Origin of the sequence: Paraglaciecola sp., assembly GCF_039942875.1 — a bacterium.
In the GTDB taxonomy this organism is placed as follows: Bacteria; Pseudomonadota; Gammaproteobacteria; order Enterobacterales; family Alteromonadaceae; genus Paraglaciecola.
The window spans coordinates 1-57,671 of sequence record NZ_JBDVBQ010000043.1 but is presented as its reverse complement, the minus strand read 5'-3'; the positions used below and the strand labels follow the sequence as shown (position 1 = coordinate 57,671).

At 40.4% G+C, this 57,671-nt stretch carries 45 protein-coding genes and 1 pseudogene; 24 read left to right on the top strand and 22 right to left on the bottom strand.

The features are described from left to right. Positions 1-35: 35 nt before the first annotated feature. Positions 36-1,157 carry a HupE/UreJ family protein gene (locus tag ABJE44_RS14365; protein ID WP_348110176.1) on the bottom strand — a complete coding sequence of 374 codons (1,122 nt, stop codon included), beginning with the start codon at positions 1,155-1,157 and terminating at the stop codon, positions 36-38. Between the two features lie 47 nt (positions 1,158-1,204). Beyond that, a complete protein-coding gene (locus ABJE44_RS14360) occupies positions 1,205-3,139 on the bottom strand; it encodes an adenine deaminase C-terminal domain-containing protein (RefSeq protein WP_348110177.1) in 1,935 nt (644 codons plus the stop codon). 376 nt (positions 3,140-3,515) lie between these two features. On the opposite strand from ABJE44_RS14360, the gene ABJE44_RS14355 reads away from it, so the two are divergent. Both ABJE44_RS14355 and ggt read left to right on the top strand, forming a co-directional pair. Further along, positions 3,516-5,933 carry a TonB-dependent receptor gene (locus tag ABJE44_RS14355; protein ID WP_348110178.1) on the top strand — a complete coding sequence of 806 codons (2,418 nt, stop codon included), beginning with the start codon at positions 3,516-3,518 and terminating at the stop codon, positions 5,931-5,933. 372 nt (positions 5,934-6,305) lie between these two features. Next, the gene (gene ggt, locus ABJE44_RS14350) at positions 6,306-8,066 is read left to right on the top strand and encodes a gamma-glutamyltransferase (protein ID WP_348110179.1); all 1,761 of its coding nucleotides are present in this window, start codon (positions 6,306-6,308) and stop codon (positions 8,064-8,066) included. A 110-nt stretch (positions 8,067-8,176) separates the two neighbouring features. Here ggt and ABJE44_RS14345 read toward each other — a convergent pair whose 3' ends face one another. Further along, positions 8,177-8,737, bottom strand: a complete 561-nt coding sequence (locus ABJE44_RS14345; protein ID WP_348110180.1) for a hypothetical protein — start codon at positions 8,735-8,737, stop codon at positions 8,177-8,179. Between the two features lie 133 nt (positions 8,738-8,870). Then, positions 8,871-9,542 carry a CatA-like O-acetyltransferase gene (locus ABJE44_RS14340; RefSeq protein ID WP_348110181.1) on the bottom strand — a complete coding sequence of 224 codons (672 nt, stop codon included), beginning with the start codon at positions 9,540-9,542 and terminating at the stop codon, positions 8,871-8,873. 178 nt (positions 9,543-9,720) lie between these two features. Between ABJE44_RS14340 and ABJE44_RS14335 the strand changes: the two genes are divergently transcribed. Further along, complete coding sequence (locus ABJE44_RS14335) at positions 9,721-11,358, top strand: amidase (protein WP_348110182.1); 1,638 nt, start codon at positions 9,721-9,723, stop codon at positions 11,356-11,358. A 30-nt stretch (positions 11,359-11,388) separates the two neighbouring features. Here the strand turns inward: ABJE44_RS14335 and ABJE44_RS14330 are convergent, their stop codons facing one another. The 4 genes from ABJE44_RS14330 to ABJE44_RS14315 all read right to left on the bottom strand — a co-directional run bounded on the left by ABJE44_RS14330 (position 11,389) and on the right by ABJE44_RS14315 (position 13,536). Further along, positions 11,389-11,688 carry a hypothetical protein gene (locus ABJE44_RS14330; RefSeq protein WP_348110183.1) on the bottom strand — a complete coding sequence of 100 codons (300 nt, stop codon included), beginning with the start codon at positions 11,686-11,688 and terminating at the stop codon, positions 11,389-11,391. Between the two features lie 124 nt (positions 11,689-11,812). After that, a complete protein-coding gene (locus tag ABJE44_RS14325) occupies positions 11,813-12,454 on the bottom strand; it encodes a hypothetical protein (RefSeq protein ID WP_348110184.1) in 642 nt (213 codons plus the stop codon). Next, on the bottom strand, positions 12,454-12,915 hold the full coding sequence (locus ABJE44_RS14320) for a hypothetical protein (RefSeq protein ID WP_348110185.1): 462 nt from the start codon (positions 12,913-12,915) through the stop codon (positions 12,454-12,456). Before ABJE44_RS14320 ends, ABJE44_RS14325 begins: the two co-directional genes overlap by 1 nt. A 114-nt stretch (positions 12,916-13,029) precedes the next feature. Continuing rightward, positions 13,030-13,536: a nuclear transport factor 2 family protein gene (locus ABJE44_RS14315; RefSeq protein WP_348110186.1), complete on the bottom strand. Its 507-nt coding sequence runs from the start codon at positions 13,534-13,536 to the stop codon at positions 13,030-13,032. A gap of 251 nt (positions 13,537-13,787) precedes the next feature. Here ABJE44_RS14315 and ABJE44_RS14310 point away from each other — a divergent pair, with 251 nt between their 5' ends. Genes ABJE44_RS14310 through ABJE44_RS14295 form a run of 4 tightly spaced genes read left to right on the top strand, consistent with a single transcriptional unit; the run spans position 13,788 to position 16,117 of the window. Next, positions 13,788-14,048: a DnaJ domain-containing protein gene (locus ABJE44_RS14310; protein ID WP_133471248.1), complete on the top strand. Its 261-nt coding sequence runs from the start codon at positions 13,788-13,790 to the stop codon at positions 14,046-14,048. Positions 14,049-14,059: 11 nt separating this feature from the next. Continuing rightward, positions 14,060-14,521, top strand: a complete 462-nt coding sequence (locus tag ABJE44_RS14305; RefSeq protein ID WP_348110187.1) for a hypothetical protein — start codon at positions 14,060-14,062, stop codon at positions 14,519-14,521. 27 nt (positions 14,522-14,548) lie between these two features. Continuing rightward, positions 14,549-15,196 carry a hypothetical protein gene (locus ABJE44_RS14300; protein WP_133471246.1) on the top strand — a complete coding sequence of 216 codons (648 nt, stop codon included), beginning with the start codon at positions 14,549-14,551 and terminating at the stop codon, positions 15,194-15,196. A 9-nt stretch (positions 15,197-15,205) separates the two neighbouring features. After that, on the top strand, positions 15,206-16,117 hold the full coding sequence (locus ABJE44_RS14295; RefSeq protein WP_348110188.1) for a hypothetical protein: 912 nt from the start codon (positions 15,206-15,208) through the stop codon (positions 16,115-16,117). A 129-nt stretch (positions 16,118-16,246) separates the two neighbouring features. Here ABJE44_RS14295 and ABJE44_RS14290 read toward each other — a convergent pair whose 3' ends face one another. Continuing rightward, positions 16,247-17,266 carry a fatty acid desaturase gene (locus ABJE44_RS14290; protein ID WP_348110189.1) on the bottom strand — a complete coding sequence of 340 codons (1,020 nt, stop codon included), beginning with the start codon at positions 17,264-17,266 and terminating at the stop codon, positions 16,247-16,249. A 710-nt stretch (positions 17,267-17,976) separates the two neighbouring features. On the opposite strand from ABJE44_RS14290, the gene ABJE44_RS14285 reads away from it, so the two are divergent. Beyond that, on the top strand, positions 17,977-18,483 hold the full coding sequence (locus ABJE44_RS14285; protein WP_348110190.1) for a porin family protein: 507 nt from the start codon (positions 17,977-17,979) through the stop codon (positions 18,481-18,483). A gap of 118 nt (positions 18,484-18,601) precedes the next feature. Here ABJE44_RS14285 and ABJE44_RS14280 read toward each other — a convergent pair whose 3' ends face one another. Further along, complete coding sequence (locus ABJE44_RS14280) at positions 18,602-19,198, bottom strand: hypothetical protein (protein ID WP_348110191.1); 597 nt, start codon at positions 19,196-19,198, stop codon at positions 18,602-18,604. 341 nt (positions 19,199-19,539) lie between these two features. Here ABJE44_RS14280 and ABJE44_RS14275 point away from each other — a divergent pair, with 341 nt between their 5' ends. From ABJE44_RS14275 to ABJE44_RS14255, 5 genes are all read left to right on the top strand, one after another. After that, positions 19,540-20,145: an outer membrane beta-barrel protein gene (locus ABJE44_RS14275; protein ID WP_348110192.1), complete on the top strand. Its 606-nt coding sequence runs from the start codon at positions 19,540-19,542 to the stop codon at positions 20,143-20,145. 544 nt (positions 20,146-20,689) lie between these two features. Next, entirely contained in the window at positions 20,690-21,865 is a 1,176-nt protein-coding gene (locus ABJE44_RS14270; RefSeq protein WP_348110193.1) for an aminotransferase class I/II-fold pyridoxal phosphate-dependent enzyme, read from the top strand. Positions 21,866-21,999: 134 nt separating this feature from the next. Then, complete coding sequence (locus ABJE44_RS14265; protein ID WP_348110194.1) at positions 22,000-24,291, top strand: chondroitinase-B domain-containing protein; 2,292 nt, start codon at positions 22,000-22,002, stop codon at positions 24,289-24,291. 684 nt (positions 24,292-24,975) lie between these two features. After that, positions 24,976-29,391, top strand: coding sequence for a family 16 glycosylhydrolase (locus tag ABJE44_RS14260; RefSeq protein WP_348110195.1), 4,416 nt, complete (start codon positions 24,976-24,978; stop codon positions 29,389-29,391). A 200-nt stretch (positions 29,392-29,591) separates the two neighbouring features. Continuing rightward, on the top strand, positions 29,592-30,686 hold the full coding sequence (locus tag ABJE44_RS14255) for a hypothetical protein (RefSeq protein WP_348110196.1): 1,095 nt from the start codon (positions 29,592-29,594) through the stop codon (positions 30,684-30,686). 147 nt (positions 30,687-30,833) lie between these two features. Here ABJE44_RS14255 and ABJE44_RS14250 read toward each other — a convergent pair whose 3' ends face one another. From ABJE44_RS14250 to ABJE44_RS14220, 7 genes are all read right to left on the bottom strand, one after another. Beyond that, positions 30,834-31,163 (bottom strand): DUF3718 domain-containing protein, encoded by a 330-nt coding sequence (locus ABJE44_RS14250; protein ID WP_348110197.1) that lies wholly within the window; start codon positions 31,161-31,163, stop codon positions 30,834-30,836. A 305-nt stretch (positions 31,164-31,468) separates the two neighbouring features. Next, positions 31,469-32,227: an ATP-binding cassette domain-containing protein gene (locus tag ABJE44_RS14245; protein WP_348110198.1), complete on the bottom strand. Its 759-nt coding sequence runs from the start codon at positions 32,225-32,227 to the stop codon at positions 31,469-31,471. After that, positions 32,224-33,201 (bottom strand): iron chelate uptake ABC transporter family permease subunit, encoded by a 978-nt coding sequence (locus tag ABJE44_RS14240; protein WP_348110199.1) that lies wholly within the window; start codon positions 33,199-33,201, stop codon positions 32,224-32,226. The genes ABJE44_RS14245 and ABJE44_RS14240 overlap by 4 nt, the downstream gene beginning before the upstream one ends. Beyond that, complete coding sequence (locus ABJE44_RS14235) at positions 33,194-34,132, bottom strand: iron chelate uptake ABC transporter family permease subunit (protein ID WP_348110200.1); 939 nt, start codon at positions 34,130-34,132, stop codon at positions 33,194-33,196. Before ABJE44_RS14235 ends, ABJE44_RS14240 begins: the two co-directional genes overlap by 8 nt. A gap of 26 nt (positions 34,133-34,158) precedes the next feature. Then, a complete protein-coding gene (locus tag ABJE44_RS14230) occupies positions 34,159-35,037 on the bottom strand; it encodes a siderophore ABC transporter substrate-binding protein (RefSeq protein ID WP_348110201.1) in 879 nt (292 codons plus the stop codon). A gap of 1 nt (position 35,038) precedes the next feature. Continuing rightward, a complete protein-coding gene (locus ABJE44_RS14225; protein ID WP_348110202.1) occupies positions 35,039-35,848 on the bottom strand; it encodes a siderophore-interacting protein in 810 nt (269 codons plus the stop codon). A 3-nt stretch (positions 35,849-35,851) separates the two neighbouring features. Further along, a complete protein-coding gene (locus ABJE44_RS14220; protein ID WP_348110203.1) occupies positions 35,852-37,975 on the bottom strand; it encodes a TonB-dependent receptor in 2,124 nt (707 codons plus the stop codon). Positions 37,976-38,114: 139 nt separating this feature from the next. On the opposite strand from ABJE44_RS14220, the gene ABJE44_RS14215 reads away from it, so the two are divergent. Further along, positions 38,115-39,101: a helix-turn-helix transcriptional regulator gene (locus ABJE44_RS14215; RefSeq protein WP_348110204.1), complete on the top strand. Its 987-nt coding sequence runs from the start codon at positions 38,115-38,117 to the stop codon at positions 39,099-39,101. Here the strand turns inward: ABJE44_RS14215 and ABJE44_RS14210 are convergent. Further along, positions 39,098-40,027 carry a LysR substrate-binding domain-containing protein gene (locus ABJE44_RS14210; protein ID WP_348110205.1) on the bottom strand — a complete coding sequence of 310 codons (930 nt, stop codon included), beginning with the start codon at positions 40,025-40,027 and terminating at the stop codon, positions 39,098-39,100. The two genes, ABJE44_RS14215 and ABJE44_RS14210, sit on opposite strands and share 4 nt — an antisense overlap. Positions 40,028-40,161: 134 nt before the next feature. On the opposite strand from ABJE44_RS14210, the gene ABJE44_RS14205 reads away from it, so the two are divergent. From ABJE44_RS14205 to ABJE44_RS14160, 10 genes are all read left to right on the top strand, one after another. After that, on the top strand, positions 40,162-41,070 hold the full coding sequence (locus tag ABJE44_RS14205) for an arginine deiminase family protein (protein ID WP_348110206.1): 909 nt from the start codon (positions 40,162-40,164) through the stop codon (positions 41,068-41,070). 10 nt (positions 41,071-41,080) lie between these two features. Beyond that, on the top strand, positions 41,081-42,310 hold the full coding sequence (locus tag ABJE44_RS14200; RefSeq protein ID WP_348110207.1) for a Zn-dependent hydrolase: 1,230 nt from the start codon (positions 41,081-41,083) through the stop codon (positions 42,308-42,310). Between the two features lie 34 nt (positions 42,311-42,344). Beyond that, the gene (locus ABJE44_RS14195) at positions 42,345-43,778 is read left to right on the top strand and encodes an aldehyde dehydrogenase family protein (protein WP_348110208.1); all 1,434 of its coding nucleotides are present in this window, start codon (positions 42,345-42,347) and stop codon (positions 43,776-43,778) included. A gap of 69 nt (positions 43,779-43,847) precedes the next feature. Further along, positions 43,848-45,041 (top strand): aminotransferase class I/II-fold pyridoxal phosphate-dependent enzyme, encoded by a 1,194-nt coding sequence (locus tag ABJE44_RS14190; RefSeq protein ID WP_348110209.1) that lies wholly within the window; start codon positions 43,848-43,850, stop codon positions 45,039-45,041. A gap of 428 nt (positions 45,042-45,469) precedes the next feature. Then, entirely contained in the window at positions 45,470-48,022 is a 2,553-nt protein-coding gene (locus ABJE44_RS14185) for an exo 1,3/1,4-beta-D-glucan glucohydrolase (RefSeq protein ID WP_348110210.1), read from the top strand. 362 nt (positions 48,023-48,384) lie between these two features. Then, positions 48,385-49,548: a helix-turn-helix domain-containing protein gene (locus tag ABJE44_RS14180; protein ID WP_348110211.1), complete on the top strand. Its 1,164-nt coding sequence runs from the start codon at positions 48,385-48,387 to the stop codon at positions 49,546-49,548. Between the two features lie 552 nt (positions 49,549-50,100). Then, on the top strand, positions 50,101-50,391 hold the full coding sequence (locus tag ABJE44_RS14175; RefSeq protein ID WP_348110212.1) for a hypothetical protein: 291 nt from the start codon (positions 50,101-50,103) through the stop codon (positions 50,389-50,391). A 118-nt stretch (positions 50,392-50,509) separates the two neighbouring features. Beyond that, complete coding sequence (gene add / locus ABJE44_RS14170) at positions 50,510-51,604, top strand: adenosine deaminase (RefSeq protein ID WP_348110213.1); 1,095 nt, start codon at positions 50,510-50,512, stop codon at positions 51,602-51,604. Further along, positions 51,594-53,264, top strand: coding sequence for a hypothetical protein (locus ABJE44_RS14165; RefSeq protein ID WP_348110214.1), 1,671 nt, complete (start codon positions 51,594-51,596; stop codon positions 53,262-53,264). The genes add and ABJE44_RS14165 overlap by 11 nt, the downstream gene beginning before the upstream one ends. A gap of 83 nt (positions 53,265-53,347) precedes the next feature. Then, positions 53,348-53,776 carry a hypothetical protein gene (locus ABJE44_RS14160; RefSeq protein WP_348110215.1) on the top strand — a complete coding sequence of 143 codons (429 nt, stop codon included), beginning with the start codon at positions 53,348-53,350 and terminating at the stop codon, positions 53,774-53,776. Between the two features lie 217 nt (positions 53,777-53,993). Here the strand turns inward: ABJE44_RS14160 and ABJE44_RS14155 are convergent, their stop codons facing one another. The 4 genes and pseudogenes from ABJE44_RS14155 to ABJE44_RS14140 form a co-directional block, all read right to left on the bottom strand. Next, complete coding sequence (locus ABJE44_RS14155) at positions 53,994-54,317, bottom strand: (2Fe-2S)-binding protein (RefSeq protein ID WP_348110216.1); 324 nt, start codon at positions 54,315-54,317, stop codon at positions 53,994-53,996. A 13-nt stretch (positions 54,318-54,330) separates the two neighbouring features. Beyond that, entirely contained in the window at positions 54,331-55,545 is a 1,215-nt protein-coding gene (locus ABJE44_RS14150; RefSeq protein WP_348110217.1) for an FAD/NAD(P)-binding oxidoreductase, read from the bottom strand. 50 nt (positions 55,546-55,595) lie between these two features. Further along, positions 55,596-56,735: an aromatic ring-hydroxylating dioxygenase subunit alpha gene (locus ABJE44_RS14145; RefSeq protein ID WP_348110218.1), complete on the bottom strand. Its 1,140-nt coding sequence runs from the start codon at positions 56,733-56,735 to the stop codon at positions 55,596-55,598. A gap of 91 nt (positions 56,736-56,826) precedes the next feature. Then, positions 56,827-57,671: pseudogene (locus ABJE44_RS14140) on the bottom strand (YjiH family protein); the annotation flags it as partial.

The following is a 57,671-nucleotide window of genomic DNA, read 5'->3' as shown; positions in this document are numbered from 1 at the left end:
CTCAAATTTTTTAATCGTGATTATTACAATCGATTTTAATATATATGTAACACCATGAGTGAAATTGCGATACATGCAATGATTGCTGAACCGGGAACTACTACGCGCGCGCGCCAGTGTTTATTTTGATACCAACGCCTTAAAATCATAAATGCCAAGGCAATAATGGTTAATTGTGCCAATTCTACCCCAATATTGAAGCTGATTAATGCACTCATAAACCCTTGAGCTGGAAAACCTAACTCTTTGAGCGCAAGGGCAAACCCTAAACCGTGCATTAAACCAAAAATCACCACCACGCCTAACCGCCACCAGGTGGATGTTTGCATATTACTTGTTGCTGGTTGCGAAATGTTTTCGATAGCAATCCATGCGATCGATAGGGCTATAATGGGCTCAATAATTACGGGTGAAACCTCTATGGCACCATAAGCAGCTAACCCAAGAGTAACCGTATGTCCTACCGTGAATCCGGTTATCCATAAAAGTAAGTCTCGCATTCTACGGGCGCCTAAAAATAAGCCTAATACAAATAGGGCATGGTCCCAACCTTTGGGTAAAATATGGATAATGCCTTGCCATAGGTATTCGGCCCAAACATTCGGAGTACTTTTTTCAAGAGATGTTGTTGGGGCATAAAGATCAAAAGAGGGGCTTTGCTGATTTCTTACCAGCCAGCGATTTAAACCACGCTTTTGAGCGGCTTGTTGAATACTCAAGGCTATGGGCTCTTCAAATTCAAACTTTGAGGTAAAAGTAGCTTTCACTATGGCTGTTTCTATTGGATTTGCGTCAGACGGAATGACAGCATCAAATACGAAAGTTGACATAGGCCACGCCAAACTAGAGGTGAAATCTTCTTTCAGCATATTTTGAGGTAAATTAACTGAAACTAAATTTAATTGCAGTACTTGCTCATTGATAGCTATGAGACTTGCAGTTTGAATTCGCTGCGCAATATCTAATATGGGTTGTTGCAGGATAGGGCTAGCACTTTGGACCAACTGAAAGTAGTTTTCACCACCACCCGTTGCACGGGTGAGGTCTATCACCACTGTCATGGTGATATTTTGATTTGGGCCTTGCTGTAAGGTTATACGGGTCATATTTAATAAATGTGCTTGAGTAGGTATGGATACAAACCAAATCAAACTCAATAGTCCCCATAATATTAAGTAACCCTTAGTTTTAATTCTTTTCGCCACTACCAAATGACCGGGTGAGTTTCGCCTGTGGTTACATTGACTAACCCGCCTAAATTACCTTCGTAAGGCGCAACTAACTGCCATTTCCATGGAGCAGCCGTTAAAAAGGCAAACCGCATTCTTTCTGGTAATCCTGGCATACCTATCCATTCCATAGAGTCGGCCTGTTGTAGCAAGTGCTCCATTTCGTCTGCTACTTCTTGTACGGGTCTCGAGGTCATCAAGCCTGCAATATCAAGCTTCACTTTTGCTACCACTTTCCCTTCTTTGACAAGTGCCCAGCCACCGCCCATCTGGGCTACGGTATTGGCAGCTAGTGCCATTGCGGCATCGTTATTTCCCATACTCCAAATATTGTGTAGGTCGTGTGACTGTGAGCTAGCAAGGGCTGACTTAGTAGTTTTTGGGCCGACATTCTTCCATATCATTTTAGATACGGCTGCAGTGCCATGATAACGGTCAACCATGGCAACTTTAATTAAGTTTTCCTCAGGATTAGCATCTACTGTGCCATTTGAAGATACCGGTAACGTTTGAGTTATAAACTCTGGTTTAAACCAAAAAGGTTGTAAAATGGCGGCGCTAACGGAGGTTTTTCCCTCTGGTGCAACAATACTAAAATCTTCTGCTGTTAAAGCTCGCCCGACATTCATGGTATCTGTAGCCCAACTAGCATAGTCAATCTCAACAATAGGTAACTGATATTCTTTTTTAATAGCAGCCAACAGACCACTGGCATATACTCGCTCTATGGCTACGGTGTCGGGGTCACTTAATAATACTATGTCAGCGTAACGACCTGGAGCTAATGAACCTACTAGGTGGTCGATACGAAAATGCCTAGCGGTATTGTAGCTACCAAGTTGATAGGCTATTGGAGTGGGCACGCCCTGTTCAATGGCACTGCGAATGTTGTAATCCATTGAGCCTAGCTGCAAGGTTGCAAATACATCTCTATCGTCTGTGGTGACCGATATATTGCTCCAATCTTGTAAATTCATCTCTATTAACTTGGGTAATAAGGTATCAAAAGCTGCATGTTTAACCTCTAAAAAAATCCCTCGTCTTAGTTTTTCAATACCCTCTTGAGCTAAACGAACTTCGTGGTCAGAGGCTAACCCTGCAGCTGCAAATGCACTTATATCAGTTTGTGAGTGCAGGTTCATACCGTGACCTTCAACCACACCTCTATTTTCGTATGTTGCTTGTATCATTTCCCATAATCTTTGATGGCCACCGTTATCGACATTAATAACTGCAGACCAATCCATAACTTCACCTAAAGCCACCACTCGTAAGTCATGTTGCATAAAATCATGCATTTCCTTATAGCCATAATATCCCCCTCCTGACTCATAAACCGTTGGTGGTGTGGCTGAGCCTATCGCAGGAAATATTTTTAATGGGCTGCCTGCCTGCTCAGCGGCTAACCAAAACTCTGCGTTTCGGGTACCTACTACATTTGATACTTCATGGGAGCCCTCCACTGTCCAAGTATTGCCATGGGGGATCACTAATGCGGCTTCATATTCTGGGGTTAGGTATGAACTTTCAATATGTTTATGGGATTCTCCAAAACCGGGTACCGCCCACATTTCGTTGGCATCAAATATTTCAGTTGCACTGCCTTGCCATTGTCCAGTGTCGCCTGTCCATGCAATTCTTCCTGCTGCCACGACAATATCTTGGTTGGGTTGCCATTCTTGAGTGAAAACATTTAACAGGGTGACATTCTGTACAATTAAATCCGCTTTTTGTCGTCCAAGTGCCACTTGAGTAATAAGTTGTCGCGTTTTTATTTCGTCACTAAATTCCATTTTTGCTGAAGGCTCAACAACCTCTTTTTTAGGTTCTGATGGTGAACATGCGCTTAGGCTAATTATGGTCAACGCTAAAAGAGTTGTGGGGAGTTGAAAACGTGTAGAAAAGTACATTAAACCTCCAATGTATTGGCTGTAGGATTGTAAATCATCCTTTTTTGTTAGTTGCTATGCAGTAATAATGCCTTAAATAGAGATATGAATGCCATTTGAAAAGTTATTATAAAACATGTGCTTAGTGGGTTTTTATATGGGCTGTGTGGCAACTTTCTAGACGTTTATTTGGGGCGAAGGATAGATTTGCACTTACTTGGCGCGCAGTTACCTTTAGGTTTTGAATTTAGAAAATAACTAGATATTTAGTGGCTGTGATTTTTAATCTATCAATTTCCCCACCTAGATTAAAATCTAAGTATAATTCCGCCGTTAAAGCCATAACCACAAAAGACGGGATAATATCGTCTGCTAGTTAGTATTTTTAAGGAAGTACATGATTGCTGTAAGTCAACCGAAAAATTGGGCTAAATCTCGCTATACAAATAAAAAGTCATTCTCTTTATGGAGTTGTTGCTTATTACTTGTTTTTAATTATAGCTATGTGAGTGCACAAGCTACAGCCAATACCAATACTTCACAAGATTCAACAAATCAAAGTTCACGTGAACGAGACCGCGTTCTTTTGAAACGAAGCCCAATTGCTTCTGAGTATCAAAATTTGAGTACTCCGGGGGATGTTTTAGGCGCATCCTTTGATGCTGAAGGAGTGGATTTTAGGTCGCAGTTTAAGTTAAGCAAAGGCAAACCTAATGGGTCAATGGTTAGAACAGAAGCTAACCTAAATTACCAATCAATCGCCAAAGAGCTGGTGGCTGGTGGCAGTATCAAGCTGGCTAAGTCTTTTGGAAAATTAAGTTTGCAGATGCAAGCTCAAAAAAGTAACTCTGAACGATTGGTAGATTTATATGCATCTCGTTGGTTGTTGGATACCAATTCTGATTTATCAACGGGTGATGTTTTAACTCTAGGTTACCCTAGATATACCCAAGACGGCATTCAAACCCAAAGTATTAATACTCGTTGGCGCGCTGATTACCAAGTTAACGAGGCATTGATAGTGTCTTATGAAGGTTTGAATACTAACTATGATGATATTGCTACGCGTAATCGATTTGAAGTACAGTTTGGGGCGGCTGACCTTAGTGAAACTGTGCTTAGTCATGATGGTAATACTATAAGTGAAGCTGCGGTCTCAGATGCTAAAATTCGTCGTTATTTTCATCGTTTAGATACAGCCAGAGATGTAAATAGACACAAGCTTGGTTTTACTCTAGACAGAGAAAGGGGCTCTTTGGAGGTGAATACCTATTACAGCCGTTGGGTAAATGACAAGCTTTGGTTGCCGTGGAATTTTATTGATAGTGACGTTTCTGCAACCTACGCTCTTAATGATAAATATTTACCCTCTGTAAATGTCACTAATAGCGATATTTATGACACAAGCAATGCAGTGTATTCAAATTATCGAGTAGCACAGAGTGTCACCACAGATACAGACTATGCATTTTTGGTCAATTGGGATAGACAGTTCACTTTTGCTGAACATGATTTTTGGTTAGAAGCGGGTGCTTCGTGGCGAAACAAAGAGAGAGCTGTAGATAACGATCGCGCTGTATATGGTTCCACATCTAATTCATTTTATTTAGATGAGTTAGTGGCGAATAACACAAGCACACGTATTATCGATAATGGTTTTTCATTGCCTGCTGGGCTGGGGGTTTCTAACGGTGCGGCTTACTTTGAAAATAACCTAAATGAACAGTTTGAGCTTAATCTTAGTCAGTCTTTTTTGGAAACGATTCAAGACATTTACACCAGTGAAGAAACAGTGAGTTCGGTATACGTGAATGCCTATCAACAGCGGCAAGATTGGTTTTGGCGGGCCGGTTTACGGTTTGAAAAAACCGAAACCGCTACTCGAGGTGCAGTGTATGCCTCGCCTGATACTGATATCGCGTCTCAAGGTGATGCTATCACCAGTGTAATGATAAATGGCGAACTAGTTGAAGAAACATTTGATAGTTTTGATGCAGCATTTGTAGAGGGAGGGAATGACTACCAGCATTGGCTGCCTTCATTAGAATTACGATATGCCGTAAACCAACAACTATCTTTGAAAACAGCGTATTTTCAGCAATTAATGCGTCCGCAATACTTTGATACAGTAAGTTATAGACGGGCAAATGTGGCTACCCTATCAATAACCGAGGGGAATCCTGAGCTTGAAGCAACTACCATAGAAAACCTTTATGCTGGACTTGAGTATCAATATTCGGATTCTGGCAAGCTGGTGGCCGGTGTTTATTACAATAGAGTGTCTGATTTCTTTTATGATTCGAATACCACTGAATTGATTGGCGAAGACTTATATGAAGTGGCCCGTGTTGAAAATGGTAAAGATGGCTTTATCAAAGGGATTCAAACGTTTTGGTTACAGCAATTTAGCCTTCCAATGATTAGCAAAGCTGAAGTAAAACTTGGTTATACCTATTCTGACAGTGAAGCTGAGCTGAGCGACCGCACAATTGCTATGCCAGAGCGGGCAGAACATAGGGTTGCGTTTAACCTATTATTAGCACAAGACGATTGGCAATACCGTTCGCAATTTTCTTGGCAAAGTGAAGCCGTAGACGATGTAGGTGCAAGTGCCATGCAAGATACTATTCGAGAGAAAGTCTTGATATGGAACCAAGCGGTTACTTGGCATTATAGCGAGCAAGTGGCTGCGCGCTTTTCATTGAATAATATTCTAGATTACCCTGAAAGATCCTATCAAGGTCAGCCTAACCGTGTCATCAATAATCTATATAGCGGTTCTACTGCTCGTTTTAGTGTGGTAGTTACCTTTTAATAACTGACCAGCATAACTAATAGAAGTGACAAGCATAGTATTGTCACTTCTAAGCTTTAATGATCTTTAACTAATTGTGTCGGTTTTTGGCATTTATTAAATTTACCCTTTGTAATTAAGGTGTTAATTTTTCAGAAGAGTTGTTGAACCTTTGGTTTTTTTACCTTAAATAACTGCTCATTAACTTAAGTTCGTTGTCAGTAGGTACTGATATATGTTAAAAATTTAATCACTGACCCCCTCAGGCGTCAAAATGATGATGTATTGCACGTTTACCTTTTTAACGTGAGCCCATCTATTCACTCAACACTTTACTATCTGACCGCAAATACCAGATTTTAATGATTAAGTTTCAACTATAAGGAACAAGCTATGAAGTTTCACTTACTCGCATTAGGAGTATTGTCGGCCACACTTTTTGGGTGCGACTCAGTAGAAAAACCTACAGAACTAAAAATCGAACAGAAAATTGAAGCCCCTAAAAAACAGGCTATGGTAGTAACCGCTAACCCACATGCGACAGCTGCTGGTTTAGAAGTGTTAAAGGCTGGTGGCTCCGCGGTGGATGCAGCTATAGCTATTGAATCAGTATTGAGTTTGGTTGAGCCTCAAAGTTCGGGGTTAGCGGGCGGTGCTTTTATGGTGCATTATGATAGTGAAACCAAGTCTTTAGCTGTCTATGACGGCCGTGAATCAGCGCCAAGTGGTGCAACGCCAGATATGTTTATGCTAGAAAACGGCGACTCTATGCCCTTTATTCAAGCTAAAACCAGTGGTTTATCTACCGGCGTGCCGGGTGTGTTAGCTATGTTATCTATGGCTCATAAAGAACAAGGTACCTTAGAGTGGAGTAGCTTATTTAGTTATGCTAGTAAGCTAGCAAATGAAGGGTTTGAAATCTCTCCTCGTTTACACGGCATGTTAGAACGGTTCGGGAAATATATCCCAAGCAAGCCAGAAGATGGTCCAACTGATGCCTTTGAATACTTTTATGACGAAGCGGGCGTTGCTCATCCAGAAGGCTACCTGTTAAAAAATCCTGAATACGCGAAAACATTAGAAATCATTGCGAAAGACCCAACTGAATTTTACCAAGGCGAAATTGCTAAAGAAATCGCTGCTATGGTTCAACAACAGCCAAGAGCAGGTTCATTAACGGCAGAAGATATTGCAGCATATAAACCAGTTAAACGGGAAGCTTTGTGTCAGGATTACCGCGATACTCAAATTTGTGGTGCGCCGCCGCCATCTTCATGGTTGGCTGTAGGCATGATTATGGGGATTTTAGAAAATGGTCCTAAGCCAAGTGCGGCGGGCCCTGATGATCCTAAAAACTGGGCTGTAATGGCACAAGCACAACAACTTGCTTACGCTGACAGAGACCAGTTTATTGCTGACCCTAACTTTGTAGATATGCCTATTAAAGGGATGTTGAATAAAGAATATTTGGCAAAGCGGGCTTTACTTATTTCTGATAAAGCCACGGCCGATACTTATGCTGTTGGTAACCCTTGGGCCTACAACGGTGCGCCAAGTGAAACCACAGCCGGTATTGATGCCACACAAGATGTTCACGGTACTACCCATTTTGTAATAGTGGATAGCGAAGGTGACGTGGTATCAATGACAGCAACGGTTGAGAGTATCTTTGGTACTACCCGTATGGTTGGTGGCATGTTTTTGAATAACCAGTTAACTGATTTCTCTTTTCAGCACCATGATAAAGACGGCAACCCTATTGTGAATGCTGTTGCTGCTAACAAGCGCCCACGTTCGTCTATGTCTCCTTCTATCGTTTTAGATAAAGATGGCGAGTTTTTATTGGCAACCGGTTCGCCAGGCGGTAATAATATTATTGCTTATACAGTTAAAACTATGGTGGGAGTATTTGAATGGGATTTAGATCCACAAGCTGCGGTTGATTTACCTAATATGGTTGCCCGTGGTAAAACCGTACGTTTAGAAAAAGGCGCGGCGCCAGAGTCATTAATATCAGCCATGAAAGATATGGGCTTTGATGTAGATGCTTCTCGAGGCGAAAACTCAGGGTTAAGCGTCATCATGCGTAAACCTGATGGGACCTTAGTTGGTGCTGCCGATAAGCGCAGAGAAGGTGTGATCGGCTCGCTTTAAACATTAAGTATGTTTAAAAAAAGCGCGATAGCTTAGTTAGCTATCGCGCTTTTTTATTATTGTATTTTAAAACCATCAACTGACTTTAAAAAATAACGTTTCTAATGGCATTAATAGAACCAGCGAGCACCTAAGCTGATTGTGTCTTCGTATCCACCTAAATCAAGTTGCAGACCGGCAGAAAAATTAGGAGTAAAATGATAGTCGGCTCCTAGTTCGATGTAGGTATCGAAATCACCTACTTCTTCTATAATAAACGCACCACGAAGTTCAATTGGTTGCAATACGTCAACATCGTTCAGGTAATCTTGAAAGAAAAAATCTCGCACACCAACAGAAACACTTATTCCGGTATCATTATAATTATTAACGCTACGCCTAACCAGTGATGCAGTGGTTATTAAGTCATGGTCCATTAAACCTCTTACTAACAAACCACCGCCAAATTCTAAGTTGTTATAATCTTCTATACCGTGATCTTTATTTAAGTAGCTAGCAAAAGTAAACCAGTCAGAGTTAATTTGATAAGAGCCTGTTATCTCAAAGTCATTAAAAATTCGGCCTTCAATGTAATTAAGGTTAATGGCGTCAGCTGCAGAAACTGAGGCCATAGATGCACCTAAAGGTAATAGTAAACCTAACTGTAGGAATTTTTTGAGGTGATGTTTCATGGTTTTTCCAATCTACTAAAAGCTGGTATTCAGCAAATTAGATGCCATTTTAGAAAATCAGATTATTTTCAATTTTATTGAACTAAAGTCTATAGTCATCGTCTGAGTATATAGTTTTTATGTGTGTTCTCTTTTAAGCCTGATAATTGTCAGGCTTTTTTTTGTCCGTAAAAAAGTTGTCGAAATTGTGTTGTAGCTTTTCAAAGTATTGACCAACATGGAGGCCATCTACTAACGCATGGTGAACTTCTACCGATACCGGCATGATGACTTCTTTATGTTTTTTCTTAAATTTACCCATCACAATTCTAGGTATGGAGTCATGTTCACTTTGTTTTTGGGCATGAGAAAAACTAGTGAAATGTAACCAAGGTAAGACCGAGCAAAATATACTGTTGGCCTTGCTATCAGCTGTCATCAGCGGTGAGTTGTGCTTTTTTAAATGGCTGATTTGTTGCTCAGCATTGTGATAGAAAGTTTTAAACTCTTGGCATTTTCCAAAATCACAAAAGCCAAAGCTTTGATTGTTATTGAGCACAGTACAGCTGATGTCTAATTCGTCGTGTAACTCTACCTTGTTGTTATTTACACGCAGCCTTAGCGGCTCAATTTGATTCGCTGTGTAACCTAAAATAAACAAAGAACAGATAAAAAATGACAGATCATTGTCTTTACAAAAAACGAGGGTTTGGGATACATCAACGGTTGCGCATATATTGAAAAACGGCTGTGAAAAGGTAGAATAAAACTCAAAGTGTTGTTTTCTGTGCCAAGTATCAATATCGATTTGTTTAATGCTATCCACGACTGTGTAATATTTTAGGAGTACAAGTGAATAATATTCACATAATCTGGTTGTGATTGTAAGAGGCCATAAATCTTATTAAACAGCTAATTAAGCATATGAGCCTTGCAATGCTTGCTAGGTTTTATTAGCTTGGTATCTCTTCTTTTAATAATAATAACAAAATAAAGACAATTATATGAAGCATACACTTATATCTAGTTTGGCTATTGGCCTTGTACTCACTGCCTGTCAACCTGTCGTTGATGAACCTGCCCCGCAACCGTTTCAAACTAAGGTGATAGACTTTAAGGCTTCTGGTTTGATTGCTGGTACTTTGCCTGAAATTATTGACGCCCTTGAAACCGGTAAAGTTAGTTCTGAGCGGCTAGTGAATTTATATCTTGAGCGTATTGAGAATATCGATAAAAACGGCCCTAAATTACAGACTGTTTTAGCGTTAAACCCAGATGCACTTGCTCAAGCCAAAGCCCTTGATGAACAGCGAGCTGCAGGTCAAGTGTTAGGGCGTCTGCATGGTGTACCTGTGCTACTTAAAGACAATATTGAATCAAAAGATAATATAGCCACAACCGCTGGAGCTCTGGCTTTAAAAGATAATATTACAGGGCGAGATAGCCCTTTAGTGGCCGGTTTACGGGCTCAAGGAGCCATTATTTTAGGTAAAACGAACTTGAGCCAATGGGCGAATTTTAGGTCTGAAGGGTCTATGAGTGGTTGGAGTGCATTAGGGGGACAAGTACGTAACCCTCATATGTTAGACCGTAATCCTTGCGGTTCTAGCTCTGGTTCGGGGGCTGCTACTGCAGCGTCACTAGCGGCAGCAACCGTGGGCACCGAAACTAACGGTTCTGTCATTTGTCCATCTAATGCTAATGGTATTGTAGGCTTTAAGCCTAGTGTGGGCCTAGTACCACAAGAGTTCATTATTCCCATTTCGGTATCTCAGGATACAGCAGGCCCCATGACTAAAACGGTAATGGGGGCTGCGATAATGATGAATGCTATGGCTACTGCTACACCTGATAAAGATTACACGGTTGGCCTTGTAAAAAATTCCTTAAAAGATGTTCGAATAGGGGTGTTAAATTTTGCTAAAGGCAATTCGACTCCTATCTTGGCCCATTTTGATAGGGCACTTAAAGATTTAGAAGCGGCGGGCGCAGTTTTAGTGAATATAGATGAGCGCCCTGCAACTCCAGATGACTTCGGAAGAATGAGTTACGACATTCTCAAGTATGAATTTAAAGATGGATTGAATAAGTATTTAGCTTCTACTCCCTCTGATAAAGTCAGTACCCGTTCTCTACAAGAGTTAATCGATTTTAATCTGGTAAATAAAGATGTTGAGTTGAGCTTATTCGACCAAAGTATTTTTACAGCCTCACAAGCCATGGGCACTCTTGAAAGTGATGAATATAGAACTGCCCTTACTATGGTACAAAAAGCTACTGGTAAAGAGGGCATAGATAAGCTTTTACAAGAGTATGATGTGCAAGTGCTAGTGGCTCCATCAGGCTTAACTGTACCAAGAGTTGACCCAATAAATGGTGACGTGTGGCCAAACGGTTGGCCTGGGTTGGGTGGTCATGCTGCTAAGGCTGGGTATCCCCACATTACTGTTCCAATGGGAGGTATTCATTATTTGTCGGTAGGCTTATCATTTATTGGAACTAAACACACTGATGCAGACGTACTAGCCTACGCATACGGATATGAGCAGCAGTCGCAACGTAGATTAGAGCCCCAGTACCTTAGAAATGCAGAAAGCATTCCCTTTATTAGAGAAGCAATGGGCGGGTATTCAAACAACTAGCGGTAAAATGTAAAGTGGTGAGTGGAGGAGCTAAGTTGAAATTAACTCTACCGCTTTTACTACTACAGGGGTACAACTTCCCTTGGTGATCTTTTCAAAAGTTATTTTATATTCGTGTTCTAATTGAGGGGCTAATGTAAAGAGCTTAATAGGCACTTGATACTCTAACCCCTCACTGGTTAACACGCTGTAGTTTGGATAAATAGCGGTAACTTTTGCGTTACCAAAGGCGACAGAGTAGGAGCAAGGACCTCCTACCTTTTGTTCAAAAACACAAGCACTTAATCCTAAGGCTGCAAGAGGTAATAGTAATAAACTGTTGGTTTTCATCTTATCGCTCTTATTCATATGCCAATGAATACATTCTGGCTTCATCGTAAAACATTGTGACAAATGTTGAAAAAAACTGTGATTGTTCATAGTTTTGCTTAAAGCAAACGCTACCTGCATATCCCTAACTTTGTTCGGCCCAAAAATATGCAGACTCAACATGCTGCAGCGTAATTAAAGTAACACCTAAGTTTTGCTGATCAGCTAGTAATTTTTTATATAATCGCGCTGAGTTTGCCAGGCTAATAGCATTGAGTAATGGTGCACCACAGTCGTCTATCATACTTTTGGGTAGTGTAATTAAAGTATCTTTGGTTGCTAACCTAAATGGCAACGTTACTTCTGGGAGAATAGGGAAAGCCTCTATATCAAACTCAGACGGTTCAGAAGTTACCACTAACCGTCTACCGGTAAAACGTACAGAGATATTGGGTAGCGCCACTTCAATTTGATAAACCCCAGCCATGCTTGCAGCGGGCAGTTTAAAACTAAACTTACTGGTTGCGGGTGGTAATGTAAAATGACCTTGCTGATCAGTGGTGGCTTTCTCTTGGGTGTAGAGATCTGTTACTTCAACCCCCACCAAAGGTTGACCACTTTGCCCATCTACTAAGCTCCCTTGCCAACTAGGCGATAAATATTCGCTGCGAAATACAGGTACACATGCGCTTAAAGCCACTACAAGCAACCCTAACCATCTGATAGATTTGATATTGCAACGTGACATATAAATTGCAGTAGCTGCTTGTCTAAGAATTCCAGTCATTAGGCGCATCCTTCTACAAATAATACATTGGGCACCAACCCGGCTTTAATAGCGCTAACTTTGCCATTAACATAATCAACGACTATGGCCTTATCTTGTTGTTGATTGAACCAAGTCAAGTAAAAGCCATTCTCGTATTCATGCTCTTGCACTTCAATCTTTGGGTAAGTTTGTTTGAAAGCTTTAAAGGTCATTGTGCCTGTTACTAAGGCATGAAATGGCGTGTTCTGAGTTAGCCTTGCTACTTTGTTGCTATCGATTCGGGTAATAATACCCTTATCAACCATTACGCTTACATTCGGATATTGGGTGAATTTCACATATTGGCAGCCCTCTAGTATCGGCCCTTGTAAGGTAAAAGGTAGTTGACTTGAGCTGAGCTTGGTTGCAAACATAATCTCAGCATATCCTTCATGATGTAACTCACTTGACACCGTGTTAGCGGTTAAATTCTGGCTCACTAGGAACACAAAAATAATCTGGAATAATTTGATATTGAGCTCCTTAAGTATAAGCAAAATTGCACACTGTTATTTTAGCCATTAAACATGTTACTTAGCAGCTGGGGCTGTGGTTTAGTTATTTTTTGCTCGCTCTGTAAATGCTTCAGTACTGAGCTCTGATACGTTTTCCCACACTTCATTAGGCACTAAAAAAGACATGGCATAGTGAGCAATTTTCCATTGTCCATCTAGTTTGATAACGGTACCTGTGCCCCGAAAGCGGCCCCATTTTTTGGAAACGATGATCTCATCAAACCAAGCTGTGTTGCGGTTTTCAGAGAATATGAGGTTGCGCTCTAATGGTACGTAAGTCCAGCCAGTGCCGCCAGCAAAGCGTTCTGATACGTATTGATCTAAGGTGACAGGTCGAGTCCATCTTTCCCAATCATCTGTACCCATAAATACTCCGTTTGCTGTGAACGAATCTAGGTACTTCTCCAAGTTAGCTTGGCTAGCGGCAGTGTGTAAACCATCTAATAATTCGTTCACCTGTTGGCTGGGGCGAACATCAGAGTCAGCATAAGCCCCCATTGAAAAATATAGAGAGAATGCTAACAGTATAAGAGTGAAGGGTTTCATGGGTAACTCCTTGGGTAATTCAAATTTACAAATGATTTAACTATCAATTAGCTGCTGTGTCATCACAAAAGTCAAATAGGGCCAAAGCCGAGGCTAGTTTTCAGCGATTTTATGTTTTAATGCTTATGTTTAGATGCAGCTTGTAAATCACACTCTAGCATTGTTAAAACCCTGTGGTAGAGGTAAAATAGAAAACTAAGTACATAGGCATTTTTAGTTACATTTTTTGCACATTGGATACGTTATATTTTATGGATCATTTTGAGCTACTAGGGGTTACCAGAACCTCTACCACCACTGAAATTAAGAAAGCCTATCGTAAACTGGCCAATCAATATCATCCAGATAGAAACGATGGTGAAGAGGCGAAAGAAAAGTTTCAGTTAATTCAAAAAGCCTACGAAGAGATTGCTGATCCTCAAAAACGCACTGCATACATTAAAAGTACTTATACCGTTATCACTGACCCAAGAGAAGTTGCCGATTCGTTTTGGCATAGCGCCTTGTCGTAGGAACCCCATTCATGAAATTTGACACCCCAATCCCTGCTTACTTAGCGGATGAATTTTCTATGTATTTAGAAAATATGGAATCTCTAAGCGATCCAGAAAACCCAGATTTATTGAGAAATTATTTAAAAACCTTACAAAAGCAATTGGCATCTAATAGTGCGATTTTTAAAGGGTTAGTTGACCAATTAGCCATGGCTATTACCTTAAGTGTAAGAATTAATTCAGAAAAGTTAGCTAAGGTTGACTTAACTCAACCACCATTATGGGCTGACGTTAAACCTTTTGTCGGTGTTCATGCAGACGCCAGAGCCACCATCACCCAATTGATGGAACACTCAGAAGACGATCTTAAAACTGCTATATTGCTGATCCATTTATACAATACTTACGACTCTACACCGTTACCAGAAGAGGTAGAAGTAGACGACAATGACGTAAACGAAAGCTATAACACTTACGGTTACGATGAATAACATTAACCTATTTTTGAGGAATATCTTTTGACTAGTAAAGCACTAATTCTCGCTACCGACATTACCGAGCAAGCCCAATACAGTGGTAGAGAAGCGGGAACCTCATTAGAAAAAATCGCCTCTGAACAAGGTGATACCGCAATGTTAGCCGTATTTGCGGAGATGGATATTTTAACTGTTGCTAAAATTGTGCGCGAGCATGACGCCACCATACCTTCTATTGCTACTTGGTTAATGGATGCAGAGTCAGTCAAAAAGCTATTAAATGTTGAGCCATCTTATTGGCAAAACTTGGACGAAGAATCTTTGTTTAGTGTACAAACTGAAGCCCATAGTTTATTGGCGCAAATATTTCTGTCATATGATGATGATGCAAAACAACGTGAGGTACTCAATGCTGTGGTACAAGATGACTTTGGTTTGTTGTATTTATCTCTTCCTTTTATTGGTCATGACTTCTCTGAGCTAGAGTATGATGAAGAGCAAGTATCTGGGAGCATTGAAGAGTTGCTACTTAAAATTAAAAGTTTAAGTGAAGAAGCCTACAACGAAGTGCTAACCGTGAGCACTAATGGCACTTTGGACAATATCGAAGCCGCGTTAAAGAACAACGCCAATAAACAAAGAGTTTCGGCCGTTGAAATGGATACAGACGATATGTTTGCGCCGCTATAGGATAATCCAATGAAAATCGCAGAGTTAAGGAATAAACCTTTCGTTCTTTTGGTGTTAAAAGATGGCTTGGCTGAGGGGTACTTTTCTGAAGAGTTTGTGCATAAAACTAAGCAGCAGTTGTCTGATATGTCGTTGCGTATTGCCTCTGACAATTTATCTATTATTTATGCTGATCATATTAAGAAAGCCTGTGAAATTGTATTGGGTATTATTAATTTAGGCTTGCTGAGTCACTGTGAAAATAGCACCGAGAAAGCCAAAGAAATCATCAAAACACAAGGGATTGTGTATTGCTTTAGAGCTGGATGGGCCCAATACGCAGGCTTAAAAGAGATATCGGTTGAGTATTTTAAGAAAATAGATTTAAGTACCTATGCTTTAGGTGCAACCGACACCTCAGACATAATACAGCTACATGCCGACCTAGTGAAGCAAGGTCAAAATAGCTTAAAGCTATTTAACTTACATAAAATTATGTCTGCAAAATATGCGGCTAATGTAGTCATTCCAGAAACCGATGAAGATTATTTACGTTTTGAGTTACAGAAGTTTCTGAATTCAGCCCTTGGCCTAATGTTGATAGACTCTGAAGAGAAAGTGTTTAACAACGAACGCTACAATAAGTTAATTACTTTTTTGACTGATACTGATGTGCAACTGGTGCTTGAAAAGTTTGAGGATTGTGTGGTTAAGTTTGCAGAACAGCAGCCAAGTGGCACCAAAACCTTCCTGAATGAGAGTGCTTTATTAGAGTTTAACGAATTTAAAACCATCATCAGTTCGCAACAAAATATTGATATTTACATTCCAGAAATATTAGAACTGTCTGTAAACCTTACTAACGAACTCAACGATGATTTTGAAGGCGGTTATGACTTTGGCATGGATGATTTAGATGACCTCGATTTTTTGAAACCTTAGTAAAGAGTTGCGCAGCGAGCACTGAGCATGCTCGTTGCTTATTGTGATAGGGCATCGCTGCGTAACAAGGAAGTCACTTCGTTCACCCTAGTCTTGGTAACTGCTTTCAGCGCTTCATTATCTGCTGCGTTAATTAGAGAATTGTTGGCTGCTGGGGTAGCGATTTGCCGCAAGTATGCTGGTTAAATCATTAAATTTCACGCCCTTCTCTTTTAGAAAAACGTTAACTCGCTTACTGATCATTTGACGAATATAAAAAGGTTGGCTAGGGACAAAATGATGAATGGTATGAGTATTACCAAAATTAAAACAAAATAGTTGGAATGGCATAAAAAACCAATGGTTTAACACTTGAGTTTGTTGCAGCATATTAAAAGCCCCCCCATAATAATGCATTGATGAGGTGATAAAATTTAAACATGCGGAACGTAAGAAACTCGGTGCTATCCATACCACCATTGTAAAATTAATCCACTCTACAAGTGTCATTAGCCAAGTCGGATAATGGATCAAAACGGCCATGTATTCAACAATGAAGTTAAAGGTGTGGATCAGTAAAAAACTATATAAAACAATGTAATAAATAGTGGTTAAAGGAAAGCCTGCATTAAACAATGTGAAAAATTTATACCCTTTAATTTCACGAGAAAATTGTTTGCTGCGTACTATTAATCCGAGTAATCCATCACACACGACTAGCATTCTAAGTAAATGATTTTTAATGCCATTTCCCACTAAACGTTCTTCAATATCCTGAGCAGTACCCGAGGTTTTGTGATGATTTAAATGAATTTTTTTACGATACCAAGGGTTAATCGTATTGGGTCTGATAACCCAAACCATAAACATCATGAAGTTATACATTATCGCGTTGGATTTAAAATATTGCTGGTGAATCAGATCGTGCTCTACTTCGTGAGCTATAGAGGTACTTAATGCCCCAAGGATAATGCAAACCCAAGCAGGGGTAACACCAATAAAATATAATACTCCAGAAGTCACAAAACCCAATACAGACAATAAAAGTATGCCTAAGCCTAAGGTATTTTGGTGACCTAAAAAAGGAAGTTGCGCACGTAAGGTTTTTTCCTGATTTTTGATAAAACCAATTATCTCTCTAATAGTTTCTTTATCTGAAGTGATCTGCATGTTCTTCCGCGGTTACTCTTTAAGTTACACCATACAAGGCACAGAGCTTAAGTACCAGTATGCTTGTATGTATCTATGTATGTTTTTCTAAGCTGGGCGCGAATTTTACAAAGTTAAAAGCAAAATTAGAAGGGGGTAATTGGTTTTTGGTCATGAGGTATTCGCGGAGCTTACGAAGTTTATTCACTTCGTTCACCACAACCCATATCATGCATCTGAGTAATGTCATGAAGTACATCTTTGCATTTCACCCTAGGGGCAAGAGAAGCTTTTCCACAGATGAGTTCCAGTTCAATGGGGGCTCACTGATCTAGAATTTATCTAATCTTGAACACTGTCGCTTTTTCAAATGATATCCACAAAAATGCCCCAAACAGCGGTTCCTGTTAATTTGATTGATTGGTAATTTCTTATAATCTCCCCTGTATTTATTACGGGGCATTTATCCAAAAAAGTAACTTAATTATATTTATATCAATGGGTTAGCGTAGGCGCCAAGCTTGCTTTTTTGATATTCATATAATTTATAAAAGGAGAGTAACAAAGATTGATCTTGCTTATCCTGCGTTTTATTTATATTTAGTGATGCTAGGACTTAGGCTAGCCTAAGGCTTACTTTGTGCTACTGGCAGTACAACAACCGTTTTATTTGCAAAGGCCAGCTAAATGAAATAGATTTAACGGAAGTGTTTCATCATAGGGAAGATATAGTGAAAAAAATATTAGTGATTTTATTGCCGATAATAACGTTTGCGGCAAATGCACAGGAAAAACATCAACTCAGTATAGGTGCAGGTTACGGTGATTACGACCTGAAGGAAGAATTTGATTCAGTTGCACTATTGGGCTGGGATGCAGGGCATTATAGTTTGGGGTACGGGTACAATTTTTCGAACAATTGGATGTTCGAATTGGATTATTACGATATTGAAAAAGGCTCTGTGTTTGACAACTCAGTTTTTGTCACCTCAGCTAGAAAAACATTTGATTTATCTAGGCGTAATCGCGCCTATGTTAAAGCTGGAGTGAATTATTATGACTTCACTTTAAAAGGCAGCTTCAGAAATGTAAACGAAACTGGTCTGAATTACGCGGTAGGGATAGGATGGCAAGTGGATTTTGATATGGGGTTAAGTTTGAGTATCGAATTAAATAAAATGAAGCACAGCTTCATCGATTCAACCTTTGTTGATTACTCATTAAGTTATAGATTTTAAGCTCTCTCAAGCGATTATTGAATTGAATTTGAAGTCGCTTATATAGTAAAAAGCCGAAGAAACATAGCTTCTTCGGCTTTTTTATTAATGAGGTATGAGGTATTGAGGCTAACAGTTATTAACTATTTTTAGCTTTTCTGAAGCCAATCATAACTAAACCTAAAGCGATAATTGCAAATGCTCCCGGTGCAGATACTTCTGCTGCTGCAGTAGCAAATACATTAAGGTTATCAAGACCAACATCATCAGATGTAGTGAAAACAACTTCAGTCAGACCAGTCCATCCTAAATCTACAAACGTAGCAGTAGATATATTTGTTAGGCTACTTACTAATGAACCACCACTCAACAAGTTACCGGTAATAAGTACGTCTATACTAGAGCTAGATGCATACGCATTTAAACCTAGAACTAAATCAGAAAAATCAAATGTGCTTCCCGATGCAGCTGTTAGAGTAACAGTGTTGTACTCAGAAAAACCAAACCAGTCAGTATCGTTACCAATAAAGTCGAACCCTGAACCAATGTAAGCAGAGTCAAGTAGCGCTGCATGCTTATGAGTTGACGTTAAAACATAACCTTCTTCAGAGTAAGGTGTTGATACTGCTAAGTCGATTCTTCCACCTGATGTAGCTACATCTTCAAAATCAATTAGCGTAGCGTTGACAGTAACTACCGTAAATAATGAAACCAATAAAACAACTAAACTCTTCACTCTTAAACTCCTTAAATTAAAAGTAATATTATACTACTGAATCAATAAGCACTATGTGTGCCACTTTTTATCTCATTGTTTTTAATGGGTTTTATTTTAATTTTTTATTTATTAATAATGTTTTGTAAAAAATGATGACACTTTATTAAGAAGGAATTATGGTCAACGAAAATTAAGGGGGGCTTTTAGAAGTATGTCAGCCTCAGAAATATGAGACACATTGATAATCATCAACTTTCTTACAAAATCTAACATTTGTAAGGTGAAAATCTATAATTTATCTACAGCCGATACTGTAAATTATGTTGACTAATATTCACTCTAGTTAGGGGTTACATCTTATGGCTACCAAAATATCACTTTCATTACTGCTTGCCGTTACATCTATTTCATCTTTAAACCTGCTGGCTAACACCCTGCAAAAGCCATATAGCTTTGGTGCTCATATCGCGTCTGGTGGTGCAGAATTTAATGGCTCAGAAGCCGATGGTGACGGTGTAGTCCAAGTTTATGGATTTTATAATTATGACTTTACTCAAAACTTTGCCATTGAAGTGGGCTTAAACGTGGGTGTGGATGTGGATGAGTGGGATTGTTACGAAGACAGGCATGACGACTGGCATTGTACTACCGCTAATCACGACTCTTTATTTGGGGTAGGAGTTGATGATGTGGAGTATTCGAATTTAGTTGCTGCTATAAAGGGGGTGTTACCCCTTACTAATCGAAATAGCCTTTACGGTAAAGTTGGTGCGCAGTTTTATGAATATGAGTTAAGAAGTAATCGTCATCTATTGTTTGAAGGCGATGGTGTAGGTTTATATTTAGCCCTTGGTTGGCAATATGAATGGGATATGGGTTTAGGGATGAGCGCTGGGTTTGAACGTTACGAAATGGGTAGCTTAGAAACTACCGTGGCAAATGTAGGTATTAGCTACAATTTTTAAGCGGTTAAGGGACCAGATTTTAAATTAACTATAGATGAGTTTTGCCTGAATCAGATGGTTTGTATTTTTTGTTTGCTTTCTTCTTGAGTAAGCGCTTAAGCCTAATCCAAAAAATAAAATCAAAGCAGCAGAAGAAGAAGGCTCTGGAACACTTGGACTTATTGGAATTAAATAACCTACATTTCCATGGCCTAAAATTTACATGTCCTCATAGCTTAAGTTTGTATAAAAGTTATCAAGAGTAACAGTATCTTCTCCCCATGAATCATATTGAGAGCCTGAAACTCAGTATGGATTATTTCCATAACTATCTTTGGACTCAGCAATAGCAAGGGTTGCACTATTTTGTTTTCACAATAAGTCTTCATGAAATTATGTTCAGTTCATTGATTAAGGCTTTGAGTAGTCTCTTTGTCTCAGGTTTAAAGGCTAATGTGTTAGCAGGCTTATGGAAAATTATTTGCTTTATGGATGTTTTAGCTAATTTCTAATGGCAAAATAGCGAACTATATATTCACTGTTTTATAAGTTTGAGTTGTATCATTTGAAATATTCCCAGCGGGCACAAGCCATTTCTCCTTTTTTAGCCATGGCGTTTAGCGAGAAAGCCGCACGTATAGAAGCGCAAGGAAAGCATGTTGTTAAGCTTAATATCGGTGAGCCTGATTTTGGTGCGCCCCCCGATGTGCTGAAGGCTATGGAACAATTAGCTGGTAGTGCTCCTCTGCCTTATACCTCAGCTTTGGGGTTACCTGAGCTGCGCGCAGCCATTGCAGGTTTTTACAAAACCAAACATCAAATAGATATTGATCCTAAAAGGGTGGTAGTTACGGCAGGTGCATCTGCTGCCTTATTGCTTTTATCTGCGGCTTTTGTTGATGACGGTGACAAAGTGATCATGGCTGATCCTTGCTATCCGTGTAATAGACAATTTATTAAGAGTTTTGGGGGCAATGTCCAATTAGTGCCAACCCAAGCAAATTCTCGTTTTCAATTAAATAATGATTTGTTAGAACGCTATTGGCAAACCGATACCCAAGGGGTCATGCTAGCTACACCTTCTAACCCAACGGGCACTGCTGTGGCGATTGATGAACTTGCTGCAATGTGTGACTTTGCCCGAAAAAAAGGTGCGTGGCGTATTATTGATGAAATCTACTTGAACTTACATCATGGGCCTTCGGATTCGCAGCCTGCCAGTGTTTTATCTGTAGATGACCAGGCCTTAGTGATAAATAGTTTTTCGAAGTATTTTGGCATGACAGGTTGGCGTTTAGGCTGGTGTATCGTGCCAGAGGAAGCCGTTGAAGTCATTGAGCGTTTGGCTCAAAATTATTATATTTGTCCGTCAACTTTAGCTCAAAAAGCGGCCTTACAATGTTTTACTGCAGATTCTTTGGCGGTGTGTGAGGCTCGAAGAGCCTCTCTGGTTTCCCGAAAAAATTTAGTGCTTGCTGGATTACAAAAATGCGGCTTAGACGTACCTGTTGTCCCCGATGGGGCGTTTTATGTTTACATGGATGTAACGTCAACAGGGTTAACAGCCATGGAATTTTGTGAACAGGTATTACAGCAAGTCCATGTATCTCTGACGCCAAGTAATGACTTTAGCGAGCAAACAGATAAGCAATTTGTTCGTTTATCTTTTGCATCCGCCGAGTCAGAACTCAAAGAAGGGTTAGATAGATTAAATAAATTTATGCAAGGATTGAATGGTTAAATACAGCCTTCTCATCGTAATTTTAAAGGCTTTCGTGGTGTTTTTGAGATGTGTCGCTACTTACTAGGTATATTGCTTAGCAGTGTGAAGATGTCTATTGTGAACTGGGTTATTAAGTAAATTTAAAGGATGTTATGAATAAATTAATATTATTAGTGGGTGCGTTAGCCTTATCGGTGACGTCGAGCATAGCTACTGCAAAAAACTTTTTTGTAAACAGTGAAGTTAAATTAAATGACGCCATCGAAAGTGTACAAGCTGGCGATAATATCGTCCTTAAAAATGGCACCTATAAAGACATACAAATAAAGTTTTATGGAGAGGGAACAGAACAAAAGCCCATCACTTTAAAAGCCGAAACTCCGGGTAAAGTATTTATTGAAGGTATTTCAAACCTCCACATAGGCGGAGACTACCTTATCGTTGAAGGGTTACATTTTAGAAATGGCTATTCGCCAACCAAGGCCTTAGTTCGCTTTAAAATTAATGATGAGAAAATTGCTTTCCACTCAAAATTTACTAATAACGTCATCGAAGAGTTCACCCAATTAGATAGGCATGTGACTGACCGCTGGGTAGAGTTTTGGGGGCAGCATAACGAGCTTAGCAATAACTATATTACCGGAAAATATAACTTTGGCCCTACTGTCATGGTGGAGTTGAAGGGTAACCAGCACGTTAATAACCATCATCAGATTATCAATAACCACTTTGGCCCACGCCCCAGAAAAGGTGGTCCCCATGGTGAAACATTGCAGATTGGTAACAGCAGCACCTCAATGACGCCTTCTTATACGAATGTTGAACATAACTTCTTTGACCGCGTAAATGGCGAAGTAGAAATTATTTCTAGTAAATCTAACTTCAATATATTCAAGAATAATGTGTTTTTTGAAAGTGAAGGTTCTTTAGTGTTACGCCATGGTAATTACGCCACCATAGACGGCAATATGTTTATTGGTGATGGTGTGTCAGAATTTTTTGGCGGAATTCGAGTGGTTAATACAGGGCATTGGATCACCAACAATTACTTTTATAAATTAACAGGCGAAAAGTTCAGAGCGCCTATCGCTGTGATGAATGGGATCCCTAAATCTCCATTAAATAGATATAACCAAGTCACAGATGTGGTGGTGGCCTATAACACTTGGGTTGAGTCTCCAACGCCTTGGTATTTTAGTGTTGGCTCAAATGTATCTCAAAGTGCTGTCTTGCCAAAGTCTGAAATCCGTTCTGCAAGACCTATTCGGACTATTTTTGCGAATAATTTAATTTATAACTCTACAAAAGCCGAATATCCCATTTATCACTATGATGAAGTTGACGGGGTGACGTTCAAAAACAATATTTCTAATTATGCCAACAAAACAGACGTTAAAACCGACGGGATCGTAAAACAACCGGTATCGATGGAATCAGTTTCACAGCGTTTGTTAGTCCCCAATACTAACTACACTGATGTATATAACGGTTTTGATTTTGATAAAATTACCACTGATTTTTTTGGTACTCAAAGAGCTTCACGTAATAGTGTGGGTGCTATGGTTAGCCCAGTAAAATCAGACGCTCCTTTGTTTGATAAAACACAATATGGCACCTCTTGGTTTGTAACCGAGCCAGAACTAAAAGCACCTAGTGTCATTAAAGTTGCTACCTCTGCCGACTTGGTTAAGGCGGTTGCAGCTGCGAGTTCTGGCGATATTATTGAACTTACGTCTGCAAATTATGCAATCTCCAATAGCATAGCTATCAACAAAACTATTTCGATTACTGCAACAGCTAATAATACCCCAGCCATCTACTTTACCTCTAAAGACACCGCCTTTTCATTGGAGCCTAAAGGCTACTTATATTTGGACGGCGTTACCCTTAAAGGTAATGGTCAGCAAAATGCCTTCGCAACTTTAGATAAATACATGTCTAAAGCCTATAACTTGTCTATTAAAAATAGTGTTATCTCTGGATTTAAGCATGTTTTATATGTGTCTAAAGGTTCGTTTGCTGATTCAATAGTTGTACTTGATAGTGTCATCAAAAATAACCAAGGTGGGTTTTTATTAAATCAAGAAACCGATAACAAAGGTGATTACAACGCTGAGTTTGTGACTATTAAAGATACCACCTTTGATAATATCTCTGGCGTCATACTCGATTACCATCGTGGTGGTTATGACGAATCTACCATAGGTGGAAACTTAGTATTTGCAAACAACACTGTGACTGGCTCAGGTGAAGCTGGCGGACTGCTTATTAAGAACCGCGGCATAGTGAATGTAGAGCTAAAAAATAACACTTTTAAAAATAACCCCGTTAAATTGATAGCTGTTTTGTGGGGAGAAAAAGGTCAAAAGCCTGAGAACAACACTATTAGTGGTTCAGGTAAAATTGAAATTGTACAAAATCTAAAATTAGAGTTGATGTATTAATTTATAGCTTTTGATAAATCAGCTCCTGCTACTCAGGGGCTGAAACTTTCAGTAAAAAATTCGTTACTTTGACCCAGACTGCATGGAAACCAATGGTGTCTTTACCGATACTATCAAAATTTATAAAGCTCAAGATGCTCGTTCTTGTTCAGCTTTTAACTGTAAAAATGTCAATGAATTTGGATATTTAATTTAAGCCAGCTTTAATCGGTCATCGTTTAAACGATGTTACGACCGGCTTACCGTGGATATAGTCCCTCCTATAGTTCTAACTTTTTTAGAAATAATTTCAGCGTCCGCTTTAACCCTTTTATCCGTTCGCTTTGGCGCAAATTTATAGGGTAGCAAGGTTCATTAGCATAACCTCTTGTTGTTAAATAAATGTAACTTTAATGTTTATTTGATGGGTGAGTGTGAAGCTGTATAACTGTCTCATCACTAAATGGCAACAATAAAGCCTGAAGTTTTTAGTGTCATTTTTCTGTTATTGCCTTTGAAAATCCCATCGAGTATGGGGGTGAGTTGTGGACGTTAGTAGGGCTTTAACTAGAGGTGTTGGGGGAGGATATGGAGTTAATAATAAGTTCAACTTCATTAGCGTTCTATATGACATGTTCAAATTATTGAGCGCGTTAAGGCGAATAAAGCCAAGTGAGAACGGTAATTCATTTGCAAAGGAATATTATGTCTAATTATAAGATTATTAAGGGTGTATGTTGCGCCTTAATGTTGTCCTCTCCTATGGCAATGGCCGAATGGAAAGATGTGCCAAGTGACTCTAGGGTCACCCATACTGCAGCTGTTTTCGATAACGTCAAGCGAGTTATTTATACCGTTGCCAGAGTTGAGAATACTGGGTCACAGACCCTAAACGGACCTTTTAGGGTGGTTATCGATAAGTCAACTTTGGCAGTGGCTAATAGCGATGGCGTCACTGAAGACGGCTTGCCTTATTTTGACGTGGCATTAGCAGAGTTAGAGCCCGGTGAAACGCAAAAGTTTAGAATTGATTTTGAGTTAGCGCGTAAACCCTTGCTGCTACGAGCCTCATTGCAAAGTGAAGTGGCTGAAGACGGTTGGCAATTAGTCTGGAGCGATGAGTTTGAAGGCTCTGAGATTGATGAAACTAAATGGTCTCACGAAGTTAACTGTGATGGCGGCGGCAATAACGAAAAGCAATGTTATACCGACAGTGCAGAGAATTCTTATATTGAAAACGGTGTCTTAAATATTGTTGCTAAGGCAGAAAGTGGCCAATCACTACCATACAGTTCGGCCAGACTTCGTACTGTAGACAAAGGTGATTGGACTTATGGGCGTTTCGAAATTCGTGCCAAAGCACCCAGTGGTCAAGGTGCTTGGCCCGCTATTTGGATGTTACCCACAGATTATGTATACGGTGGTTGGCCTCATTCAGGGGAAATTGACATTTTTGAAGCCGTTAATTTAGGTGTGCCTCTAGATGATGGTAATGGCTCTGTGGAATCTGCCGTCCATGGTACATTGCACTATGGCCAAAGCTGGCCAAATAATGATTATTCTGGATTAGATTACGCTTTACCCGATGACGCTAACCCAGCTGATGACTTTCATGTTTATGCCATTGAGTGGGAAGAAGGTGAGATCCGTTGGTACGTGGACGGTGTCTTGTATCAAACTCAGTTGAAGTCAGAAGTCAGTTATAACGAAAATGGTGTTGCCGACGGCCTAGAGCATAGAGGTTGGTATACAGAGCAAGACGGTGAGTTTGCATACACAGAAGCGCCATTCGATGAACGTTTTCATCTGATTTTAAATTTTGCCGTAGGAGGCGATTGGCCTGAGAACGTCAATCAAGGTGGTGTTGACCCATCGGCATTTGACGGTACCAATAAGTTTGAAGTGGATTATGTTCGTGTGTATGAATGTTCAGTTAACCCCACAAACGGTCAGGGGTGTGCAACGGTTACCGATGGTTATTTAGATCCCATCGATGAAGGAGGTACCTTAAACGAAGGGCAAGCCCCTATTCCTATTCCGCCATCAGATGGAATAGCCGAAGACCTCATTATTTTTGAAGAGACACTACACCCAGCATGGCCAGCTTGGGATTGTTGTGGGGGGACTACGCCCACTATTGAATATGAAGATGGCGATTACTTAAACGTAGTGGAGTTTGTTGTTGGTGCTGAGCCTACGGTATTGGGTTTCAACACTAATTTTGCTGAGACTCCAGAGCCCTATGACGGTTCTCCATTAGAAGATACAGGTGTGCTGGAATTTGATTTGAAGTTGGTTACTCCTCCTAACAATGCATCCGCTGGTTGGAACCTTAAAGTTGAGCAAGGTGGCGCAGCGAGCGAGGCAAATATTGTTATCACTGCACCTACCTCACAATGGCAGCATTATTCAGTCCCCCTTAAAACCCTGAGTAATGCAGGTTTAGAGCTTAATGGTATTGATGTATTAATGATATTCCCGGACTGGGGAGCAGGTGAAGGCGCGGTTTATCGAGTAGACAACGTTACTATAACTGAAACTCAAGACGATGGCAGTGATGACGGCAACTTAAGCGATGTCTCCCCTATTGATTTTGAAGAAGACGGGTATGGCGCTTCGGTAAACTGGAATGTATTTGAGAATGACGACAATCCAGCCCTTGAATTTGTGGATAACCCAGATACTTCAGGAATTAATGATTCATCTACTGTTGCTAAGATTACTGCCCGTGTGACCGGCGCACCTTGGGTAGGAACCGAGACAGTGCACGGCGAGTTTGGCCCATTAACACTTAATGAAACCAACAGCATAGTGAAACTCATGGTGAACAAAAGTGTTATCAGTGATGTGGGGGTGAAGTTTGCAATTAATAATGGCGGTGCTCAGTCTGAAATAAAAGTAGCTAATACCCTAATCAATGAATGGGAGGAGTTAACCTTTGATTTTAGTGGTTATATAGGCTTGGCAGAGGCCATCGATATTGATCAAATTATTGTATTTCCAGACTTCGATACTGCAGGCCGCACTCAAGAGAATGTCGTATATTTTGACAACATACGTTTCTATGGGCAAGGAAGTGACGACGACGACGGTGACAATGACAGCGGTGGAGATGATGGCAGTCAAGATGGTGATCTAGTTACAAATGGCTCATTTGATAATGGCGGAGAAGATTGGATTGGCGCTGTAAGTGTTATTGAGGAAGATGGCAATAATGTTTTCTATGCCAATGTATTAGCTGCAGGTAATGCTTGGGATGTAAATTTAAGTCAGGTTATGACCTTACTCGCAGATGAAACTTATATTGTTTCTTTTAAAGCTAAAGCGTCGGTTGAACGTACAATTCTAGTGGGATTAGGGCTTAACTATGACCCTTGGACAAATGTCGCAGAAACGGCATCTCTGACTACAGACTGGGAGTCTTATTCGTTTACCATTACCACTACCGGTTTTGGTGGCGAGAACAATCGTGTGCTATTTGACCTTGGTGCGGAAGTGGGTGAAGTGTATATCGATGATGTCACTGTAGTTTTGCAAGGTAATGATGACGGTGGCGGTGGTGAGCCAATTGAGGGTGAAACCTTTACTCTGATATCTTCAGGTGGTGATTCCGATATTGCTTTTGAATCAGATACTGTAGGCGAATGGAGCACGGGTACCAGCATTCAAAGTGATGTCATGTTCGATGGTTTACTTGGGTGGGAATTAGTATCTAGTGCCAACTCACCAGAACAAGGTAATTGGGGAACCGTTCTCGCTTTTCAAAATGGTATTAACGGTGATTTCAGTTTAATTAATCGTATTGAATTAAAACTAGCGACCACAGGTAGTTACGCAAGTGGCTATAAAATTGCGATCTCTGGTAATGGTGTAAGTAAAGAAATTTCATTACCCATTGATGAGAGCATAGATACTTGGCAAGCAGTATCTCTTGATACTGCAGATATTCCGTTAAACCTATCTTCTATCGATTGGATGGCTGTATATGGAATTGGTGGTCAACCAGGGGTATCGACTATCCATGTAACTGATTTTGCACTTATTCAAGATGAAACTATTCCCTTCGATAGTACAACTAACGACGACTTTGTATTTATTTCATCAGATGAAAGTGTGCCTAGTGACTTAATTGTTGATGGTGATAATAACAGTGATGTGGGCAATGTTATCTTTGGAGAGTGGAGTACCGGCACGCTTATCTCTGATAGCAATTATGATGGGCTTGATGGCATTAAGTTAAGTGCAAATGGCTCTTGGGGCGCTGTATTAGCATTGCAGGGCGATATATCTGATGGTTCGACTATCGACAACTATGATGTGGATTTTGCTGAATATACCAATATTACGTTTAAAGTTGCCTCAGAAGGAGCTTTTGAGCGTTATGCTCTTGCTATTGTGTCTAATGTAAACGGTAACGAAGTGTCACAAGAAGTGGGTTTTAGTTTAGCAAGCCAAGCTGAATGGAATCTTATTGACATTGATTTAGCGAGCTATGGTGTGAACCTGTCTAATGTCAGCCAAGTAGCCTTGTTTGGTGTGTATCAGGGAGGTTCAGCTTCCCAAGATATTTATGTGACAGACTTTATCATGTATGACTCTGGCAAACTAAAAGCTGAAAAAGACAGTTCTGATGATAAGTTTGTGTTTTTCTCTTCTTTAGGTGAAGAGACAGACATGATTATTGATGACAATAACTTTGCTAATGACGGTAATATCACCATAAATGAATGGTCTACAGGCACAACATTTATGTCTGACGTCACCTACAATGGCTTGATTAGCTTTGAGTTGTCAAAAGGCAGTGGTTGGGGGGCGGTACTCGCTTTAATGGGAGATATATACGGCGATGTGCAGCAGTACGATATAGATGTATCAAAGTATACATCTCTTAATTTTAAAATTGCCACAACCGGTAGCTTCTCTGAATACACTTTAGATTTTATTGTTGATGGGGCCGAGTTTAAAGTTCCATTGACTGTAAGTAGCAGCTGGAGTGACGTCAGTATTGATTTAAGTGAAATACCATTGGACTTATCTAAGCTTACCCAAATAGCGATATTTGGAGTGGGAGGGAATACCGCAGACAAAATTTATTTAACGGATTATCACATCGCTAAATAACCCTATTTTTTTCTTCAAAAAAAGCCTAAACCATGAAAGTGGTTTAGGTTTATTCTTTCCAGATCTAATTAATAGTTAAATGTAAGGAGTGATTATTTACTCTTTCAAAAAAGAAGCTAGGATTTATCTTGTTAAGTAGGATGTAGTCTTAACAAATGAAACTGTAATTAAATTAGTAGAAAGTAAATGGAGATTATTAAATGCTATATATCAAGAAAACCCTAGCAATTATTGCTGTACTGGCAGTAACTAGCTTTGTAAATGCAGAAGTCCTTCCTAATTATTCTATAAGAGATTTAGGTACCCTTGGTGGTAACTTTATAGATGTAGCCGATATCAATAATAACGGTTTTGTAGTAGGTGTCAGTACTGATGTTTCAGATGTCGAATACGCCTTTTTGTATTCATATGCTGATGATGCAATGACTAATCTTGGAGCTATGGGAGGAGTCTCATCAAAAGCTGTAAGTATTAACAATAACGACCAAGTGCTAGTAGAAGTTACTGACGCTTATGGCAATATTGTTCCAGCCTTGTACAGTGGTGGTATGTTAGAGCCTATTGGTGGTGTTCTAGAAATATTAGGGGCACTTGAGGGCTTTAAATTAATGACCATCAATGATGCTGGTCAAATATTAGCAACCTATTATGACCAATCAACTAAAACTGCCCACACCTATATTAGAGAGTCAGATGGGACCGTGTTAGATCTTAATAGTTTAGGTATTAATATGTTTGGGGAAGACATGAATGGGCTTGGTGAGGTTGTTGGTTGGTTTGACGCTGATGGGACGGATAGTTATGGTAATTATAAAGCTATAAAACATACCGCCAAGTATAGTGGCGGTTTAATGACTGAAGAATTAAATGGTAATACTGCGGCAAGTGCTATTAATGATAGTGGTGAACTAGTTGGATATGGGATCCATGGAGCTGCATTTGGGTTTTTTGGCCAATCAGCATTCTCAATTGATAATGGAGTTTTGACTGAAGTCAAAGGAGGTTCGGGTTGGACTGGGGCATATGCATCAAATATCAATAATAACGGAGTAATTGTGGGGGCTACGTTTGACCACAATGGTAGTTATCCTTTTCATGCATTTGTTTATCATGATGACTTTGGTTTTAAAGACTTAATGGATCATAATTTGTATCTTTACGGTATAGAGTTTTTTAAGCGTTTTACCGATGCTATTGCGATTAACGATTTGGGTCAAATTGTTGGAGTCGGACCAATCAGGGATGTTGTTGATAATCCAGAGAGGGTTTTTATTTTGACTCCCATAGTAGAGTAATTTAATCACCTATATTTCGGAGAAGTGGTTCTGATTTATCAGTCCCTTCTCTGCACCTCCCAATACTAAAAAGCCTCGCCGTCAAACTCGTTAATAAGATGACGACAAGGAATGGGAAACACTGTTCATACAGAGCATCAATTTAGATTAAAGTGATGCGATTGTTTCTTGGTTTTGGCTATATTTACCAGCAGTTAAGTAATTATTAATATTGTCTACATTTGTACCGTGCTGCTCTACAAAACTAGTCATTTCTTGATTATTACACGTCACATTTTCAACAATGAAACGTTTACTTAATCCGGTTTTCTCAATCGCTTTTGATAATTTCAATTTGCTACCTTCAGTAGCTGCCACGCATAATTTACTTGTCATATAATCATCAGCAGCAACGTATTCTGTTGCAGCATTTGCCATGCCGATTGCGCTAAGAGTTAACACTGAAGTTGCGATTATTTTAGTAAGTGTGTTCATCATATTTTCCTATTTAGTTAAGTTATGTAAGTAGTCGTTGTGACTTACTATAGCTTTTGCAACTGAGGTGCCAATTTTTATTTTACATTAAAAACAAAGGCTTATGATTTTTTCGAGGCATTTTAGAATGTGTAAATAATCAATTTAACTACGTAAGTGGTTAATTTGGCTAAATTTTGGTTGATTTTTTATTGGCTTGTTCGAAGTAATTTTTATTAAGTGTCAGGCTGACTCCTATTGGCACTCATTAGTGCCGAGTTAGGTGGCTACTGCAGCGCCTTGATACTGAATTTGAGGGCTGTTTAGTGTTACGAATAAAACAGGCAGGTGGGTTTGCCTTGTATGTCAGTGACGGTTATGTGCATATCATATATATGACTTAAAACTGAGTCTTGCATGATTTCAGCAGGGCTACCATTAGCTATGACTTCACCATTTTTTAAGGCGATGATGGTATCGCTATAGTGCGCTGCAAAATTAATGTCGTGTAGCACTACTACCACTTGCTTATTTAATTCATCGCAGGTTTTACGTAGCTGCTTCATGATGCTCACGCTATGTTTGATATCAAGGTTATTCAGCGGCTCGTCTAATAATATAGTCCGTGTATCTTGGGCTAACACCATGGCGATAAACACCCTTTGCCGCTGTCCTCCAGATAACTGGTCAATGAATCGGTCTTGTACGTCTCGTAAATCTACATATTCAATACATTGTTCGACTATCTTTAGATCTTGCTCGCTAGGTCGCCCTTGGTGATAGGGGTAGCGTCCGAATGTGATCAAGTCTTTTACCTGAATACGTGCATTGGTATGGTTGTCTTGCCGTAATATAGATAGCTGTTTAGCCAGTTGATTAGCGGGTATGTGCTGTATCGGGCAGTTATCTAGTAATACTTCCCCAGCACTCGCTTTTTGTAGTCGGCTCATTAGGCCCAAGCAAGAAGACTTACCCGAGCCATTTGGGCCTATGATGGATGTCAGGCCAGTATCAGCTAGGGTTAGATTAATGTCGTTAAGTACCTGTTTATGGCCGTAGCTCAAGGCTACATTTTTTAATTCAATCATGACTTGGCCTGCTTAATTATCAGGGCTAAAAATACTACACCACCCACACACTCAATGACTATGCTTAGGCGAGTGTTGAACGCTACCACGTGTTGCAAAATAAACTCTCCTAAAACCAGAACCAGCACACCTAATATGGCGGCAAAAGGTAATAATATTTTGTGTTTGTAACTCCCCGCTAACTGATAAGCCAAATGTACAACCAGTAAGCCTAAAAAGGTAATGGGGCCTACCAAGGCCGTCGACATACCCACTAAAATGGCTATTAGTATAAGTACGTGCTGGGTTAATCGAGAGTAATTAATCCCTAAACTATGGGCGGTTTGTTCCCCTAAGGACAGCACATCCAATTGATGGTGGTACCGATACAAAAATACTAAACAGCTCAACAGAATCAAGCATGATACTTGCAGCAAGGCCATGGGTGGTGATGAAAACGAAGCAAAAAATGCATCTTGTGCCACTACAGATTGGCTAGGATCCATCATCCGAAATACTAAGCCATTAATACTACTTAAACATATGCCTAACACCACACCACTGAGTATCAGCAATTGTATGGATTGGGCAGAGTCTCTAAATAAAAACTTAGACAGCAACAACATCATGCCTGTCATGATAGATATCTCAATTGCCCATTTTGTATATTCGTTAAGTATGGAGTAACTGCTGGCTCCAACCACTACTATCATGATGGATTGAATCAAGATGTATAAGGCATCAAAGCCCATAATGCTTGGGGTTAAAATTCTATTCTGGCTAATGGTTTGGAAAAGCAAAGTCGAGATGGCGATAAATATCCCCACTAACACCATGCTAATTAATTTTTGGCCCCTGAATTCAAGGGTAAAGGCCCACGAGGCTTTAACGTTCCAGGTTAAAAATAGGGCACAAACCAAGATGACTGTAACCAATAGAAGGGTTAAACGAGTTGCAGGTGATAGGTTCAGTTTAACTGGTGTGAGCTCAGTCATGGCATGTTTGCCTTAGCAGTAACCCTAAAAATACTACACTGCCCACCACTCCCATTATTACTCCTACTGGTATCTCAAAAGGGTGCACCAATATACGAGCCAATATGTCGCAAACTAACGCTAGCATTGCACCCAAACAGGCTATCAGCGGGATAGAGCGGCGTAGGTTATCCCCAAAATATAAGCTAACTATATTGGGTACAATGAGCCCCAAAAAGGGTAATACTCCAGCAATCACCACAGTAATCCCTGCAATACTGGCCACAAGTGTAATGCCAATAGCAAATACATAGCTGTAATTTAAACCTAAATTAGTGGCGACATTCTTTCCTAAGCCAACTAGGGTAAAGCGATCAGCAATAAAATACGCTAAGAAGGTTAACAAGCCTGCGATCCATAGTAACTCGTATCGACCTTGCAATATCATCGAAAAGTCACCTTGAATCCACACCCAAACAAATTGCATTAGGTCTTGCTGATAGGCGATAAAGTTAACCACAGCACCTATAATACCTGCATAAATAATCCCCACTAAGGGCACCATAATAACCGAGCGAGTATGTAGTTTTTTAATCAGCAATAAAAAGCTCACTGCCCCGACTATAGAAAACAACACTGAGACACTTAGCTTTACGGTAAGTGAAGCTTGAGGATAAAAAATAAGTAGTAGCAACATGCCAAGAATGGCCCACTCAACTGTGCCAGTAGTAGTAGGTTCGACAAATTTATTATTCGCCAACATTTGCATAATGACACCGGCAACCGACAATGACATGCCCGATAAAATAATGGCAATGGTTCTTGGTATACGGGTTTGACTGAGTAACAGCCAATCAAAGTTAGCACTATCTAACGTGATAGTGCCCACCAGTAAGCTTGTGATGATTAGGCTAACAAATGCTAAGGCCCAATACAGAGTCATTTTAGTCATGTTGAAAACGAGTTATATATCAAATATTAGGACTCTACCGCTATAGCTTTTTGTATTTGTGCCAAGGTTTTATTCATGGCACTAATGCCTGTGCCAACTGTGTACCATGCATAGCCATCTAGCATAATAATTTTATTATTTTGATATGCTTTTAGGGTTTTTATGACATTGTTATCTAACAGTTGTTTGGCCATGCCTGTGTCCTTGCCAATAGCAAGGTCGCGATCCAGCACTAGTAAAACATCTGGGTTGAGTTTACGTAAATATTCGAAGGAGACTGGGTCGCCATGATGAGACAAGGAATTTTCGTTACCTGCAGCTTCAAAACCTAGTTCATTATATAACCAACCAAATCTAGAACCGGGGCCAAACACAGTTATTTTGCCTCCAGTGGTCATCACAAACAGTACCTTACCCGCTTTTTTTGCATTTGCTTTAATCATGGCTACCTGTTGTTTTATATCTTCTAGTGCTTTGGCAGCTAGTTGTGATTGGTTTACTAAAGCGGCTGTCTTTTCTGTGATTAGATAAAATTGATTGAGGTAGTCATTACCCCAAACTGTGCTATCAAATGTAGGAGCTATGCTTTGCATCATTTTGATTTTGCTCTGAGTTCGTGCGCCTAACATGATTAAGTCAGGTTTAAGGCTGGCGACGATTTCAAAGTCTGGCTCAAACATAGAGCCCACATTTACGTACTTATCAGCTTGAAACTTAGCTAGATAGCTAATGGTGTGGAGTTTAGGTACCCCAATCACCGGCACTCCCAAATAATCAAGGGTGTCAATTTGCCCTAAGTCAAAAGACACGACTTTCTTAGGGGGGGAATTAGTGGTGGCAGCCTGTAAACTTGTTATTTGCAACAAACTTATCGTAGTCAGTATTAGTAAAAATAATTTTTTCATTTTATGTATCCATCACTTCGTGACGCTCTGCATGATAGGTTTCTTCATTTTGTTGATTGCGCCAATAGGGCACTGCGTATAGAGCTTTTTTATCAAAATCCATTTGCCGTAAATATTTGCGAATGCTAACGACTGTGAGGTGCTCTCCTGCGAGGGCAATACTCCACTTCTGCTTAGTCTCTGCAATATTTAAATTACTCACCAACTCGAGTATTTGGGATTTATCCGCAAATTTTTGTTCTACAAAGGTAACTTGATGTTCTCTACCTGTAAAATAATGCTGGGTAATTAAGGCTTGGTCGCAGCCGCTTTCCAGCTCAATGAAGACCCGCACACTATCATCGTCAGTAAGTGTATTTAGTACCGCTGCAATGGCTGGCATGGCAGATAAATCTCCCACCAACAAATGCTGCTTAGCAGTGGGGTCTACCATAGTGATTAAGCCTGGCCCTGCAAAACCCAGTATGTCACCGGGTTTAGCTAACTTGGCAAACTCGCTGGCTATGCCATAGTCTCGATGCAAAACAAAATCCACTGTTATGGAATGATTTTCGGCATCAAAATCTACTATGGAATAGGTGCGGGCCAAAGGTTTTTTGTCGGCAGTTGGCCATACTATTTTATCGTTTTCGTCCCGTTGAGGCAGCACTAGCTCTGCTTGATGGGGCTGTTTAAAAAACAATTTAATATGTAAGCCTTGATAGAATTTGGGGATCCGTTCGCTGGTAAGCCCTGGCGCGCTCAAAACCAAACGGTTAAGAGCGCCTCCCATGGGGGTAACCGAGGTAACAGTTAGAATAATTGCACTCATACTTTAAAATTTATATTGAACAGTGGCTTTGATATTGCGGCCAGGTTCAAAGTCTTGCAAGTACAGCTCACCAAATAGTGGGTGAAAAGACACGCCTGTACGCGATGATTGTGAGGCATAAAATTCGTCAAATACGTTATCTATTCCAAACACTAGAGAAAGTCCTTTTACTGATTCAGGTGTCCAACGAGCTGACATATTGTGTACCACAAAACCGTCTTTGCTGTTGTCTAAGGTGGCGCCATCTAGGTCAACTCCTGACGCAACATCTTGGACACGCTGTATTTCCCAAGAGGTCACTATATTGGCATCTGAGAATGTATAATTTACGCTTAATGTAACTGTGTCGCCCTGTTGACGATCAAGCCTAGCGTTTTGTAGGTTAGCGTAATCAGTAAAGGCTGATAACTCGCTCTCAGCACTAGATACAGTAAACAAGGTAGTAAAGGCTTGATAGCTATATTCAACATAAGCTTCAAAACCATCTATGCTCATGTCACCTACATTGTCTTTCCATGAACCGCCGCCCACTTCATCTGGCGCTGTAGCGTAATCATAAATATAATCATTCACTTCAGTTTTAAATAAGGTTGCACCTAATGCAATGCTTTGGTTTTTATCAATCTCTGTTTGATAAGCAAACGACAACTCAAGGTTAACCCCTGTTTCTTCTTTTATATCAGTATTAGGAGTATCGTATAAACCAGCGCCAATAAATACTTCGCTAATCTCTGGCCCTTTAAATAACTCGGTGGCACTTAAACGAAATAACAAGTCGTTACTTGGCGAGTATTCAAAAGCCAATGCCAAATTAAATGCGTCGAACTCAGCATCAACCACAGCAGAATCAATTTCGTAACTTTCGTAACGCAGCCCAGGAATAATGTTAAATTGCTCACCTAAGGTAATTTTGTCCTCTACAAATAATGCTAGGTTACTGGAGTCTTCGCCTGAACTAGCTGTGCTATCTGTGAATTGCCCAAGATAATCCGTATCATGTTTTACATAGTCAAAACCATAAGTTAGCTGATGCTCTATGGCACTATCAATGACTGTATTGGCTATTAACGATGCGCCTGTATTATTGGCTTCTCCCGTTATAAAGCCCGCGTTACCTGCAAAAGCAGCGTTGTCTGCCCAACCAGACTCATCACGTTTCAGCTCGCTGGTATTTTTATAAACAGCCGCTTTAATAACTGTATTGTCTAGGGTGAGATCGTAATTTACGGTCAGGGTGTCACGGGTTAATTCTGTTGGCCATAATAATGGAATACCTAAAGAGTTGGTGATCGCTAGGTCGGTAGCAAGGCCCATGTCAGGCCGATAACTGTAGTTACCTTCATCTTGGTAGGTTTCGTAACCAATCTCAAATCTCTGGTTGTTGCCAAGGTTGTAACCCAGTTTAATTAGCGTGTCTCTTAGCTCACCCTCAAGACCGCGCACAGTACCATCTGTACCGTCGATGATGCCCCCACTTGAGTTTAATATTTTGCCTCCACCGACTTCATAGTTGTCACGATTTACAGCATTGTGATAAACCAAAAAGTCAGTGTTATCTGACAACATACCACAGGCTGTGGCTGATAAAGTCGTTCCTGAGTTATCGCCTGCACCCACTTGAACACGCGCGCCAAACTGTTGATCTTTATCTAGTAAATCAGCTGCTTGTTTGGTTTCAAAACGCACTGCACCGCCAATACCACCATTTATGACACTGTTAGTTCCTACATTGATATCAACAGACTGTAATATATCCGCATGAATTTGAAGGTTACCTAAATGGTGATACATGTACGAGTTTTGTCTGGCTCCATCTATGGAGATTTGTAAATCTTTATCGTCCATACTACGAATTGTAATACGTTGGTTTAATGAGTGCGCACCACCTACGTCTACCCCCGGTATCACTCGTAGTAAATCACTAATATGATCGGCTTGTTTGTCTGCTATGGCTTGTTGTTTTAAAAATAACGAAGTAGTTTTAACTTCTGTGCCCCAAACCGTCACGTTTTCGACTGCGGCTTCAGCGTCACTTTTCTCTTGTGATTGTGCGGTTAAGGATGTTAATGAGGCTACGACTGACAGAGCAATCGCCGAGTAGCGCATGTTTTTTGGAGCAAATTTCATGGGTTTACCTTACAATAATAATTTTAATGAGAACAATTATCATTACAATACCATTGTGATATATTTTAAGTTCTAGCCTTTATTATGAAATTTAATCAGCGTGTTATGCAATATGGTCAACAGCCATAGGGAGAAGGAAGTGGGCGAGTTTAATTCGGTATCTAAGTTAGAGTTATCAAGGAAATTGTCAAACACTGGTTTTGAGACGTTTTTGTTATCACCAGCGTTTCATGATAAAGATGCATTAATGTTAGGTAACTTAGATTATCAGAGCTTGCCTAGTGGTATTAATGTACATGTGGCTAACATGCTCGAACAAGAAAACGCGCAATGCAGCACTGAAATAGAACCCAGTATTAGTGTTTGTATCCTTCTTGAAGGGGTAATTGAGTTCAGCTTAAATCAAAATACCTTCTCGATTTCTGCTGAGCATGGCCCTAGAGTGTTTGCTTACGCCAACAATAAAACCGTGATTTTTATGCGTAGGTTAGTCGAAAATAATAAGGTCAAAAAAGTAAATATTTCAGTGTCTCAAGAGTGGATGCAGCAAAGACTGAGATCGTTTACGAGCTTAGGGGCTAACGCCTCTCTTTTTGAAAATGATATAGTGGTTAAAGAATGGTCCTGTGACCAACAGGTACTCAATGTATGCGAGCAATTCTTTGAACATCGCGACCATCAAAATATGTTAACAGACCTCTATTGCGAACAATATGCACTGACATTGTTTAGTCATAGCGTAAAGTATTTATTGGATGGTTCTTACCATGAGCATTCGAGTATACACACTCCAATACGCTCACCATTTAGGGCATTTGAAAAAGAAGTCGATGCCTTTATTTTTAGCAAACACAATGGCGCCGATATTGCCAAAAAGTTAGGTACTAGTTTGAGTACCTTACAGCGTTACTTTAAAGAGTATCATCGCGCTACCTTATCTGATTACTTACGTACCAAAAGACTAGAAGCTGCTCGCCATGCATTGATTTTTGAAGGTAAAACCATCGGAGAAGTGGCATATATGGTGGGTTATAACCATTCATCCAATTTTGTGAGCGCATTTAAAAAACACTTTAACCAAACTCCTACCGAATTAGTGAAGCAATATGCAGCCTATAAAGTTTAGTTAGCGGAACCTAGTTTTGCGCCTTTTTGGGTAAGGTTTTCTAAAATACTGTTTATTACTATTTGGGTACGATAATTTATTTGTGAGTCTTCGTGGGTGGCCAAATATACAGACTGACCTTCAGTGTGAGGTGAGTCTATGGCCTGCATTAGCTTGCCTTGTTTTATGTCTTCTTCAACTTCAACAATATCTGCTAAAACCATGCCCATGCCTAAACGTGCTGCTTCTATAGCTTGGTAGGCATATTCAAAATAAGTGTGCTGTTTTGCTGTATTGCCATCTAAGGTATGGTGCTCAAACCAAGTAAACCATTGCTGTAAACTGTCGTGAATTAACGGGTAACCCAATAGTTGTTCTACATTCTGTACCGGCAGGCCTTTTAACAAGCTTGGGTTGCAAACAGGCACGTAATACTCATCGTAAAGTTTACTGACTACTCGGCTGGGATCCTTTGGCTTGCCCAAACACAAAGCCATATCTAAATTAGAGGGGAGTGATTGTTGTTGAGGCTCTAAGGTTTGCAAATTGAAGGTTATTTCAGGGTATTGTTGTTGTACTTTTGCTAATACAGGTAATAACCAATTGAGCATTATGGTGGCTGTGGTGCCAATCACTACCTCACCCGCAACTAAGGTGGGGTCGAGGGAATGCAGGCCTTTGTTTAATTCAGAAAAAGCACTTTGAATAGACGCTAGTAGGCGACTGCCCGGTGCGGTGAGTCGTAATTTATTATGTTTGCGTTCAAATAGCTGTGTACCTAACCTAGCTTCAAGCAATTTTATATGACGACTAAGGGCCGAATGAGACACAAACATTTCTTGAGCTGCCCGGCGCATATGGCAGTGACGGCCAGCCGCTTCAAAGGCAAGCAGGGCATTTAAAGGTATTTGTCGCAAATCTAAATAAGGGCTTTGGTTTGGCTTCATAGGGTACTTTTTTCTATAAAAATAGGTCTTGGGTTATTGGTCTAATATTCTAACCAATATGGTAAAAAATCATTGCTTGAGTAATTAAAATGTAACCATAAACTAAGTGCATGTTTTTCGGTAGGGTGTTTTAAATGAAATCTAACTTTTTTCGACGTAATGAGCAGGGCAGAACCTCACGCTTAGATTACTGGAGCATGGACTCTGAATACGCAGAACTGCAAGAAGTACTAATTGGCCCAATGGATTATTACGATTGGCAAACAGGTAATGCTATGTCACGGCGTTCACTTAGGTTAGGTCGTGAATACGATAAACAAGTGGCCCAGCAGCAATATCAAGAAATGTTAGACGTGTATAAACACTGCGGTGTGAAAACTCACATTTTAGAAGCAAGTGAACATTTACCCTATCAGATTTATGCCCGGGACTCTTCGGTGTTAACTCCTTGGGGGCCAGTAGTGACCCAAATGTATAGCCCATGGCGACGGGGTGAATGGGCTGAAGTCATGCGCTTTTATCAAGAAAATGACATTCCTATTTACGATGCAATTACCGCAGGCTCTTTTGAAGGCGGGGATTTTATGGTGCTTGAACCCGGAGTCATCTTGTGTGGTTATACGGGTGAACGCACCAGTGAAGCAGGTCTCAATCAAATGCGCAGCTGGGTTGAAAAAGAAGGCTGGGAATTTAAATCGTATCAGTTTGACCCGTATTTTTTGCACCTAGACGTAAAATTTGCCATGTTGTCAGAAAAACTAGCCGCTGTATGTACTCAGGCGGTAGAGGACGAATTACTGGATTGGTTGAAAGCTAGAGGCATTGAAATTATCGATATTTCATATCGTTCTGTATTAGAGCTTGGTGTAAACGTGGTGGCATTAGGTAAAGACAGAGTTTTGATCCCAGAAGCCAGTACTGAGCTGGTGGGTAAAGCCAAAGCCCACGGCTTAGAAGTTTATGCCCCAGATATGTCAATGTTCACATCTGGCGGTGGTGGCGTACATTGTATGTGCCAACCTTTAAGCAGAAAAGACGCATAGGAGCATCAAAATGGCATTGCAAATTAATGGTGAAAGGTTATGGGATAGCTTGATGACCATGGCTGAAATTGGTGCGACAGATAAAGGTGGCTGTAATCGCCAAGCGTTAACTGATTTAGATAAAGCAGGCCGTGACCTATTTGTTGGTTGGTGCGAAGCAATTGGTTGCGAGCGTAGAGTCGATGAAATGGGTAACTTGTTTTTACGCAAAGCAGGTACTGACAAGAGTTTACCTCCTGTGTTAATGGGCAGTCATTTAGATACTCAGCCAACAGGCGGAAAGTTTGATGGTGTGTATGGTGTATTAGGTGGTTTAGAGGTGTTGCGCACCTTACATGATGCCAATATTACTACTTTGCATCCAATAGAAGTCGCGGTTTGGACCAACGAAGAAGGCGCAAGATTTTCCCCTGCCATGGTGGGCTCTGGGGTTTGGTGTGGTGATTTTTCGTTAGATTACGGATGGCAGCGCAGTGATAAGCAAGGTGCGACTATCAAGCAGGAACTTGAGCGTATTGGGTACTTAGGTGATGCTCCCTGTGCGCCTTTCCCAATAAAAGCGGCCTTTGAATTACATATTGAACAAGGGCCAATTTTAGAAGCTGTAAATAAACAAATTGGCGTAGTGCAAGGCGTGCAAGGCATGCGCTGGTACGACCTAGTTATTCATGGTCAACCCGTACATGCAGGTCCAACCCCTATGGAGCAGCGTAAAGATCCAGTTAAAGCTATGGCTCAAATCATCACTCAGCTGTATTCCCTAGCGGATGAATTTGCCCCCCAAGCAAGGGCGACGTTTGGCGACATTAATGTCAGCCCAGGCTCTCGTAATACGGTACCGGAAACTCTAACCATAACCGTTGATTTACGTCACCCAAGTCAAGATACATTACAAAAAATGGATGCCAAATTCAGAGAGATTTCTGAAAAAGTATGTGCAGATTGTAATGTGAAATTCGAAATAAAAGACGAATGGAATTCTCCTGCGGTGGCTTTTGATGAAGCTTGTATTGATGCAGTACGCTCATCAGTTAGCGCGATGGGGATGCCATTCGAAGAGATGTTCTCAGGGGCTGGACATGATTCGGTTTATGTTTCAAAAGTTGCCCCCACATCTATGATCTTCATCCCTTGTGAAAAAGGGATAAGCCATAATGAAGCAGAAAATGCCAAACCTGAAGATATCTCAGCTGGGTGTCAGGTTTTGTTAGGTGCAGTGCTAAAACTCGCGACTCAGTAATGATGTCGTTAGCAATAATAAATTAAGGTATAAAATGAAAAATTTTCAACAACTCTATATTGATGGTCAGTGGGTCAATAGCCAAGGCAATGAAAAACTTGATGTGGTCAACCCAGCTAATGGAGAGGTTTATGCAAGTGTACCGGCTGCCAACGAGCAAGACGTAGATTTAGCCATTGATGCTGCAAGCCAAGCTTTTTTAGCTTGGTCAGAACAATCTTCAGAAGTCCGGGCTGCCGTAATTAACGAAATCGCAGACGGTATGCAAGCTCGAAAAGATGAAATTATAGAGGCTATTGTCGCCACTATGGGTTGCCCTATTACTTTTTCTGACGACTACCAGGTGCAAGGCTCTATTGATGCATTACGCAGTTTTGCACCTTTGGCTGCTGAATTAGACAAGCAAGACACCCATGAAAACCATGTTGTAGTCAGTGAAGCTATTGGTGTTTGCGTGTTGATTAACCCTTGGAATTACCCGTTATCACAATTAGTGGGCAAGCTAGGGCCAGCGCTAGCTGCTGGTTGTACTATGGTGGTTAAACCTGCTGAACAAACGCCTATTCAAGATTTGATATTGGCAGAAATCATCGACCAAACCAGCCTACCCAAAGGTGTCTTTAATTTGCTAACCGGTGTGGGTAGTCAAATTGGTGAGCGTTTATGTAGCCATCCTAAAGTGGATATGGTGTCGTTTACGGGGTCGACTGGTGCAGGTATAAAAGTGGCCCAAGCTGCAGCTCCGACGGTTAAAAGAGTCTGTCAGGAATTAGGCGGAAAATCCCCTTACATTATTGCACCAGGTGCTGATTTAGAGGCCGCGGTACGTTACGGGGTTGAAGATGTAATGCTTAACTCTGGGCAAACCTGTAGTGCATTAACCCGCATGTTAGTGCCAGCTGCACAGCTTGCTGAAGTAGAGGCGATTGCCAAAACCGTCGCCGCTGAATGGCAACTAGGTGATCCAATGCTGGCAGAAACCAACATGGGGCCGTTGAGTTCGCACCTGCAACAAAGCCGAGTTTTGGTTTATATCAAAAAAGGCATAGAAGAAGGCGCGAAATTATTGTGCGGTGGTACTGACGTCCCTGCTGAATTTAGTAAAGGGGCCTATATAGCGCCGACTATCTTTTCAGAGGTCAGCAACGATATGGCTATTGCCCAAGAAGAAATTTTTGGGCCTGTGCTCTGCATTATCCCTTACGACAATATTGAAGAGGCAATTGTACAAGCCAACGATACACCGTTTGGTTTAGCCTCTGCCGTATATGCTGCTGATCGCACAGAAGCCATGAGAATTGGTAAAAAATTGCGTGCTGGCCAATGTTATTTGCAGGGGGCTTACTTCACGCCAGACACACCATTTGGTGGTTATAAACAATCTGGAAACGGTCGCGAGTGGGGCCTTGAAGGGCTCAAGGAATACACAGAAACCAAAGCATTATTGATTGATGCTGAGGCAAAATAGGCTTAAATCGTTGAGTTGATGATGGCGTGTTTTTACACGCCATTTTTTATAGGTAGTTAGGAATTTGTTATGCGTTACGCGCCACTTACTCAAGCAATTCAAGGGGAAACCGTTGACGCTTGGGATATTCATTTTAAAGCCACAGCATTAAAAGAGCAGGACCCAAGTGTCATTGTGCTAAGTATTGGGGACCCAGATTTTGATACTCCAGCGCCTATTGTTGAAAGTGCAGTAAAAAGCTTGCGAGGAGGGGATACCCACTATGTCGACATTGAAGGCAGAGATCACCTGCGTAATAAAATTGCAGCTGATCACCAAGGGCGTTGCGGTCAGCAAGTTACCAAAGATAATGTAATTTTACTGGCAGGGGCACAAAATGCCTTGTTTGCCACGTCTATGTGCATTTTAGAGGCTGGCGACGAAGTCTTAGTGTTGCAACCTAATTATGTCACCTACGAAGCTTGTATTCAGTTAACTGGGGCAAAGTTGGTGCCTGTTTCTATGGACGTAGACCATGATTTTTGTCTCGATGAAAACGCCCTGCTACAAGCCATAACAGATAAAACTAAAGCGATTTATTTTGCAACGCCCAGTAACCCGAGTGGCGTGATGCTTACCAAAAGTGAATTACAATTCATTGCTGATTTAGCCATAAAACATGACTTATGGGTTATGTCAGACGAAGTGTACAGTCATACCATCTTTGAAGGTGAGCACGTTAGCATTGCTGGATTAGATAATATGGCCGAGCGCACAGTGACGTTAAATAGTTTATCTAAATCTCATGCCATGACGGGGTGGAGAGCTGGGTGGGCCATAGGACCTACCGAGTTAATTTGCCATCTAAGTAACTTATCTTTGTGTATGCTCTACGGTTTACCGGGGTTTGTTCAAGAAGCGGCCTATACAGCGCTAACCGATCCTAATGCTTTGGCCGAAGCTGAACAAATGAGAGTGACCTATCAACGCCGCCGAGATCGTTTGTTGAGCTGTTTCAATCAGCAGCCATTGTTAACCTGCGTACCTCCTAAAGCGTCTATGTTTTTATTAGTTAATGTGAGTCAAACTGGGTTAGACGGTCAAGCATTCGCAGAAATGTTATTCGAACAACAAAAAATTGGGGTGTTGCCCGCTACCGCATTTGGAGAATGTGCTGCCAACTATATTCGAATTTCTTATGTTGTGGACGATAAGCAATTGGATGATGCTTGCGCTCGAATTGAAGCATTTATGGCACAGTTTACTCAGGTATCAAACGAGTAACCAACAGTTATATTTGCGTGACCCGCAAACAAATATATTTAAGTGTTCGATTGCAGTTTTGAGTAATCGAACTTTAACTCTACACCTCAAAAATCTCTCGTTTGACATAGTTATACGCTAGTCGGTGAGTCAAGCTTTGCAGATCCTCTTAAATTTTTATTCATACTTTCTAGTGATTCTTCGTGTTTTTTAACTATTTTTTTACTTTTTGCGTTGCAAGTTAATTAGGCTACATCGCTTATAAATAAAGGGTTGTTCGGTTAGACGAACGCTTGTTCGAACTCAAAAATAGCCGGGTTTGAATGTCAGCTTGTTTTTAGGACGCCAAACTTTCAAGTTTAAAATAATTTCCACGTCATTGATTTTGTATGGCAATAAAATAATTCAAATCAGTAACCAATTTTGAATACATTAATTTGGGATAAACTATGAACACACCACTTAAAATTAGTATTTTAGCAGGCGCAATGTTTGCTTTAACTGCTTGTAATAATGGCAATGACACACGTGCCATTGAAGACACTAAGGCTGCAGAAATTTGGCCTAAATTAGATATAGCTGTGAAGCAAGATCAAGAGGTTGAAGCCGCGGTAAAAGAGATTATAGCTTCGATGACGTTGAAGCAAAAAGTTGCACAGATGATCCAACCTGAAATCAGAGATATTACAGTAGAAGATATGCGTACCTATGGTTTTGGTTCTTATCTAAATGGTGGTGGGGCATTTCCTAATAACAACAAACATTCGACAGCTGAAGATTGGATAAAGTTAGCTGATGATATGTACTTAGCTTCAGTTGACGAGAGTGTCGATGGAACAAACATTCCTACTATGTGGGGCACAGATGCCGTTCATGGTCATAACAATGTTATTGGTGCCACGTTATTTCCCCATAATATTGGTTTGGGTGCAGCAAATAACCCCGACCTAATTGAAAAAATAGCCAGTGTAACAGCCACCGAAGTGATGGTGACGGGTATTGATTGGGTATTTGCGCCAACAGTAGCTGTGGTTCGTGATGACAGGTGGGGTCGTACCTATGAAGGGTATTCTGAAGATCCTGAAATCGTCAGAAATTACGCTGCGTCAATTGTAAAAGGTCTGCAAGGTCATGCAGATAAAGATTTTCTTTCAGATAGCCGAGTGATCAGTACCGTAAAACATTTTATCGGTGATGGGGGAACAGTCAAAGGGGATGACCAAGGCGATAACATAAGCAGTGAACAAGCACTGTTTGATATACACGCGCAAGGGTATGTGGGCGGCCTAACCGCTGGCGCGCAATCTGTTATGGCGTCATTTAACAGTTGGCATGGTGATAAAGTTCATGGCAACAAGTACCTATTAACAGATGTGCTAAAAGACAAAATGGGATTTGATGGATTTGTTGTTGGTGATTGGAATGGCCACGGCCAAGTTAAAGGGTGCACTAACGATAGTTGCCCACAATCTATCAACGCCGGTTTAGATATTTTTATGGTACCAACCGATGCTTGGAAACCATTATATGAAAATACCATCGCCCAAGTAAAAGACGGCACTATTCCTATGTCACGGATCAATGATGCGGTTACCCGTATATTAAGAGTAAAGGTGCGTGCAGGTTTATTTGACAAACCTAGCCCTGCGGACCGTAAATTTTCTGGCAAGACAGAGTTGATTGGTCAACAAAGTCATAGAGACGTGGCTCGCCAAGCAGTAAGAGAGTCGTTAGTACTGTTGAAAAATAAAAATAACTTACTTCCGTTAAACCCTAAACTGTCGATTTTAGTAGCAGGTGATGCTGCGGATAATATAGGCAAGCAATCTGGCGGATGGTCTATTACTTGGCAAGGTACCAACAATACTAATGCAGACTTTCCAGGTGGCACTTCAATTTATGAAGGGTTACAACAGCAAGTTACCGCAGCTGGTGGCACGATTAATCTAAATGTTGATGGTGAATTCGAAGACAAGCCTGACGTTGCTATTGTTGTTTTTGGTGAAGAGCCTTATGCAGAAGGTCACGGCGATAGAGAAAATTTAAGCTATCAACAGGGTGACAAACGAGACCTAGCATTAATTAAAAAACTTAATGCTCAAGGTATACCGGTTGTTTCCATCTTTATTTCTGGAAGGCCAATGTGGATCAATGCTGAGTTGAACGCATCTGACTCACTTGTGGCAGCTTGGTTGCCGGGCTCTGAAGGAAACGGTGTCGCAGAGGTCGTATTAGCTAATGCTGATGGTTCGGTGCAACATGACTTTAAAGGTAAATTATCATTTTCTTGGCCTAAGTCTGCAGAGCAATCAAATGTTAACTTTGGTGATACTGACTATGCGCCATTATTACCTTATGGCTTTGGTCTGACATATCAAGATGAGAATGTTTTAGATGATAACTTATCTGAATTCGTAGCCTTAGATGTGGACAAAGCACAAGTCAGGCACCTATACACGGGCACTATGCACCAGCCTTGGTTAATGCATCTATTCACTGGTGATAAAGAAATGCTAGTTAGTGCTAACTCTCACCAAATGGAAGGTCTTGCATACCGCACAGTAGATAGGGAAGTTCAAGAAGATTCATTTTCAATCAAGTTGGATGGTAATGAATTAGCGGGCGTGAGAATTAGAAGCAAGAGTAGTTTCAGAGAAGATATCACTAAGGATTTATTACTTCAAAGTAGCTTGTCTATGCTAGTTAAACTGGATAGCCAACCAACTGATAAAGTGTATATTGCTATGAATTGCGAAGCGTTTTCTGAAGAGAAAGGTAGCTGTCGCACTCAGTTAGACATAACTGAGTCGGTTAACGCTCTGCCATTAGGTGAATGGTCTAGCTTAAGCTTCGACTTGAAGTGTTTTGCTGATAAAGGCATAAAATTCGAAAAAATAGTGTCACCGTTTTCTTTAGAGTCTGAAGGGGCATTGCAACTATCTGTTTCGGATATAAACCTGGTTCCTCAAACTGCAAAAGAAGCGACCATTAGTTGCCAATAAGGCTGAACCAAGTTAACTAAAAAGTTGCTCTTTGGTGAATGATTACCAAAGAGCAGCTAGAGTGAGTTAAAACCTACAAAAATGATAATGCAAAGGTTGGTCTCAATGACCAACCTTTTTACTTTTTAAACGGTAGAGCATGAAACCTGTTCAATTTTAATGCCCTCAAGTATTTAAGTTAACCTCAGGCCACTCTTTCACATAAATTCATAGGATCCCCTTTGAGAATAGGCTAGCATTTGTCACCTAGTGGATTTTGGCCGAATTTTTCAAATTAACCCAATAGCCTGTGTATTATAAAATTTGAAAGCAAACTACTTAACTACGGCTAAATTATTAAAGCGGATATCTAATTTAAGTTTATGAGTAGCGTCGTTTTTAATTTGAATGACATCATTCTAGTGATGACATTTGTACTTTCTATTTTGTTTGCACTAATGCTTATTTCTAGCCATAGAATGCCAGATATTAGTGCTTACTTACTATCGGGGTTTTTAGCAAGCCAAGCGTTAATTGCATTTCATGAGTTAACATTTTTTGGAGTGAGATTTAGGTTTGAAGTATTGGACTTTGAACCCAACTTGTTTTTTGTAGGCAGTCTCGCTTACTGTTTAGATGCGGTTTTGCTGTATTTTTATATTAGGTCTTCAGTATACAGTGACTTTAAACTGACCAAAAAAGATTTACTTCACCTTATTCCCTTTGTGGCATATGCCGTTTATTTAATTGTGGTTTACTACAGCCTGAGTGATCTTGCGAAGCAAATCTCCATTGAAAATTGGGAGCTTTATCACACTTGGCATTTCATCGCCTCTGACACTGCTATAAAACTGTTACGTATGTTCTATATAGTGAGCTGTTTTGTGCTTATTGCCCGTTATCACTCGCGCCATAAAGAAGCCCGTGCCGATATATCTACCATTGATTTAAACTGGCTTAAGTTATTACTTGTTGGCTTTTTAATTATTATGTTTGTGGAGGTCATTTTAAGTGTCCTCAAAGTGGTGAATTTACGTGTTGAGATTGATGTTTCTACCCTTATTGGTTTGGGGCTGTTTTCTTATTACGCTACCTTTTTACTTGTAGTTTCACTGCTATTTTATAGTGTCACTAAGTCCCATTCTATTATGCCAATACTAGCGCAAACACCTGAACAAATCGGGGATGACAAAAAGGCGCAACAACCTAGCTACACTCAGCGTATTGAAACCATTATGGAGTCTGAGAAGCCTTATCTTTTACCTGATATCACCATAGATGAATTGGCAAAAACACTAGATGTATCTACTAAGGATTTATCTGTCACGTTGAATCGTCACTTTCAGGTTAATTTCTATGAGTTTATTAATAAATATCGTATCGATGAGGCAAAGCGGTTACTCGTTAATGCACCTCAAAAATCGATTACAGAAATTTTTTATGAAGTAGGGTTTAACAGTAAATCCGTGTTTTATACTTTTTTTAAGAAAACAGAAGGTATGACGCCATCTGAATATAAAAAGCGAAATAGATTAACCAATGGGTAATATCAAGATGACTGAAGGTATGGCGGTCGACATAAGTATCAGCGGTCGCTGGCTACGAGAGTCCTTACCAATTTAGTCAAGAGTTTAACCATTATATGGACACTCTTCTGCAGAGTAGAGACCGTTTAAGATGACTTATTGAGCAAACCTCAGTTCAAGGTTTTTTATGCTTTTAATCAATTACGGTTAGCTAAATAAGCAGTAATAACCTTTACAACACAGCAGATAATTGTCAGTAACATGCGAAAATTTAATTTCTGGAAATTGCTATGTATGGGGGTTATCCCTGTGGCAATTTTGTATCAATTGTTTTGGGATTATTATCTTAAAAGCTTGCCTCTGCAATTTTGGATAGGAGGGGCATCATGTCAACTTTTACTGCTTAAAGGTGCAAGTGAATTGGTCATGTATTCAATTATGTTTTGGTTCTTGATTTGTGGAACAAAAACAAGCTTTAACAAAATTAAAGCTATGGTTTGTACTTTACTTGGATGCATTATTTTATACACTGGTTACGCTTTGGTGACCCTGAACTAAAGAGATATTTTAACAATGAAGCTTATTGTTGCACTATGTATATTGGGCTTAACTATTCTAGGTTTCTACTCTAACGAGGCTAGAAAGGAAGTCTATTATCTTTGTGGAAATTTTACACAAGGAGTCTCTTACCCTAGTGTTATCAAGCAATTAGACACCACACATTTATCAGCTTACACCATAGAAAATTTGCAGCTAGGTAAACGAATTGTTCATAGTAGTTGGCTTAATTTGCACTTAGTTAAATGTAATATTAATTTCAACAATAATGATTTAGTGGTATCAGCATTTTATGAAAATCCATGACAGAAGCGAGTTAAAAGCTTGCTGTATAAATTAGACCTAGTATATGGTGGAGCTGCATACAAACTAAATTTATATTTTAAATGACTTTTTCATAATAAAACTAATAAAGAGAAGTGCATTGAATACATTACGAGAATTAATGGCTTTTTTGCCTAAAGCTGAATTGCATCTGCATCTAGAAGGCTCGGTGATGCCACTCACCTTAATTGAATTAGCGGCTAAAAATAACATTGTATTGCCAGAGTACGCTAAGCCACTTGATTTATATGAGTTTAATAAAGACTTAGCGGCCTTTCTTAATGTTTACAATTTGGTTTGTGAGTCGATTGTAGATCATCAAGACTTTGAGCGGGTAACTTACGAGTGTTTGGCTAATTGCCATATGAATGGTGCGCGATATGTTGAATTATTTTTCAGTCCTCAGGCGCATTTTAAATATGGTGTTTCTTATGCAACCTGTCTGAATGGTGTTGTTGCCGGTAAAAATAGAGCGTTTGAGGACTTGGGGATTGAATGCCAGCTTATACCCGGTGTTAATCGAGAAAAGCCTGCAGATGAAAACCTCGCGTTTTTGCACACCATTCTTAACACTCAGCGTGACCAAGTAGTGGGTATTGGCTTAGATTATTATGAAAACCCATTCCCTCCAGAATTACACTTAGAAACCTTTCAATTAGCTAAAGAGCAAGGTTTGCGTTTAACCGCTCACGCAGGTGAAGCTGGCCCCGCCGAAAATGTACAAAAATCGGTAGATATTTTAGGCTGTGAGCGTATCGACCATGGCTATCATATTGTCGATTCCCCCGATATGCTGGCAGAGTTTTCCAAGGGCGATATAGTGTTCACCGTATGCCCTTCAACTACCACAATTACCACTCATTGGCATGATCTAGCAGACCCACAACATGCCATTAAACGCATGGTAGAAGGTGGTTTGAAGGTGATGATTAACTCGGATGATCCTCCCATGATGGGCACTGATTTAGCCAATGAATATGTACTGCTGGTTGAACAAATGGGGTTTTCTTTATCAGATATCAAAGCCTTTATTTTAAACGGGGTTGACGCTGCTTGGATAAGTGAAGATAAAAAGGCTTATTGGCATAAAGAGTGGGCCAAAGAAATCGACGATTTATTTTCTAAATATACTACAAATGTTCAATCAAACTTGGCGCAGTCTAATAGTGGCGGGCTAGTAAATCATGACCAGTAAATTATTTTCAAACCTAGGTTTACGGCCTGAGCTCAATGCTTTCTTTACGTTTTTCTTTGATATTGTCGTTACCTTATTTGTGATGCTGGGGTTACTGTCTTTTGTGGGATTTCCGGTTACTTTTATTATTGAAAAAGTTACGCCTGCGTTAGCCTTAGGGGTCCTCTTAGGTAACCTTGTGTATAGCAGAATGGCCATTAGCTTAAGTAAGCAAACAGGTGAGCAAAAAACGGCAATACCTTTAGGCATTGATATCACAAGTGTAGTGGCGATTATTTTATTAATCGTTGGCCCTTCATTACAGTTTTTTAACGCTGAGTTTGAGGACCCTGAAAAAGCCTTGCTTTACAGTTGGTATGTGGGAATGGGGACGTCATTATGGTTAGGCATAATCAAGTTTGCCTTAGCTTTTTGTAACGACGCTATTCGCCGTTTTATTCCTATGGCTGGCATGTTGGGCTCAATTGCTGGTGTCGCTTTTGTATGGTTAGGAGCAAACCCTGTGTTGTCGGCGTTTCAAATGCCTTTAATTGGTTTGTTGGCCTTAATTATTTGTATTGTTAGTTTAATGGCTCATGTTCGATTACCTGTAGGTGCCCCTGGTGCTTTGGTGGCCTTGCTGATTTGCTTACCTCTTTACTATGTGTTTGAAAGCTTTGGATTGATACCAGAGCACACAGCTTCTTCTAATAGTGCTGACATGTTAGGGCTACACCTTCCCTATTTACAGATGGGCGGATTAGAGCACTTATTCGGATATACCTTAGGCTATCTAGCGATTATCGCACCGCTAGCTATCTTGGTGTCGGTTATTGCGACTAACATAGTGGCCGCTGCTCGGTTATCTAATCTCAACTATTCCACACGAAACGTGATTATCGCTGATGCGGCCGCCACCTTTACTCTTGGGCTGTTTGGTGGGGTAGGGCAAACCACGCCTTACCTGGGTATCGAAACCTACAAACGTATGGGCGCAGGGCACTTGTATTGTATGTTTACCATTCTAGCCATGTTAATGATTTGTTTTAGTGGCTTGTTAAACTTTATGCTCAGCTACATTCCAGAGGCTGTATTTCTGCCGCTCTTGGTCATAGTGTGTATCGATATTATCTCCTTGGCGTTTTCTAGTTCAAAAACCAAAGAATCGAACCATACTCCAGCCATCATTGTGGCAATGATCCCTGCCGTGATTAACCTAGTCTATGTAAAAATGGATGGGTTATTGAACACTGTGCATTTTGGTTTGATGTCTGCCCAAGCAAAAATTGATGGCGCTTTAGCAGGTGGGTTAGCATCTGAACTGCATTTTGGACTCAATACTCTGTTGTCAAACCACTGGTACAATGGTTATTACGCCATGCGGGTGTTATCTCAAGGATATATTCTCACGGCAATTTTTTGGGGAGCAACGGTAGCGTTAATGATGGATAAACGCCTAAAACAAGCATCTTACTTTTTAGCTGTTGCCGGCGTGTTCTCCTTATTTGGTATCATACATTCGGTTACCGCAACGGGCTCTATGTATCTTCCTTGGAATTTACCAGTAGATTTAGCGACACGTTTACTGTCACTACCCTATGAAATTTCAGGGGCGTATTTCATCAGTGCGCTATTTTTGTTTGGGCTTTCGTTTCAAGAAAAAGCAGCGCCCAAACTCTAATGTTAGCGACGAATAACTGGGTACCCAAATGCAGCCCCTTTATGGGGATGAACCTCGTTAATCATCACTGAAAGCTTGAGTCTATGAAGTTTAAGAAAAAAGAAATAGCTGAGTTTATTTTGTCAAATATGTCTGCTCGTACCTATGAAAAGGCAGCATTAGATAGTTTAATTTCCTCAATAGTCAACTATCAATATTTATCCCAACCTATGTACGCTATTGATCAGTTGAGAAGGGCTTTAGTTGATTACGGCTACATGGAAAAAGACCCATCGAGCGACGTCTACGGGATCAAGGCTGGGGTGGTCGGTTTACAACAAAGGCATGAGCTGATTCAAGATAAGCTTGAGCAACTTACGCAAACCAATCCTGAAGAAAAAATTGAATGTAATTATTGTGATTATGTGGCAAAACCTGTTGCTATGTTAAATCACTATCTGAAAAAGCATGATTTTGACAGATATTTACAGCGTATTACCAAAGAGTTTGGAAATGATTATAGTCATGGTTAAGTAAACAAAAGCAGCAAGGAAGAGTAAATACATAGCTCACCCTTGCAACTTTATTTAACCTGAGTTCTGGATAAGAAGTATAGTTAAAACTAATTTTAACGATATAATTCAATGGTTTGCTATTTCTCACCCAAATATTTTCACAAAAAGAGCGTTAGCGAGAGGTTCGGCTTATCCAGTATTCAGGTTATTTAGGAATACTCATTCAAGTAGCTTGTTACCATTCACTTTCAGGTATTTCTACGACTAAGCCATCGTGTTCTGGTGCTAGAAATATTTGGCAAGACAAGCGGCTGTTTTCTTGAGCATTGTCTATGGCGTTTTCAAGCAGGTCGGTTTCCATATCATCGGCAGGGGTTAACTTTTCTTTCCAGCTGTTGTCAATAAAACAGTGGCAAGTGGCGCACGAACAACAGCCACCACAATCAGCGCTTATCTGTTCAATACCATTGTCTACCGCAGTTTGCATTAGGCTATCGCCATCGTTTGCTGCCACAGTAATTTGACTCTCATCGGGTAATATAAAGGTAATGTTTGTCATCTCGTGCTCCTATTTATTCTGTGAAAATACTGTTTAGATCTTGCGAGCAATCTGCCAGTTTTGTTTTATTTACCTTGGGTAGATCATGTAAATATTTACGGGTGATCATAAATGATTTTGGCTGGTTAATGGCGTCAACCGCAATAAGATTATCACCAGAAAAGTAAAACACCGCTAAGCTTTTTTCAGATTCTTTACGCACCACTATGTCATCATACCCTGCAGATATTCCTGCAATTTGTAGCTTTGCATCATATTGATCAGACCAAAACCATGGCGTCGCTGAGTAGGGCGTTAAGGTGCCACAGATTGCCAATGCAGCAGTTTTAGCTTGGTCTGTGGCATTTTGTACTGATTCAATACGCATTTGCTTTTTATACATAGGGTGATAAAAACTGACACAATCACCAATAGCAAAAATATTAGCGTCTGAAGTTTGCATGTATTGGTTTACTGTAATGCCGTTTTCTACCGCTAAGCCTGCCTCTTCGGCTAAGAACTGCTCTGGGTTTACACCTATGCCAGCCACCACTATATCCGCAGGGTATTGCTGACCATTTGCGGCTGCTACGGCTACGACTTTGTTGCCCTCACCTATAATTTCTGTTGCTGGCGCTAACGGTTGAATATCAACTCCATTTGTGTGTTGCAACTGACTTAGGTAATCACTGATTACTGGGCTAGTAAGGTGTTGCAGCGGGCGTTCGCTATTGATCAACAAGGTCACATTCTTACCGAGTTTTTTAAGTGACGCGGCGGCCTCTAGTCCTATGTAACCGCCACCAATGACAACTGCGTTATTGGTTTCTGGCAATTGCTCTCTTAAGCCAAGGGTGTCTTGATGGTCCCGTAAATAATGAACCCCTTCTAAGCCACTACCTGAGATTGTCAATTTACGGATTGAAGCACCGGTAGCCAGTATTAGCTTGCTGTAGCTGAGCTTATCTTGGTTATCTAAAACTACCTGTTGTTCTTGTCTATCAATTTTGACCACGCGCGTACTTAGGCGTAAATCAATGTCTTTTTGCTGATAAAAGGTTTCTGGACGTAGCCATAATCTCTGCTCAGGTAAGGTATTCTGTAAAAACGCTTTAGATAAAGGCGGGCGCTGATAAGGTAATACCTTATCAGCGCTAATTAGGGTGATGCCATCGGTATAGCCTTGGGTGCGTAAATTAATCGCTGCCTGAACGCCAGCATGACTCGCCCCTATAATGATACAGCTCATGCTAGTTTGCTCTGTGTGGTCTTAGTGTGTTTATTCATTTAATTGCTCACCTAGTTAGCCGTTTTAGCTGTCATTTTCTGAAGCCACATTTGGTGAAACGTCATGTTCACTTGATCCCAAGCGTCATTAAGGTGCCCTTGGTTGGCGATATTATTGCTACGGGTAATTTGTAGCTTATCGAGTAGTTCGATATCTTGTTGGTTCACTTCGTTTAAGACTTCATGCAAACGGGCTTGTTCGGCCTGATACTCGTCACTCGCGGCTTCGTCATTTACCACGTAAACACTAAGAGATTCTGCAGTGTGGGTTTCGCCCATAGGTTTTACCACTATGGTTTGCACCCAACATGGGTCAACAAAAAATAAAGTATTAGGGAATATGCCAAACCATTGTTGTGCTCCTTGTTTCTCTGGCGGTAGGCCATGAAAGTGAGGTAACTGTTTGGCGGTTTTGGCTGGCTTTGCACTGGCACCATGGGGCAGGTGTAAACCAATAATATTCTCAGACAAAAATAAATCTTCTTGCCCAAGGACTGACTCTAGGCTGCAAGCTTGTGAATGAACAAAAGGCACATGATAGCCATCTAAAAAGTTATCTACTGCTAGCTTCCAGTTAACCTCTCCTGAGTAATCTGTGGTGCTGATCATACGAATGTCGTCTTTTGGATAGCTAGCTAGCTGTTTGTCTAACGGCTTGATGAAATCTTCAAAAGGTTCAGCTGCACCATCTATATTGACGAAAATAATATCCCACCATACTGCAAAGCGAACTTTGATTAAGCCTTTGTTGGCTTTGTCTTCGGCTGTCATGACTTTGTTATCGTTACCAAAATACCTAGGGGCACTTAATAAGTCGCCGTCTATTTTAAAAGACCACTTGTGGTAAGGACACACTAAGCTGCGTTTGTTGCAAGGCTCATCGACCAAAGGAGCGGCCTTGTGGCGACATACATTGTGGAACACACCGATTTCACCTTGTTTATTGCGAATAGCAATTAATGATTGGCCTGCAATTCGAATAGGTAATATATCGCCAGGTTTACTGATTTGCTGGCCACAACCAATACTTGCCCAGCCACTTGCAAATACTCTGTCGCACTCTTGCTCATAAATATCTTTGTCTTTAAAGGTGATTGCTGGCAAGCCGTGCGCTGAGACATGCTCTTTTGTTATTGTTTTTATGTATTCCATGGTTCTACCTATTACTACTAATATATATGTACCATCTAATCACAGCTAAGAGCTGTAAAACATACGAAGAATGTTATGTATTTTTACGTACTCAAAATAGCATATGACCAATAACAACTAGTATCGGAAATGAAATAGCGGTTCTGATGGCAAATATGGCAATTAACTGAGTAATGGTGATGGGAATAGCCGAGCGCATAATCAATATGGCAGTTTCAGCAAAAAATATAAGTTGAGTCACTGATAAACCAGCAAGTATGAATTTAGTGAGAGGTTCACTTAAACTACCTGCAATGATAGTCGGTACGAATTGGTCAAGTAATCCAATAAATAACCCCGGTGCGGCCATTTCTGCTTCAGGAATATTCAAGGCTTCGAGTAAAAATATAAAGGGATAGCTCAGGGTTTGTAATATGCCTGTATTGCTGTAAACCGCTAGGGTCAAAAATTCAATTGTCATGGCCGCTGGCATCATCATTAGATAAATATCTGTCATCGACCAAAAGCCCTTTTTAATCGAACTTAGTGGTGATGGTGCCTTTTTTGCCGTAGCAATGGCCCTATGGGTGGCACATGCTAAACGGCTTTCTTGTGAATCTACATCTTCATTCAATTGTTTTTCTTGGCCACCACAATATTCATCTTTAAAAGAAGATAAAGGAGGCAGTTTGGGGGTAACTATTGCACATAACACACAAATAAAAATCATGCTGGCATAAAGTTGTAAAAAGTGACTTTCAATCCCAGCCACTTGAGCGGTTAAAAGGACAAAAGGAATAGACACCACAGAGAAGTTTGTGGCAATTACTGCTGACTCACGGGCACTGTAATAGCCTTGTTTGTATTGATAGTCTGTCATCACAACAGCAATACTTGATGAGCCTACCCATGAGGCGAGGGTATCGATTGTGGCTCTTCCTGGTAAGTTAAACAGCT

What these genes read in the sequence shown, in the direction of transcription:
- ABJE44_RS14220 (WP_348110203.1), bottom strand. Translation starts at nt 37,975, where the DNA reads ATGAAATTTGCTCCAAAAAACATGCGCTACTCGGCGATTGCTCTGTCA.
- ABJE44_RS14235 (WP_348110200.1), bottom strand. Translation starts at nt 34,132, where the DNA reads ATGACTAAAATGACTCTGTATTGGGCCTTAGCATTTGTTAGCCTAATC.
- ABJE44_RS14325 (WP_348110184.1), bottom strand. Translation starts at nt 12,454, where the DNA reads ATGACTGGAATTCTTAGACAAGCAGCTACTGCAATTTATATGTCACGT.
- ABJE44_RS14185 (WP_348110210.1), top strand. Translation starts at nt 45,470, where the DNA reads ATGAACACACCACTTAAAATTAGTATTTTAGCAGGCGCAATGTTTGCT.
- ABJE44_RS14225 (WP_348110202.1), bottom strand. Translation starts at nt 35,848, where the DNA reads ATGAGTGCAATTATTCTAACTGTTACCTCGGTTACCCCCATGGGAGGC.
- ABJE44_RS14210 (WP_348110205.1), bottom strand. Translation starts at nt 40,027, where the DNA reads ATGAAGCCAAACCAAAGCCCTTATTTAGATTTGCGACAAATACCTTTA.
- ABJE44_RS14205 (WP_348110206.1), top strand. Translation starts at nt 40,162, where the DNA reads ATGAAATCTAACTTTTTTCGACGTAATGAGCAGGGCAGAACCTCACGC.
- ABJE44_RS14260 (WP_348110195.1), top strand. Translation starts at nt 24,976, where the DNA reads ATGTCTAATTATAAGATTATTAAGGGTGTATGTTGCGCCTTAATGTTG.
- ABJE44_RS14160 (WP_348110215.1), top strand. Translation starts at nt 53,348, where the DNA reads ATGAAGTTTAAGAAAAAAGAAATAGCTGAGTTTATTTTGTCAAATATG.
- ABJE44_RS14310 (WP_133471248.1), top strand. Translation starts at nt 13,788, where the DNA reads ATGGATCATTTTGAGCTACTAGGGGTTACCAGAACCTCTACCACCACT.
- ABJE44_RS14275 (WP_348110192.1), top strand. Translation starts at nt 19,540, where the DNA reads ATGGCTACCAAAATATCACTTTCATTACTGCTTGCCGTTACATCTATT.
- ABJE44_RS14255 (WP_348110196.1), top strand. Translation starts at nt 29,592, where the DNA reads ATGCTATATATCAAGAAAACCCTAGCAATTATTGCTGTACTGGCAGTA.
- ABJE44_RS14200 (WP_348110207.1), top strand. Translation starts at nt 41,081, where the DNA reads ATGGCATTGCAAATTAATGGTGAAAGGTTATGGGATAGCTTGATGACC.
- ABJE44_RS14190 (WP_348110209.1), top strand. Translation starts at nt 43,848, where the DNA reads ATGCGTTACGCGCCACTTACTCAAGCAATTCAAGGGGAAACCGTTGAC.
- ABJE44_RS14180 (WP_348110211.1), top strand. Translation starts at nt 48,385, where the DNA reads ATGAGTAGCGTCGTTTTTAATTTGAATGACATCATTCTAGTGATGACA.
- ABJE44_RS14305 (WP_348110187.1), top strand. Translation starts at nt 14,060, where the DNA reads ATGAAATTTGACACCCCAATCCCTGCTTACTTAGCGGATGAATTTTCT.
- ABJE44_RS14165 (WP_348110214.1), top strand. Translation starts at nt 51,594, where the DNA reads ATGACCAGTAAATTATTTTCAAACCTAGGTTTACGGCCTGAGCTCAAT.
- ABJE44_RS14250 (WP_348110197.1), bottom strand. Translation starts at nt 31,163, where the DNA reads ATGATGAACACACTTACTAAAATAATCGCAACTTCAGTGTTAACTCTT.
- ABJE44_RS14290 (WP_348110189.1), bottom strand. Translation starts at nt 17,266, where the DNA reads ATGCAGATCACTTCAGATAAAGAAACTATTAGAGAGATAATTGGTTTT.
- ABJE44_RS14155 (WP_348110216.1), bottom strand. Translation starts at nt 54,317, where the DNA reads ATGACAAACATTACCTTTATATTACCCGATGAGAGTCAAATTACTGTG.
- ABJE44_RS14355 (WP_348110178.1), top strand. Translation starts at nt 3,516, where the DNA reads ATGATTGCTGTAAGTCAACCGAAAAATTGGGCTAAATCTCGCTATACA.
- ABJE44_RS14195 (WP_348110208.1), top strand. Translation starts at nt 42,345, where the DNA reads ATGAAAAATTTTCAACAACTCTATATTGATGGTCAGTGGGTCAATAGC.
- ABJE44_RS14345 (WP_348110180.1), bottom strand. Translation starts at nt 8,737, where the DNA reads ATGAAACATCACCTCAAAAAATTCCTACAGTTAGGTTTACTATTACCT.
- ABJE44_RS14330 (WP_348110183.1), bottom strand. Translation starts at nt 11,688, where the DNA reads ATGAAAACCAACAGTTTATTACTATTACCTCTTGCAGCCTTAGGATTA.
- ABJE44_RS14230 (WP_348110201.1), bottom strand. Translation starts at nt 35,037, where the DNA reads ATGAAAAAATTATTTTTACTAATACTGACTACGATAAGTTTGTTGCAA.
- ABJE44_RS14315 (WP_348110186.1), bottom strand. Translation starts at nt 13,536, where the DNA reads ATGAAACCCTTCACTCTTATACTGTTAGCATTCTCTCTATATTTTTCA.
- ABJE44_RS14335 (WP_348110182.1), top strand. Translation starts at nt 9,721, where the DNA reads ATGAAGCATACACTTATATCTAGTTTGGCTATTGGCCTTGTACTCACT.
- ABJE44_RS14145 (WP_348110218.1), bottom strand. Translation starts at nt 56,735, where the DNA reads ATGGAATACATAAAAACAATAACAAAAGAGCATGTCTCAGCGCACGGC.
- ggt (WP_348110179.1), top strand. Translation starts at nt 6,306, where the DNA reads ATGAAGTTTCACTTACTCGCATTAGGAGTATTGTCGGCCACACTTTTT.
- ABJE44_RS14360 (WP_348110177.1), bottom strand. Translation starts at nt 3,139, where the DNA reads ATGTACTTTTCTACACGTTTTCAACTCCCCACAACTCTTTTAGCGTTG.
- ABJE44_RS14150 (WP_348110217.1), bottom strand. Translation starts at nt 55,545, where the DNA reads ATGAGCTGTATCATTATAGGGGCGAGTCATGCTGGCGTTCAGGCAGCG.
- ABJE44_RS14245 (WP_348110198.1), bottom strand. Translation starts at nt 32,227, where the DNA reads ATGATTGAATTAAAAAATGTAGCCTTGAGCTACGGCCATAAACAGGTA.
- ABJE44_RS14295 (WP_348110188.1), top strand. Translation starts at nt 15,206, where the DNA reads ATGAAAATCGCAGAGTTAAGGAATAAACCTTTCGTTCTTTTGGTGTTA.
- ABJE44_RS14265 (WP_348110194.1), top strand. Translation starts at nt 22,000, where the DNA reads ATGAATAAATTAATATTATTAGTGGGTGCGTTAGCCTTATCGGTGACG.
- ABJE44_RS14175 (WP_348110212.1), top strand. Translation starts at nt 50,101, where the DNA reads ATGAAGCTTATTGTTGCACTATGTATATTGGGCTTAACTATTCTAGGT.
- ABJE44_RS14240 (WP_348110199.1), bottom strand. Translation starts at nt 33,201, where the DNA reads ATGACTGAGCTCACACCAGTTAAACTGAACCTATCACCTGCAACTCGT.